69 protein-coding genes (2 of these 69 running past the window's edge) are annotated in these 55,221 nt (G+C 58.2%); 65 read left to right on the top strand and 4 right to left on the bottom strand.

Annotation, left to right across the window (positions count from 1 at the left end; genetic code table 11):
* The 38 genes from rplB to glmM form a co-directional block, all read left to right on the top strand.
* Positions 1-644, top strand: partial view of a 50S ribosomal protein L2 gene (gene rplB / locus M1617_02625; GenBank protein MCL5887185.1) — the 3' portion only. It extends 187 nt beyond the left edge of the window; the window shows 644 of its 831 coding nt (coding positions 188-831); the start codon falls outside the window, past its left edge; the stop codon is at positions 642-644.
* Positions 645-673: 29 nt separating this feature from the next.
* Entirely contained in the window at positions 674-949 is a 276-nt protein-coding gene (gene rpsS / locus M1617_02620) for a 30S ribosomal protein S19 (protein ID MCL5887184.1), read from the top strand.
* A gap of 4 nt (positions 950-953) precedes the next feature.
* Positions 954-1,295 carry a 50S ribosomal protein L22 gene (gene rplV, locus M1617_02615; GenBank protein MCL5887183.1) on the top strand — a complete coding sequence of 114 codons (342 nt, stop codon included), beginning with the start codon at positions 954-956 and terminating at the stop codon, positions 1,293-1,295.
* A gap of 3 nt (positions 1,296-1,298) precedes the next feature.
* Positions 1,299-1,991 (top strand): 30S ribosomal protein S3, encoded by a 693-nt coding sequence (gene rpsC / locus M1617_02610; protein ID MCL5887182.1) that lies wholly within the window; start codon positions 1,299-1,301, stop codon positions 1,989-1,991.
* 12 nt (positions 1,992-2,003) lie between these two features.
* Positions 2,004-2,429: a 50S ribosomal protein L16 gene (gene rplP / locus M1617_02605; GenBank protein MCL5887181.1), complete on the top strand. Its 426-nt coding sequence runs from the start codon at positions 2,004-2,006 to the stop codon at positions 2,427-2,429.
* A gap of 1 nt (position 2,430) precedes the next feature.
* On the top strand, positions 2,431-2,646 hold the full coding sequence (rpmC, locus tag M1617_02600; protein ID MCL5887180.1) for a 50S ribosomal protein L29: 216 nt from the start codon (positions 2,431-2,433) through the stop codon (positions 2,644-2,646).
* A gap of 18 nt (positions 2,647-2,664) precedes the next feature.
* Positions 2,665-2,925: a 30S ribosomal protein S17 gene (rpsQ, locus tag M1617_02595; protein MCL5887179.1), complete on the top strand. Its 261-nt coding sequence runs from the start codon at positions 2,665-2,667 to the stop codon at positions 2,923-2,925.
* 75 nt (positions 2,926-3,000) lie between these two features.
* A complete protein-coding gene (gene rplN / locus M1617_02590) occupies positions 3,001-3,369 on the top strand; it encodes a 50S ribosomal protein L14 (protein ID MCL5887178.1) in 369 nt (122 codons plus the stop codon).
* A gap of 13 nt (positions 3,370-3,382) precedes the next feature.
* Complete coding sequence (rplX, locus tag M1617_02585; protein MCL5887177.1) at positions 3,383-3,706, top strand: 50S ribosomal protein L24; 324 nt, start codon at positions 3,383-3,385, stop codon at positions 3,704-3,706.
* Between the two features lie 73 nt (positions 3,707-3,779).
* Positions 3,780-4,322, top strand: a complete 543-nt coding sequence (gene rplE, locus M1617_02580; GenBank protein ID MCL5887176.1) for a 50S ribosomal protein L5 — start codon at positions 3,780-3,782, stop codon at positions 4,320-4,322.
* 40 nt (positions 4,323-4,362) lie between these two features.
* Positions 4,363-4,548, top strand: a complete 186-nt coding sequence (locus tag M1617_02575; protein MCL5887175.1) for a type Z 30S ribosomal protein S14 — start codon at positions 4,363-4,365, stop codon at positions 4,546-4,548.
* A gap of 93 nt (positions 4,549-4,641) precedes the next feature.
* Entirely contained in the window at positions 4,642-5,040 is a 399-nt protein-coding gene (gene rpsH, locus M1617_02570) for a 30S ribosomal protein S8 (GenBank protein MCL5887174.1), read from the top strand.
* 31 nt (positions 5,041-5,071) lie between these two features.
* On the top strand, positions 5,072-5,608 hold the full coding sequence (rplF, locus tag M1617_02565) for a 50S ribosomal protein L6 (GenBank protein MCL5887173.1): 537 nt from the start codon (positions 5,072-5,074) through the stop codon (positions 5,606-5,608).
* Positions 5,609-5,661: 53 nt separating this feature from the next.
* Positions 5,662-6,030, top strand: a complete 369-nt coding sequence (gene rplR, locus M1617_02560) for a 50S ribosomal protein L18 (protein MCL5887172.1) — start codon at positions 5,662-5,664, stop codon at positions 6,028-6,030.
* Between the two features lie 11 nt (positions 6,031-6,041).
* Positions 6,042-6,551, top strand: coding sequence for a 30S ribosomal protein S5 (gene rpsE / locus M1617_02555; protein MCL5887171.1), 510 nt, complete (start codon positions 6,042-6,044; stop codon positions 6,549-6,551).
* A gap of 6 nt (positions 6,552-6,557) precedes the next feature.
* A complete protein-coding gene (gene rpmD, locus M1617_02550) occupies positions 6,558-6,743 on the top strand; it encodes a 50S ribosomal protein L30 (GenBank protein ID MCL5887170.1) in 186 nt (61 codons plus the stop codon).
* Between the two features lie 90 nt (positions 6,744-6,833).
* Positions 6,834-7,280 carry a 50S ribosomal protein L15 gene (gene rplO / locus M1617_02545; protein ID MCL5887169.1) on the top strand — a complete coding sequence of 149 codons (447 nt, stop codon included), beginning with the start codon at positions 6,834-6,836 and terminating at the stop codon, positions 7,278-7,280.
* Complete coding sequence (gene secY, locus M1617_02540; GenBank protein ID MCL5887168.1) at positions 7,277-8,530, top strand: preprotein translocase subunit SecY; 1,254 nt, start codon at positions 7,277-7,279, stop codon at positions 8,528-8,530. Before rplO ends, secY begins: the two co-directional genes overlap by 4 nt.
* A gap of 24 nt (positions 8,531-8,554) precedes the next feature.
* Complete coding sequence (locus M1617_02535; protein ID MCL5887167.1) at positions 8,555-9,181, top strand: adenylate kinase; 627 nt, start codon at positions 8,555-8,557, stop codon at positions 9,179-9,181.
* Between the two features lie 9 nt (positions 9,182-9,190).
* Positions 9,191-9,943, top strand: a complete 753-nt coding sequence (gene map, locus M1617_02530) for a type I methionyl aminopeptidase (GenBank protein ID MCL5887166.1) — start codon at positions 9,191-9,193, stop codon at positions 9,941-9,943.
* Between the two features lie 79 nt (positions 9,944-10,022).
* Positions 10,023-10,244 (top strand): translation initiation factor IF-1, encoded by a 222-nt coding sequence (gene infA / locus M1617_02525; protein ID MCL5887165.1) that lies wholly within the window; start codon positions 10,023-10,025, stop codon positions 10,242-10,244.
* Between the two features lie 118 nt (positions 10,245-10,362).
* Positions 10,363-10,476, top strand: a complete 114-nt coding sequence (gene rpmJ / locus M1617_02520; protein MCL5887164.1) for a 50S ribosomal protein L36 — start codon at positions 10,363-10,365, stop codon at positions 10,474-10,476.
* Between the two features lie 14 nt (positions 10,477-10,490).
* Entirely contained in the window at positions 10,491-10,865 is a 375-nt protein-coding gene (gene rpsM / locus M1617_02515; GenBank protein MCL5887163.1) for a 30S ribosomal protein S13, read from the top strand.
* Positions 10,866-10,868: 3 nt separating this feature from the next.
* Positions 10,869-11,270: a 30S ribosomal protein S11 gene (rpsK, locus tag M1617_02510; protein ID MCL5887162.1), complete on the top strand. Its 402-nt coding sequence runs from the start codon at positions 10,869-10,871 to the stop codon at positions 11,268-11,270.
* Between the two features lie 19 nt (positions 11,271-11,289).
* Entirely contained in the window at positions 11,290-11,916 is a 627-nt protein-coding gene (gene rpsD, locus M1617_02505) for a 30S ribosomal protein S4 (protein ID MCL5887161.1), read from the top strand.
* Positions 11,917-11,951: 35 nt separating this feature from the next.
* On the top strand, positions 11,952-12,890 hold the full coding sequence (locus tag M1617_02500; GenBank protein MCL5887160.1) for a DNA-directed RNA polymerase subunit alpha: 939 nt from the start codon (positions 11,952-11,954) through the stop codon (positions 12,888-12,890).
* A 15-nt stretch (positions 12,891-12,905) separates the two neighbouring features.
* On the top strand, positions 12,906-13,259 hold the full coding sequence (rplQ, locus tag M1617_02495) for a 50S ribosomal protein L17 (GenBank protein ID MCL5887159.1): 354 nt from the start codon (positions 12,906-12,908) through the stop codon (positions 13,257-13,259).
* Positions 13,260-13,352: 93 nt separating this feature from the next.
* Positions 13,353-14,201: an energy-coupling factor transporter ATPase gene (locus M1617_02490; GenBank protein MCL5887158.1), complete on the top strand. Its 849-nt coding sequence runs from the start codon at positions 13,353-13,355 to the stop codon at positions 14,199-14,201.
* Positions 14,198-15,055 (top strand): ATP-binding cassette domain-containing protein, encoded by an 858-nt coding sequence (locus M1617_02485; protein ID MCL5887157.1) that lies wholly within the window; start codon positions 14,198-14,200, stop codon positions 15,053-15,055. Before M1617_02490 ends, M1617_02485 begins: the two co-directional genes overlap by 4 nt.
* Positions 15,052-15,849: an energy-coupling factor transporter transmembrane protein EcfT gene (locus M1617_02480; protein MCL5887156.1), complete on the top strand. Its 798-nt coding sequence runs from the start codon at positions 15,052-15,054 to the stop codon at positions 15,847-15,849. Before M1617_02485 ends, M1617_02480 begins: the two co-directional genes overlap by 4 nt.
* Positions 15,850-15,863: 14 nt before the next feature.
* Positions 15,864-16,649: a tRNA pseudouridine(38-40) synthase TruA gene (truA, locus tag M1617_02475; protein MCL5887155.1), complete on the top strand. Its 786-nt coding sequence runs from the start codon at positions 15,864-15,866 to the stop codon at positions 16,647-16,649.
* A gap of 163 nt (positions 16,650-16,812) precedes the next feature.
* On the top strand, positions 16,813-17,436 hold the full coding sequence (locus M1617_02470; GenBank protein MCL5887154.1) for a NapC/NirT family cytochrome c: 624 nt from the start codon (positions 16,813-16,815) through the stop codon (positions 17,434-17,436).
* A 2-nt stretch (positions 17,437-17,438) separates the two neighbouring features.
* Positions 17,439-18,245: a 4Fe-4S dicluster domain-containing protein gene (locus tag M1617_02465; protein ID MCL5887153.1), complete on the top strand. Its 807-nt coding sequence runs from the start codon at positions 17,439-17,441 to the stop codon at positions 18,243-18,245.
* Positions 18,246-18,251: 6 nt separating this feature from the next.
* A complete protein-coding gene (gene nrfD, locus M1617_02460) occupies positions 18,252-19,442 on the top strand; it encodes a polysulfide reductase NrfD (protein ID MCL5887152.1) in 1,191 nt (396 codons plus the stop codon).
* A gap of 20 nt (positions 19,443-19,462) precedes the next feature.
* Complete coding sequence (locus M1617_02455; GenBank protein MCL5887151.1) at positions 19,463-21,445, top strand: ammonia-forming cytochrome c nitrite reductase subunit c552; 1,983 nt, start codon at positions 19,463-19,465, stop codon at positions 21,443-21,445.
* A 134-nt stretch (positions 21,446-21,579) separates the two neighbouring features.
* Complete coding sequence (rplM, locus tag M1617_02450) at positions 21,580-22,026, top strand: 50S ribosomal protein L13 (GenBank protein ID MCL5887150.1); 447 nt, start codon at positions 21,580-21,582, stop codon at positions 22,024-22,026.
* On the top strand, positions 22,019-22,417 hold the full coding sequence (gene rpsI, locus M1617_02445; GenBank protein MCL5887149.1) for a 30S ribosomal protein S9: 399 nt from the start codon (positions 22,019-22,021) through the stop codon (positions 22,415-22,417). Before rplM ends, rpsI begins: the two co-directional genes overlap by 8 nt.
* 87 nt (positions 22,418-22,504) lie before the next feature.
* Positions 22,505-23,839 (top strand): phosphoglucosamine mutase, encoded by a 1,335-nt coding sequence (gene glmM, locus M1617_02440; protein MCL5887148.1) that lies wholly within the window; start codon positions 22,505-22,507, stop codon positions 23,837-23,839.
* Between the two features lie 75 nt (positions 23,840-23,914).
* Here glmM and M1617_02435 read toward each other — a convergent pair whose 3' ends face one another.
* Positions 23,915-24,118, bottom strand: coding sequence for a cold shock domain-containing protein (locus M1617_02435; GenBank protein MCL5887147.1), 204 nt, complete (start codon positions 24,116-24,118; stop codon positions 23,915-23,917).
* A gap of 509 nt (positions 24,119-24,627) precedes the next feature.
* Between M1617_02435 and glmS the strand changes: the two genes are divergently transcribed.
* The 14 genes from glmS to M1617_02365 all read left to right on the top strand — a co-directional run bounded on the left by glmS (position 24,628) and on the right by M1617_02365 (position 39,042).
* Positions 24,628-26,451, top strand: coding sequence for a glutamine--fructose-6-phosphate transaminase (isomerizing) (gene glmS / locus M1617_02430; protein ID MCL5887146.1), 1,824 nt, complete (start codon positions 24,628-24,630; stop codon positions 26,449-26,451).
* A 2-nt stretch (positions 26,452-26,453) separates the two neighbouring features.
* A complete protein-coding gene (acpS, locus tag M1617_02425) occupies positions 26,454-27,038 on the top strand; it encodes a holo-ACP synthase (protein MCL5887145.1) in 585 nt (194 codons plus the stop codon).
* 27 nt (positions 27,039-27,065) lie between these two features.
* Positions 27,066-28,598, top strand: a complete 1,533-nt coding sequence (locus tag M1617_02420; protein MCL5887144.1) for an NAD(P)H-hydrate dehydratase — start codon at positions 27,066-27,068, stop codon at positions 28,596-28,598.
* Positions 28,599-28,662: 64 nt separating this feature from the next.
* Positions 28,663-29,124 carry a CBS domain-containing protein gene (locus M1617_02415; GenBank protein ID MCL5887143.1) on the top strand — a complete coding sequence of 154 codons (462 nt, stop codon included), beginning with the start codon at positions 28,663-28,665 and terminating at the stop codon, positions 29,122-29,124.
* A gap of 7 nt (positions 29,125-29,131) precedes the next feature.
* Positions 29,132-30,247: an alanine racemase gene (gene alr, locus M1617_02410; GenBank protein ID MCL5887142.1), complete on the top strand. Its 1,116-nt coding sequence runs from the start codon at positions 29,132-29,134 to the stop codon at positions 30,245-30,247.
* A gap of 143 nt (positions 30,248-30,390) precedes the next feature.
* On the top strand, positions 30,391-30,759 hold the full coding sequence (locus M1617_02405; protein MCL5887141.1) for a hypothetical protein: 369 nt from the start codon (positions 30,391-30,393) through the stop codon (positions 30,757-30,759).
* A gap of 42 nt (positions 30,760-30,801) precedes the next feature.
* Positions 30,802-32,820, top strand: coding sequence for a hypothetical protein (locus M1617_02400; protein MCL5887140.1), 2,019 nt, complete (start codon positions 30,802-30,804; stop codon positions 32,818-32,820).
* 65 nt (positions 32,821-32,885) lie between these two features.
* The gene (locus M1617_02395) at positions 32,886-33,155 is read left to right on the top strand and encodes an ATPase (GenBank protein MCL5887139.1); all 270 of its coding nucleotides are present in this window, start codon (positions 32,886-32,888) and stop codon (positions 33,153-33,155) included.
* A 49-nt stretch (positions 33,156-33,204) separates the two neighbouring features.
* Positions 33,205-33,783 (top strand): V-type ATP synthase subunit E family protein, encoded by a 579-nt coding sequence (locus tag M1617_02390; protein MCL5887138.1) that lies wholly within the window; start codon positions 33,205-33,207, stop codon positions 33,781-33,783.
* Positions 33,784-33,875: 92 nt separating this feature from the next.
* Positions 33,876-34,877: a V-type ATPase subunit gene (locus tag M1617_02385; protein ID MCL5887137.1), complete on the top strand. Its 1,002-nt coding sequence runs from the start codon at positions 33,876-33,878 to the stop codon at positions 34,875-34,877.
* Entirely contained in the window at positions 34,870-35,202 is a 333-nt protein-coding gene (locus M1617_02380) for a V-type ATP synthase subunit F (GenBank protein ID MCL5887136.1), read from the top strand. Before M1617_02385 ends, M1617_02380 begins: the two co-directional genes overlap by 8 nt.
* Complete coding sequence (locus M1617_02375; protein MCL5887135.1) at positions 35,202-36,953, top strand: V-type ATP synthase subunit A; 1,752 nt, start codon at positions 35,202-35,204, stop codon at positions 36,951-36,953. The genes M1617_02380 and M1617_02375 overlap by 1 nt, the downstream gene beginning before the upstream one ends.
* Before the next feature lies 1 nt (position 36,954).
* Positions 36,955-38,385, top strand: a complete 1,431-nt coding sequence (locus M1617_02370; protein MCL5887134.1) for a V-type ATP synthase subunit B — start codon at positions 36,955-36,957, stop codon at positions 38,383-38,385.
* Positions 38,386-38,397: 12 nt separating this feature from the next.
* Complete coding sequence (locus M1617_02365) at positions 38,398-39,042, top strand: V-type ATP synthase subunit D (protein ID MCL5887133.1); 645 nt, start codon at positions 38,398-38,400, stop codon at positions 39,040-39,042.
* Between the two features lie 49 nt (positions 39,043-39,091).
* Here the strand turns inward: M1617_02365 and M1617_02360 are convergent, their stop codons facing one another.
* Entirely contained in the window at positions 39,092-39,505 is a 414-nt protein-coding gene (locus M1617_02360) for a hypothetical protein (protein MCL5887132.1), read from the bottom strand.
* A gap of 59 nt (positions 39,506-39,564) precedes the next feature.
* Here M1617_02360 and M1617_02355 point away from each other — a divergent pair, with 59 nt between their 5' ends.
* From M1617_02355 to groL, 7 genes are all read left to right on the top strand, one after another.
* Complete coding sequence (locus M1617_02355) at positions 39,565-40,080, top strand: nitroreductase family protein (protein MCL5887131.1); 516 nt, start codon at positions 39,565-39,567, stop codon at positions 40,078-40,080.
* Positions 40,081-40,150: 70 nt separating this feature from the next.
* Positions 40,151-40,675 carry a uracil-DNA glycosylase gene (locus M1617_02350; protein ID MCL5887130.1) on the top strand — a complete coding sequence of 175 codons (525 nt, stop codon included), beginning with the start codon at positions 40,151-40,153 and terminating at the stop codon, positions 40,673-40,675.
* Positions 40,675-41,184: a tRNA (adenosine(37)-N6)-threonylcarbamoyltransferase complex ATPase subunit type 1 TsaE gene (gene tsaE / locus M1617_02345; protein ID MCL5887129.1), complete on the top strand. Its 510-nt coding sequence runs from the start codon at positions 40,675-40,677 to the stop codon at positions 41,182-41,184. The genes M1617_02350 and tsaE overlap by 1 nt, the downstream gene beginning before the upstream one ends.
* Positions 41,181-41,930, top strand: coding sequence for a tRNA (adenosine(37)-N6)-threonylcarbamoyltransferase complex dimerization subunit type 1 TsaB (gene tsaB, locus M1617_02340; GenBank protein ID MCL5887128.1), 750 nt, complete (start codon positions 41,181-41,183; stop codon positions 41,928-41,930). The genes tsaE and tsaB overlap by 4 nt, the downstream gene beginning before the upstream one ends.
* A complete protein-coding gene (tsaD, locus tag M1617_02335; protein MCL5887127.1) occupies positions 41,927-43,483 on the top strand; it encodes a tRNA (adenosine(37)-N6)-threonylcarbamoyltransferase complex transferase subunit TsaD in 1,557 nt (518 codons plus the stop codon). The genes tsaB and tsaD overlap by 4 nt, the downstream gene beginning before the upstream one ends.
* Before the next feature lie 320 nt (positions 43,484-43,803).
* Positions 43,804-44,097: a co-chaperone GroES gene (gene groES / locus M1617_02330; GenBank protein MCL5887126.1), complete on the top strand. Its 294-nt coding sequence runs from the start codon at positions 43,804-43,806 to the stop codon at positions 44,095-44,097.
* 41 nt (positions 44,098-44,138) lie between these two features.
* The gene (groL, locus tag M1617_02325) at positions 44,139-45,767 is read left to right on the top strand and encodes a chaperonin GroEL (protein ID MCL5887125.1); all 1,629 of its coding nucleotides are present in this window, start codon (positions 44,139-44,141) and stop codon (positions 45,765-45,767) included.
* Positions 45,768-45,880: 113 nt separating this feature from the next.
* On the opposite strand, the gene M1617_02320 is transcribed toward groL, so the two are convergent.
* Positions 45,881-47,032: a glycosyltransferase gene (locus M1617_02320; GenBank protein MCL5887124.1), complete on the bottom strand. Its 1,152-nt coding sequence runs from the start codon at positions 47,030-47,032 to the stop codon at positions 45,881-45,883.
* A 151-nt stretch (positions 47,033-47,183) separates the two neighbouring features.
* Between M1617_02320 and ychF the strand changes: the two genes are divergently transcribed.
* On the top strand, positions 47,184-48,248 hold the full coding sequence (gene ychF, locus M1617_02315) for a redox-regulated ATPase YchF (GenBank protein MCL5887123.1): 1,065 nt from the start codon (positions 47,184-47,186) through the stop codon (positions 48,246-48,248).
* Between the two features lie 6 nt (positions 48,249-48,254).
* Here ychF and M1617_02310 read toward each other — a convergent pair whose 3' ends face one another.
* Entirely contained in the window at positions 48,255-49,922 is a 1,668-nt protein-coding gene (locus M1617_02310; protein ID MCL5887122.1) for a cell wall-binding repeat-containing protein, read from the bottom strand.
* Positions 49,923-50,071: 149 nt separating this feature from the next.
* Between M1617_02310 and M1617_02305 the strand changes: the two genes are divergently transcribed.
* The 5 genes from M1617_02305 to M1617_02285 form a co-directional block, all read left to right on the top strand.
* A complete protein-coding gene (locus tag M1617_02305) occupies positions 50,072-51,241 on the top strand; it encodes a GuaB3 family IMP dehydrogenase-related protein (GenBank protein MCL5887121.1) in 1,170 nt (389 codons plus the stop codon).
* Between the two features lie 2 nt (positions 51,242-51,243).
* On the top strand, positions 51,244-52,800 hold the full coding sequence (guaA, locus tag M1617_02300; protein MCL5887120.1) for a glutamine-hydrolyzing GMP synthase: 1,557 nt from the start codon (positions 51,244-51,246) through the stop codon (positions 52,798-52,800).
* A 12-nt stretch (positions 52,801-52,812) separates the two neighbouring features.
* Entirely contained in the window at positions 52,813-53,100 is a 288-nt protein-coding gene (locus tag M1617_02295; GenBank protein ID MCL5887119.1) for a chorismate mutase, read from the top strand.
* Positions 53,097-53,906 carry a 3-deoxy-7-phosphoheptulonate synthase gene (gene aroF, locus M1617_02290; GenBank protein ID MCL5887118.1) on the top strand — a complete coding sequence of 270 codons (810 nt, stop codon included), beginning with the start codon at positions 53,097-53,099 and terminating at the stop codon, positions 53,904-53,906. The genes M1617_02295 and aroF overlap by 4 nt, the downstream gene beginning before the upstream one ends.
* A 335-nt stretch (positions 53,907-54,241) precedes the next feature.
* Positions 54,242-55,221: the start of a UvrD-helicase domain-containing protein gene (locus M1617_02285; protein ID MCL5887117.1), read on the top strand. Its footprint extends 1,192 nt past the window's final position; only the first 980 of its 2,172 coding nucleotides appear in the window; its start codon is at positions 54,242-54,244; its stop codon lies off the right edge, out of view.

The raw sequence follows: 55,221 nt of genomic DNA, 5'->3' as shown, positions 1-55,221 counted from the left end.
GCCGCATAGACTTCAAGCGTGATAAGGACAACATCCCAGCCCGCGTTGCATCGATCGAGTACGATCCCAACAGATCCGCTCGTATCGCGCTGCTCCACTATGCTGATGGAGAGAAGCGCTACATCCTTGCGCCGAAGGGATTGAAAGTCGGAGCCGAGATCCTGAGCGGTCCGGATGCCGATATCAAGCCGGGCAACGCACTGCGCCTCAAGGATATTCCCACGGGTACAGTCGTTCATGCTGTAGAGCTACACCCGGGGAAGGGTGCATCGATGGCTCGTTCGGCAGGCACTTCGATCCAACTAATGGGCAAGGAGGGCGACTACGCGATCTTGCGGATGCCCTCGAGTGAGATGCGCAGGGTTCTTTCGATATGCAAGGCCACAGTCGGCGAGGTCGGAAATTCCGATCATGGGAACATTACCATCGGTAAGGCCGGGCGTGCTCGCTGGAAGGGAATCCGTCCTAGCGTCCGTGGTACTGCCATGAACCCGGTCGACCATCCGCACGGTGGAGGCGAAGGTAAGAACAAGACCGCTGGGCGTCATCCGGTCACCCCGTGGGGTGTTCCCACCAAGGGACATCGCACAAGATCCAAGAACAAGGCATCCGACCGTCTCATCATCAGGCGTCGCAAGAAGTAGCGATCAGGCAAGGGAGCTGATAGATAACTATGAGCAGGAGTCTCAAGAAAGGTCCTTTCGTTCAGCCCAGGTTACTGGCACGCATACACGCGATGAACGAGGCGGGCGAGAAGAAGGTTGTAAAGACATGGTCGCGGGCGTCGACTATCTTCCCGGAGATGGTTGGACACACCATTGCGGTGCACGATGGCCGCAAGCACGTCCCGGTTTACGTCACTGAGTCGATGGTCGGCCACAAGCTCGGAGAGTTCTCTCCGACCCGCACTTTCCGCGGACATGCCGCCGACAAGAAAGGCAAGAGGTAGGTAGATGGAAGCGAAAGCAACAGCACGCTATGTGCGGGTAAGTCCTCGCAAGGCTCGCCTTGTGGTGGATCTCATCAGAGGAAAGTCCGTTGCAGAGGCTTCCACGATTCTCAAGTTCACCCCCAGGGCGGCTGCCGAAACTGTTGAGAAGGTACTTAACAGCGCTGTGGCAAACGCAGAGAAGAACCTGAGAATCAAGTCGGACAATCTTTTTGTCGCGACTACCTTCGTCGACGAAGGCCCGACTCTGAAAAGGGTGAGCCCACGGGCACAAGGTCGCGCGTTCCGTATCAACAAGCGCACCAGTCATATCACGATCGTTCTTAAGCAAGGAAGGGAGGCGTAGACCATGGGGCAGAAAGTCTATCCGATAGGGATTCGACTAGGGATCACAGAAGACTGGCGTTCTCGCTGGTATGCAGGTAAGGGCTACAGCGACTTGCTGGCTAAGGATCTCCTGATCCGTAAAGCTGTCCTAAAGCGCCTCCGCAAGGCCGCCGTTTCGCGAGTCGAGATTGAGCGCAAGGGTGATAAGGTTGCAGTCACTCTGTGGACAGCTAGGCCCGGAATCGTCATCGGCAAGAAGGGCGCCGAGGTCGATGTTTTGCGCAAGGAGCTCGAGAAGATTGCCGGCGGTCCAGTGAGCGTGAACATCGTTGAGATCAAGCGCCCGGAGCTGGACGCGACACTGATCGCCCAGGGAGTGGCCGAACAGCTCGAAGGCCGTGTCGCTTTCCGTCGTGCGATGCGCAAGGCGGTTACCTCGGCGATGAAGGGTGGTGCCCTTGGAGTTCGGGTCCAGTGCTCTGGTCGCTTGGGTGGCGCTGAGATGAGTCGCCGTGAATGGTACCGAGAGGGTCGCGTCCCGCTCCACACACTGAGAGCCAAGATCGACTATGGCCTCGCCGAAGCGCACACCACTATGGGTGTCATCGGAGTGAAGGTGTGGGTCTATCGCGGCGAGGTCCTGCCAGGAACGAGTCCGAAGGCTGCCATGGAAGAGCGTGAGGCTCCTTCCCGGCCGCGTCGTGGCGCGAACTGAAGGAGGCTGTAGATGCTAGTCCCTAAAAGGGTAAAACACCGCAAGGTGATGCGCGGTTCGAGAAAAGGTCAGGCAAAAGGCGGCACCGAGGTAAATTTTGGTGACTTCGGGATCAAGGCCCTGGAGGCAGGGTGGATTACGAACCGCCAGATTGAGTCCGCACGTATTGCAATGACTCGTTATATGAAGCGTGGTGGGAAGGTTTGGATCAACATCTTCCCAGACAAGCCGATTACTCAGAAGCCCGCCGAGACCAGGATGGGATCGGGAAAGGGTAACCCTGAGAAATGGGTCGCTGTGGTCAAACCGGGAAGGGTCATGTTCGAGCTATCCGGCGTCTCAGAGGAGATTGCCAGGGAAGCGATTCGACTGGCGCGACACAAGCTTCCAATCAAGACGAAGTTTGTCTCGCGAGTAGATAGTGGCGGTGAAGGATAAGATGAAGGTCGCAGAGATAGCAAAACTGTCGGACTCAGAGGTCTCCGAGAAGATCAAGGAAGCCCGGACCGAGCTGTTCAACCTGAGGTTCCAGCTGGCTACCGGACGTCTTGATAATCCGGCAAGGATCAAGAGCGTCAAGAAGGATATCGCCCGTCTGCATACAGCATTGCGGATGCGAGAGCTCAAGGTGTTGCGCGAAGGCGCAGCGTCGTAAGGATACGGTGGAGGAAAAGTGACTGAGAAGCGCAATAGCCGCAAGGTTCGGCAGGGTGTAGTAGTCTCGGCGTCAGGTGACAAGACCTGTGTTGTGAGCATCGATGACAGGAAGAGTCATCCGCTGTATGGCAAGATGATCACTCGTAGCCGCAAATACCACACTCATGACGAGAACAATGAATGCCAGGTGGGTGACACTGTCTTGATCATGGAGACGAGGCCGCTCTCGAAGCTCAAGAGATGGCGTTTGGTAGAGATCGTAGAGAAGGCCAGGTAACCCCTTGCCAGAGCACTGTCCGGCTCTACTGCTGGCAGTCGCCGAGGCGAACCCTTTACTTCGGAGGAATTTGAGATGATTCAGGCAGAGACCCGGCTGAAAGTAGCCGATAACTCGGGCGCTCGTAAGATCGCCTGCATCAAGGTCCTAGGCGGATCCAAGCGCCGGTACGCTTATGTCGGAGACGTCATAGTGTGCTCGGTCAAGGAGGCATTGCCCCACGGCAACGTGAAGAAGGGCGATGTCGTGCGAGCGGTGATAGTTAGAACCAAGAAAGAGATTAGACGCAAGGATGGCAGCTACATCAAGTTCGATGAGAACGCTGCAGTCATCATCGACCAGCAAGGTAACCCGAGGGGCACTCGTGTCTTCGGCCCTGTCGCAAGAGAGTTGCGCGACAGACGCTATATGAAGATCGCATCACTCGCCCCAGAGGTCATATAGGAGGCGGTAGTCAATGTCGAGTTCGATGTTCGTTCGCAAGGGCGACAAAGTCATAGTTCTAGCAGGGAAGGACAAGGGCAAGGAAAGTCGAGTCCTCAGTGCCGACCCCACCAAGCAGCGCTTGGTCGTAGAGCACGTCAACATGATAAAGAAGCATCGCCGACCCACAAGGACGCAGCAGCAAGGCGGAATCCTTGAGATTGAAGGAACAATCCACGTGAGCAACGTCATGCTCATCTGCCCAGGTTGTTCCAAGCCGACGAGGGTTTCTCGCCGTCGCACCGACGGAAAGAGGATTCGAGTCTGCAAGAAGTGCGGAGCAGATATCGACAAGTAGGGCGAGAAGCCCTAATGGAAGGGTACCGGGTCGGAAATCCGGTGCCGAGAACATCGTATGGAGGTAGCAGTAGATGGAACCGAGGTTCAAGACCAAGTATCGCGACGAGGTGGCGCCGAAGCTCATGCAAGAGCTAGGTTACACCAACGTCCATCAGGTCCCGAGGCTGGAGAAGATCGTCATCAACATGGGCGTAGGAGAGGCTGCTCAGGATGCCAAAGCCCTTGATGCGGCGATGGTCGATCTGACCATCATCTCTGGGCAGAAGCCGATGGTGGCTCGTGCCAGGAAGTCGATAGCCGGATTCAAGATCAGGCAAGGAATGCCCATCGGGGTAAAGGTCACTCTCCGTGGCGCAAGGATGTGGGAGTTTTTCGACAGGCTCATTACGATGGCGATTCCCCGAGTCAGGGACTTCCGTGGCTTGAATCCGAAGTCGTTCGATGGGCGAGGGAACTACTCCATGGGACTGACTGAGCAGTTGGTCTTTCCCGAGATCGATTACGACAAAATCGACAAAATTCGCGGAATGGACATCACTTTCGTGACATCTGCGAAGTCGGATGAAGAAGCAAAGACACTGATGTCCGCATTCGCGTTTCCGTTCAAGAGATGAAGGCGTCTTAGATAAACGGTTTCATTAAGGAGGTTTACTAGTGGCGAAGAAGTCGATGATCGCAAAGGCGGCGCGCAAACCAAAGTTTTCGGTTCGCGGGGTAAATCGCTGCACACGCTGCGGTCGTCCCAGAGGATTCTTTCGGCAGTTCGGTCTTTGCCGGATCTGCTTGAGGGTGCTTGCCAATCGCGGCGAGCTTCCAGGAGTTCGCAAGGCTAGCTGGTAGCAGCACTGCGAGGCATCTTGCACAAAGGCGCGCCCGCTAAGGGTGAGCGTGAACCGGTGCAAGCGACTGTTTTGGACCATAGGAGGTCAATAAATGAGTATGACAGATCCCATAGCCGATATGCTGACTCGAGTCAGGAACGCCAACTCGGCCTACAAGGCATCGACGGCGATGCCCGCTTCGAAGAAGTTGGTGGAGATCGCTCGCGTGATGCATCAAGAGGGATATATCGAAGAGTTCACCGTAGTTCCGGGGAACCCGCAAGACTCCCTGGAGATTACTTTGAAATATGGTCCCAAGAAGCAGAGGACCATCACCGGGATAAAGCGGATTTCGAAGCCCGGACTTCGTGTGTACGCCAAGAAGGACGAGCTCCCACGTGTACTCGGGGGTCTCGGCATCGCTGTGGTATCCACTTCTAGCGGGGTGATGACGGATCGCGAGGCACGCAAAGCTGGCGTCGGTGGCGAAGTCATCGCCTACATCTGGTAACCGGACAGGACTGAAGGAAAGGAGCATCGCCGTGTCTCGTATCGGCAAACAGCCCATCCCGGTCCCATCCGGGGTCGAGGTGAGGATAGAGAACAACAATATGAAGGTGAAAGGCCCCAAGGGTGAGCTGGTCCAGCAGTTCGACGAGGAGATGATCATCCGACTTGAAGACGGAGTCATCACAGTCGAGAGGCCAAGCGATGCAAGAAGGCATCGCGCGCTTCATGGTTTGACCCGCACTCTAGTGCATAACATGGTGGTGGGTGTTTCCGAAGGATTCCACAAGAACCTGGAGATCGTCGGGGTCGGCTACAGGGCTGCGCTGAAGGGTGAGGATCTTGAGATGCAGTTGGGATTCTCGCATCCAGTCAACATCAATGCTGAGCCCAACATCAGTTTTGAGGTCCCAGCGCCCACGAAGATCACCGTTCGAGGCATCGACAAGCAGCGCGTCGGGCAGATCGCTGCCGAGATCCGTGGCTGGCGTCCACCTGAGCCCTACAAGGGTAAGGGAGTCAGGTACGAAGGAGAGCATGTCCGTAGGAAGCTCGGCAAGACAGCCAAGTAGTCTGCTGGAGATGATTAGAAAAGTAACGATATTTCGAGGAGATGTTGTGAGCCATGGATAGGCTGAAATCTAAGAGAGCAGGATTGGCAAGGCGCAAGACCCGGGTTCGTGGAAAGGTGTCAGGGACGGCCGAAAGGCCCCGTCTTTGTGTCACGCGAACCAACGTGCACATCTATGCACAGCTGATCGATGACGTGGCTGGTGTCACCTTGGTAGCAGCTTCGTCACTGGATCCCCAGGTCCGTGGTTTGCTGAAGAGCAGTGGCAACGTCGATGCGGCGAAATCAATCGGCGAAACACTGGGTCGCCGCGCTGTAGAGAAGGGCATCTCGGAGATTGTTTTCGATCGTTCGGGACGTTTGTATCATGGTCGGGTCAAGGCATTGGCCGACGGCGCACGTAGCGCCGGATTGCAGTTTTAGGGAGGCTTGGAATGCCGCGTAGAGATGCTCCGGTTTCGGAGTTGCAGGAGAAAGTTGTCTATATAAACAGGGTATCCAAGGTCGTCAAAGGCGGCCGGAGGTTCGCTCTGACTGCCTTAGTTGTCGTCGGAGATGGCGCCGGAAATGTCGGCGTGGGTATGGGCAAGTCCCAAGAAGTGCCTATCGCCATCAAAAAGGGCATCGAGGACGCCAAGAAGAACATGTTCAAGGTAGCCTTGAGTGGCACCACGATTCCACATTCGGTCGTTGGTGAGTTTGGCGCTGGCGAAGTGCTGCTCAAGCCGGCCAGCCCCGGAACGGGCGTCATAGCCGGAGGACCCGTCAGGGCACTCCTCGAACTTGCAGGAGTCAAGGACGTCCTTTCAAAGTCGCTTGGCACAAACAATGCGCTTAACATGGTCAAGGCCGCAGCCGAAGGGCTGAAATCGCTTTCCAGCGCCGAGGACATTGCTCGCAAGCGGGGCAAGACCGTTGCGCAGCTGTATGGTTTGGAGGATTAGGAATCAATGGCACCCAAACTCAGGATTACCCAAAAGCGCAGTGTTATCGGTTTTGCCAAGGACCAAAAGGCAACCGTCAGGGCGTTGGGACTCAAGCGAATCAACCACTGCGTGGAGCATGATGACACTCCCGTCATCAGAGGCATGGTCTTCAAGGTGAAGCACTTGGTCGAGGTCGAGGAGATCATCTGACCCAAGGAACGTCCAGTCAGTTCGCCGACAGCGAGCAGTCGGCAGGGTCGGATAACACAAGTCCGACTTTAGCGAGAGTCAGGAGAGTAAATGCAGATTCATGATTTGTTCCCGGCACCGGGATCTCGAAAGAAGAAGAAAAGAGTCGGTCGTGGCCACGGGAGTGGACACGGTGGTCGCTCAGGTAAGGGAAACAACGGCCAGCTATCCCGTTCTGGTGGCGGTAAGGGCCCCGGATTCGAGGGTGGACAGAATCCCCTGCACATGAGGCTACCGAAGCTTCCGGGGTTCAAGAATCGATTCCGGTTGGAATACTCCGTGGTCAATGTAGGGCGCCTTGAGGATCACTTCTCCTCTGGGGATGTCGTCGATCCCGCCACCCTGCACGCCGCGGGCGTGGTAAAGTCCAGCAAGACCGCGATCAAGATTCTCGGCGATGGGGAAATCACCAAGCCGCTCATTATTAGGGTCGACAAGGTCTCAGCTTCGGCTGCCGAAAAGATCGTTGCCGCAGGAGGAAAGGTTGAATCCCCGTGATAGCAGCAATCGCCAATGCATTGCGAATACCTGAGCTTCGAGGCAAGATCGTATTCACATTGGCAGTCTTGGGGCTCTACAGAATAGGTGCATACATCCCGGTACCTGGGGTGGATGTAGAAAGAGTCCAGGCGTTGGTTCAGGGCCAGGCAGCACTCGGCTTGCTGAATCTTTTTGCTGGAGGGGCATTATCCACATTTGCCGTCTTCTCGCTGGGGATCATGCCATACATCACGGCATCGATCATCATGCAGCTACTCAAAGGGGTCATCCCTAAGCTCGAGCGCTGGAGCAAAGAGGGCGAGACCGGGCAGCGCAAGATCACTCAGTGGACTCGGTATCTCACGTTGGGGATAGCAGTCCTCAACGCACTTGGCTTGCTCACGGTCTTCCGTCAAGCCCTTGCGGGCCCGGGCGGCGGATTAGGGTGGGTCAACAACGGCGTCATCGTCTTAACCTTGGTAGCCGGCGCCATGCTCATAATGTGGATGGGTGAGCTGATTACTCAAAAGGGAATCGGTAACGGTATGTCCTTGATTATCTTTGCGAGCATCGTTGCGATGTTCCCTGCTGCTGTCTGGCAGGTCGTTCAACTCGGTCATATTCTTGTCTTCGTTGTGACGATAATCATGTTCCTTGTTGTTGTCGCGTTAGTGGTCGTGATGGAGAGAGGACAGAGGCGTATACCTGTCCAGTACGCTAAGCGCGTTGTCGGGCGGAAGGTATATGGCGGTTCAGGCACCTACATCCCGTTCAAAATCAACGGGGCTGGAGTGATTCCGATCATCTTCGCCTCGGCGATACTGTTCTTCCCCGCGCAGCTAGCGCAGATCACAGGCAACGCATTTCTCATCAACGTAGGGAACGCCCTGTCTCAAGGCTGGCTCTATTACGTGATGTTCTCGTTGATGATCATTTTCTTCGCCTACTTCTACTCGGCATTGGTGTTCAATCCAATCGACCTTGCGGATAACCTTCGGAAGAACGGTGGATTCATCCCGAGCGTTCGACCTGGTAAGGCGACCGTAAACTATCTCGAAAGCGTCATGAACCGCATTACTTTGCCAGGAGCTGTTTTCTTGGCCGCGATAGCGATCTTGCCGACCATTTACTTCAGGGCTACTGATATGGCCATCCTCGACCAATTCGGCGGGGCATCCATCCTAATCATGGTATCGGTGGCGCTTGAGACGATGACCCAACTCGAGAGTCAGCTAAAGATGCGTCACTACGACGGGTTCTTCAAGTAAGCGAGAAGCAGAGGAGATACTTGGATGAAGCTAGTGCTACTAGGTGCGCCAGGCGTCGGCAAGGGCACACAGTCTGCAAGGATGGTCAAGGAGTGGGGCCTGAAGCACATCTCCACGGGCGACATCCTAAGGCAAGCTGTTGCTAACAAGACCCCGCTGGGCGTTCAGGCGAAGGCATACATGGACGCTGGTGATCTCGTACCCGACTTTATCGTCATAGGGCTTGTGAAGTCCGGCATCGCCGAAGTAGCTGGATCGGGCTTCATCCTTGATGGCTTCCCGAGGAACATCAGTCAGGCTGAGGTCCTTGACAAGGAGCTGGCGGACATCGGCATCACTCTGGACCGTGCGATCAGCATCGATGTCGATCAGGAGATCGTCGTGAAGAGATTGACCTCACGTCGTGCTTGCGAGGCATGCGGTCGAATCACCAGCATGAACGAAGGTGACAAGTGCTCCGCTTGTGGGGGGCGACTAGTCCAGCGAGAGGACGATAACGAGCAGACAGTTCGGAATCGCCTAGAAGTATACAATCGCTCGACTGCGCCCCTGATCGGCTACTTCAGGGACAAAGGAATTCTCACTGAAATCGATGGATCCAAGAGCCCGGACGACGTGTGGGTCGATATCCGCACCAGCTTGGGAAGATGATTCCTCGAAGTGATAATTCGCAAGTCGCCTGACGAGATTGAAATTATGCGCGAGGCCGGCAGAATCACTGCAGCGGCGCTCAGGTGTGTGGCGGAGAACATTCGCCCAGGTGTCACTACCCTGAAACTTGATGCAATCGCAGAGGACGTCATTCGATCTCTGGGGGCAACCCCAGCGTTCAAGGGCTACCACGGCTTCCCGGCATCAATATGCGCTTCAATCAACAACGAGGTCGTGCATGGCATCCCTTCGGAGCGCAGGTTGAAGGAAGGCGACATACTGTCCGTCGATGTAGGCGCTGTTTTGGATGGATATCATGGTGACTGTGCGATCACCTTTGCAGTTGGCGAAGTTGATCACAGAGCTAGTCACTTAATGACTGTCACCAAGCGAGCACTTGAGGCAGGCATAGCCAAGGCGGTCGTGGGGGCCAAGCTTTCCGATGTGTCGGCAGAGATACAGAAGGTGGCCGAAGCCGAGGGGTTTGGTGTGGTTCGTGAGTATGTAGGACATGGTATCGGGAGATCCATGCATGAAGAACCGCAGATTCCTAATTTCGGCCCGCCTGGTCAGGGGCCGACCCTGAAGGCAGGCATGGTCCTGGCAATCGAGCCGATGATTAACGCTGGAGGCCACGAGGTCAGATCCCTGCCAGATGGGTGGACTGTGGTAACGGCGGATGACTCGTTGTCTGCGCACTATGAACACACGGTGGCCATTCACGAGACTGGCCCTCAAGTTTTGACGGAATACCGAGGTTAGATTTTCTGTGGACGGCGCCCTTGAGAATCAGTATACTGACCATTTGCGACCAAAAGCCTTAGTAAGGAGACCCTAGCTGGTGGCGACGCGTGAAGAGTCGATAGAGATGGAAGGCACTGTTGTCGAGCCTTTGCCCAATGCTATGTTTCGGGTGGAGCTTGAAAACGGCCACAAGGTATTGGCGCACATATCGGGCAAGATGAGGATGCACTATATCCGAATACTGCCTGGAGATCGAGTTGTTGTTGAGCTTTCGCCCTACGATCTGACTCGAGGGCGAATCACGTACAGATACAAGTAGTATGCTGCTGGAACTCACACTTATGGTGTGATGCGGGCCGAGCCCGTGCTGGATTACTGGAAATCAGACACCTGCGGCTGGGTGAAGAGATAGATATGCACCATCGAAAGGAAGAGCAATGAAGGTAAGACCTTCCGTCAAACAGATATGTGACAAATGCAAGGTGATCCGTCGCCATGGGCGCGTACTGGTCATCTGCGAAAATCCACGCCACAAGCAACGGCAAGGTTAGAGGAGGTAGGACGAGTGGCCCGAATCGCAGGTGTTGACCTGCCAAGAGACAAGCGTGTCGAGGTGGGTCTGACCTATATTTATGGTGTTGGCTTGACTACAAGCCAACAGATTATTCGCGAATCCGGTGTCTCAGCTGACACAAGGGTGCGAGATCTGACAGAGGAAGAAGTCATCCGGCTTCGCGAAATCATAGACAAGAACCTCCGCGTAGAAGGAGATCTTCGTCGTGAGGTCAGCCAGAACATCAAGCGGCTGATGGAGATCGGGTGCTATCGTGGGTTGAGACATCGTCGTGGGCTCCCAGTTCGTGGGCAGCGCACGCATACGAACGCACGAACCCGCAAAGGTCCAAGGCGTCAAATCGGCGCCAAGAAGAAGGGCAAGTAAGGAATGGCAGCCAAGAAAAAGAATGTTACCACTCGTGTACGTAGATCCGAGCGCAAGAATGTTGCGGTCGGCCACGCTCACATCAAGAGTACGTTCAACAATACTGTAATAACGATTACCGATCCCCAGGGCAATGTCATCGCATGGCAGTCGGCTGGGACAGTCGGGTTCAAGGGATCACGCAAGTCCACGCCCTTCGCAGCTCAGATGGCCGCAGAAGCTTGCGCCAAAGCCGCAATGGAACATGGAATGCGAAAGGTCTCGGTTTTCGTCAAGGGCCCTGGCTCTGGTAGAGAAACAGCAGTTCGCTCACTGCAGGCTGCTGGACTTGAGATCGCCACGATACAGGATTGTACGCCTGTTCCCCACAATGGTTGCCGACCGCGCAAGCGTCGTCGGGTCTAGATAACGGAGGGCTTCGATTATGGCAAGGTATACCGGGGCGGACTGCAGACTCTGCCGCCGCGAAGGTGTGAAATTGTTTCTGAAGGGCGACCGCTGCTATATGGACAAGTGTGCAGTGGAGAAGCGTCCTTACCCGCCAGGTATGGCCGGGAAGCGCAGGCCGCGCGACTCGGAGTACAGGGTACAGTTGCGCGAGAAGCAGAAGACCAAGAGAATCTATGGCCTTCTGGAGAAGCAGTTCCGCGGCTACTATGATCTGGCGAATCGCCAGGCAGGTGTTACGGGACAGAATCTTCTCCGTCTGCTCGAAAGCAGACTGGATAATGTGGTCTATCGTCTGGGCTTTGCGAAGTCTCGCGATGAGGCCAGGCAAGTCGTCAGGCACGGACACATCACCGTGAACGGCAGGCGAGTAGACATTCCGTCCTATCGAGTGCGCAAGGGCGATACGATCGCTGTCGCCGAGAAATCGCGCGACTTGTTGCTTATCAAGACGGCCCTGATCTCCTCGGAGAAGATTGAGGTTCCGGGATGGCTTGAGGTGGACATCGAGAGATTGGCCGGCAAGGTCCTCTCTCTCCCAGAGCGTGATCAGATCGATGCTCCTGTTCGCGAGCAGTTGATTGTGGAACTGTACTCTAAGTAGGTCGCCTGGATCGGCCGAGGAGGGTTGTAGGAAAAGTGACAGAATTTATGAGACCGCACGTCAAGGTCGAGAAGATCGACACCCGCATCGCGCAGTACACCTTGGAGCCCCTCGAGCGGGGATTCGGCTATACGCTGGGTAACTGCATGCGCCGCGCTCTGCTGTCGTCCCTGCAGGGAGCTGCTGCCAGCTCCATCAGGATTGAGGGCGTTCACCATGAGTTTTCGTCGATCGAGGGCGTGAGAGAAGATGTCACGGATATCGTTCTCAACGTAAAACAGCTTGTCTTCCGTGAGACTGGCATCGGCGAAGGTGATGCAGTCGCTACTCTGGTGGCAACTGGGCCCGGACCGGTGACGGGGCATGATCTGAATGTTCCTGCGGACTTCGAGCTTGTCAATCCTGATATGGTCATCGCAAACCTTGACGAGAAGGCTAAGCTAGAGATGAGCATTAGGATTAGGGTCGGCAGGGGCTATGTCTCCGCCGAACGAAACAAGCCCTCAGAGGAGGCGCTCGGAGTCATCACCATCGACTCGCTGTTCTCTCCAGTGCGCAGGTGTACTTACCTCGTAGGAAACACACGAGTCGGTCAGCGTACAGACTATGACAAGCTTGTCCTCGAAGTTGAAACCAATGGGGCCATCACCCCCGATGACGCTGTTGCAAGGGCTGGCCACATCATCAACGAGCACATGCTGGTCTTCACCGATCAGGCGGCGACTCCCTTGCCCGAGGAGGGCATTTTCAGAGCGGTCGAGGATGACGTTGACAGTGAGCTGGACAAGCCAATCGAGGATCTTGATCTTTCGGTTCGCTCGTACAACTGCCTCAAGCGTCAGGGAGTCAACACGATCGGTCAGCTCACTGAGTGTAGTGAGAACGATCTTCTGAACATCCGTAATTTTGGAGCTAAGTCCATAGAAGAGGTCAAAGACAAGCTGCAGCAAGCGGGCCTCGGACTAAAGGCGTAGGAGAACAATAAGACCATGAGACACCAGAAAAAGGGCCGAAAGCTAGGCACCGATGCAAGCCATACGGATGCCATGCTCAAGAATCTTGCGACAGCCCTCCTCACAAACGAGCGCATTAAGACCACCGAGACGCGCGCCAAGGAGGTGCGACCTCTTGTCGAGAAGATCATAACTTGGGGCAAGAGAGGCGACATCCACTCACGCAGGCTCGCAATGGCACAGCTGGGCGATAAAGAGCTCGTCCACAAAGTTTTCGCAGACGTTGCACCTCGTTTCGAGAGCCGAGAGGGCGGCTACACCCGCATATTGAAGCTCGGCCCCAGAAAAGGTGACGCAGCTCCAATGGTTATGATGGAGCTCGTCGACTGAGAGGCCGGCGATGGGCAGTAGGCTAGTTGCCCGCTATCGATTCACTGAAGGGCCTCGCATAGATTGCGGGGCCCTTTTGGTGGAGGACGATATTTGGTCTCAAGACCCGAAGTCTCGGTTGTTGTGGAGGCACTGGTGATACGTGTAGAAGAAGTCGATTTCCGATACCAAGCTGCGAGTCACGATGTGATTAGCGGACTCAATATCGACCTCCACCGGGGTGAGGTATTAGCGGTTCTCGGTGCCAATGGTTCGGGCAAGTCAACCCTTGCTCTCTTGCTGAATGGACTCCTGCATCCCACATCGGGTCAAATCGAAGTCGACGGGATACTCACCACTGAAGCCGGAAACGCGTCACATATTCGTAGTCTAGTTGGGATCGTTCTTCAAAGTCCAGATGACCAGATCGTTGCTACGGTGGTGGAGGAAGATGTCGCTTTCGGACCTGAGAATCTCGGCATTGATCCGGGAGAGATACGAGCTAGGGTCGACGCAGCCCTTGAAGCTGTTGGGTTGACCGGACTGGAGCGACGCGAGCCGCATCTTTTGTCAGGGGGCCAGAAGCAAAGACTCGCGATTGCCGGAATTCTGGCACTGCAGCCCGCTTTCCTGGTCCTGGACGAACCGACATCTATGCTAGATCCATCTGGGCGCCGAGACGTTCTCGGCATCATCGAGAAGCTACGCACGCTGAATCATGGTATCGTGCACATCACCCACCATGTCGAGGATATCGCTACCTCTGATAGGGTGCTCGTCTTAGATAAGGGAGCAGCGGTTTTCTGCGGCACTCCGGAGGAGTTCCTGCAACAAGAGCGATTCCTTGAGTCGTGGGGGGTAGCCGTTCCGCCCATAGGGGTCCTCGCCGGGAGACTCAGAGACCTCGGCGTGCCAGTTCCCGCCACCGCAATGACTGCCGAGAGGATCGTCGGCGCGCTATGATGTTGCAGCTCAAAGACGTCGCCTTTACATATTCGCGTGGAACCAGCTTCGAGTACGAAGCTCTGAGTGGCGTTTCAATCAACCTCGCCCTGGGCGACATCACCCTGGTCGTAGGGCCTACCGGCTCGGGAAAGTCGACATTACTTCGCGTCATCGCGGGACTTCTTAGGCCGATTGACGGATCGATTGAGGTGGATGGAGCACCCGTGGACGCCCCGCTCCTGGAAAAAGATGCCGGGCTTGGCCTAGTCTTCCAGAACCCCGAGTCCCAACTATTCGCCGAAACAGTTATCCAAGATGTCGCATTCGGACCCATGAACATGGGTCACTCTCGCGCGGAGGCGCACCTGCTGGCGCGTAGCGCTCTCGAGTCGGTGGGGTTGCCGCCCGATCACTTCGGACCTAGATCACCTTTTACCATGTCAGGTGGGGAAGCCAGGCGTGTAGCTCTCGCAGGAATCCTGGCGATGAAGCCGCGATTCCTGTTGCTCGATGAGCCGACCGCGGCCCTGGATGCTAGCGGACGGACAAGAGTGAGACAGATCCTCCGGGAGGTCTCTAACGAATGCGGCCTATTGGTCGCCACTCATGATGTAGAGGAGTTCCTCGGAATAGCCTCGCAGGTACTGATCCTGAATCAGGGTAGGGTCGTATTCTACGGCTCCCCCGAGGTGCTCATCTCGGATCCGGAGCCATTTTTCGAGGCTGGGACTCAGCCACCGGAGATCTTGCGGACCCAGTTGTTGGCCAAGGCTAACGGCATCGATGTTGGCGAATTCTCATTGGATCCCGACGCCGCTGCTGTTCGGCTTCTAGCGGCTCGAAATGCAAGGCGAGGTGGAACGACAGCATGAGGGCTCCAGTTCCATTCGGTCAGTATGTTCCCATCGATTCCCCGATACATGTGCTGGATCCCAGAACCAAGATGGGGCTGATGGCCGGGATGGGCATCACGCTCTTCACAATCGAAGGATTCACGGGCCTAGGCGTCATTGCGAGCATGCTGTTGGTCGTCATCGCGCTGTCAAGGGTTCCGCTCCACCTTGTGACCCGTGGCCTCAAAGCTGTGACGTTGTTGCTCTCCTTCACGCTGCTTGCCCACGCGCTTCGATGGGAGCCCGCCACGGTCGCCCTGCTCAGACTCGGCCCCCTAGCCATCGACCAGGGGGGGCTGTTGCAGGGGCTCTTCTTTTCGGCGAGGATAGTGATCCTTGTCCTGGGAAGTACGTTGCTCACACTGACCAGCTCACCTGTTGAGATCACCGACGGACTCACCAGGATCATGCGTCCACTCGAACGCCTGAGGATCCCTGTGGGCGACATCGCGATGATGCTCACAATCGCGCTTCGCTTCATCCCGACAATGGCCGAGGAGGCCGAGAAGATCATGGTCGCCCAGATCGCCAGGGGCGCTAGGTTCGATCAACGATGGCCGATATCTCGGGCCAGGGCATACATCCCGATTCTGATCCCGCTCTTCGTCAATCTGTTCAAGCGGGCCGAGGCATTAGCGATAGCCATGGAGGCCAGGTGCTACGTGGGAGGCTATGGCCGAACCAGATTACATCAGAGTAGTATGACCAAGATCGACATCTCGGTGTTGCTGGGGGCATGCCTCGCATTCGCCGTCATCGCCGTGACGTTATGATGATGAGGGAGAAGATGGGCGAGGGCATCGCATTGACGGTCTCATACGATGGCTCCGGCTTCCACGGCTTCGCGCGCCAGGAGGGCCTGTCGACCGTCCAGGGCACACTGGAATCCGCTCTGGCGACTGTCTTGCGGACTGAGATACGTACGACTGGGGCAGGTCGAACCGACACAGGAGTCCATGCGCGTGCACAGGTGGTGAGCTTCGAGGCCGACGACGTGTTGCCCGATCTGGACAGCCTTGTGCGCTCACTCAATGCGCTGTGCGCGAGTAAAGGGATCGCCATTAAGGGGGCCCGGCGTACCGCTCCAGACTTCTCGGCGAGGTTCGATGCCTCCAGCCGAGAGTATCGCTACCGCTTAGCAACTGGTGCGACACCACCGGTGTTCATGTCCCGGTACGCTTGGTGGGTCAGAAAGCCTCTCGACTTGGAGGCGATGCAGGAAGGCGGAGTCATTCTGATCGGCGAGCATGATTTCGCATCGTTTTGTGTGGCGCGCTCCGCCGAGGGTAAAAGTACCGTTCGGGCTTTGGAGGTCGTGGATGTGGACCGACACACCTTGTTGGGCGAGGAGTGTGTGACTGTCCGCGTGATCGGCGATGCATTCCTCCATTCAATGGTCCGCGTCGTGGTAGGCAGTCTTGTTGAGGTGGGGATTGGCAAGCGTGAACCTAGCTGGCTCGCCGATGCACTGTCCGCGAAGATTCGGCGGGCTGCGGGCCCGACTGCTCCATCCCATGGGCTCACATTGTGGAACGTCACCTATCCAGAGAGCTGCTGGGTCGATCAAGTGTAGACTGAATTTCCTACATACTATCTCTACGAAATACACATATTTCGCTGTCCGCTCGGGTATAGTCAGAAAAAGTACCAAACCGGAAGGATTCCGCAAGTACGAGCCGAAGTCGCCCTACAGGCACGATGTACGCAAAGGATGCGTCGGCGAAAGGAAGATGGCTATGAGTCCTAGGGGCGTGTGCGATTCCGTGGGGGATGTAGCCCCTCATCGCAGGCTTTCTCTTTTGACGACGGTCTGCACAGCAATCATCCTGTCACTGTTCGTTTTTGCGGGCGCAGCGCAAGCCTCACAGCATGATTATATTGAGCTGGACAGTCATGAGAAGCTAGGCAGCCCAACGCGAGATGCCTGCCAGGTATGTCACGATATGGTCGTAGGAGAGGCCAGCTACTTCATCCTGATCGATGGCTCTCAGGTTCCCTTTATCGAAGAGAACGTTCCTCGGCTTTGTTACCGGTGTCATTCGAACAAGTACAACGAGTGGCAGGCAGGAACTCATGGAAAGCCGGGGAGGGCTAGCTGCATCACCTGCCACAGCCCTCACAGGCCCGGACGGTTCAAGGTCGCCCCCTTGCCTCCATTTCTCGACGAGCCTATTTCCTTCAGAGTGGGCCCTTATGCAGAGCCCTTCACGCCGTTGCCTCCCCCAGCGGATGATCCGCCTTCGCCCTCCTTGCCTGAGTTGGAGATTGTGGCAATCCTTGTCTTTCTGCTAAGTGGCGGACTAGTAGGCATTTCCATAGTGGTGGGAATGTCAGCCAAATCGAACAAAGGGCGGCGGTAGTCATGAAAGACGAATCGATCGATCGACGCGACTTTTTGATCAAGACGGGAATGGTGGCTGGCGCCTTTACTTTGGGTGGCTATGTGGGAGGCATGAGGGTTTTGGCCTCTGTGGAGTCCAAGAGCAACTTGGCGCAGGGACCAAGCGTCAGCTACGCTCCTCCTCCGCTCAAGACCGACGTTAGGTTCGCGATGGCATTGAACACTAAGGCTTGTGTTGGTTGCCGAAGGTGTGTCTATGCGTGCGTCAAGACCAACAACATCCCCAGGTCATCAAATATGGAGTGGATCAGGGTCCAAAGTCTCAAGAGGGGTACGATCAGTCTCAAGAACACTGACTCTCTCTACACGAAGGCGCCGCTACCCGATCGGTGGTATCTGCCGGTTGCCTGCATGCAGTGCGAAAGCCCGCCGTGCGTCAAAGTATGTCCTGTGACGGCTACATGGAAGGATCCCGACGGCATCACGGTTATCGACTATGACAAGTGCATAGGATGTAGATACTGCGTGGTCGCTTGCCCTTACGGCGCCCGCCGATTCAACTGGAAAAAGCCGGAAGTACCCGAAGGCGAACTCAATCTAGAAGTTCCGAAGCGCCCCGTGGGCGTTGCCGAGAAGTGCACATTCTGCATTCACCGCGTCAGGATTGGGCGGACTCCAGCTTGTGTGGAGGCCTGCCCAACGGCTGCACGATTCTTCGGCGACATGAACGATCCGGAGAGTGCTGTATCCAAGTTGATTATCACCAGACGAGCTTTCCGCTTGAAGGAAGAGCAAGGTGCCGATCCTCGCTTCTACTATTTAGGGTGAGCCTAGATGCAAAATGACAACGCGGAGTATCTAGAGACGAAAGATGCCTCGGGAGGAAGTATGGCCCCTAAGAAAAACGGTCCTACCTTTGTGTTTTATGGTTGGGTGACGACTCTTGTGCTGCTGATAGGCCTCGGGGTCTATGCCTATTATTTCCAAACACCACTCGCCCGAGGCCTTGTCGTCACCGGCTTGAGAGACGGGTTTCCATGGGGGTTCTATATCCAGAACTTCATGTTCTTTGTAGGATTAGCCGCCGGTGGACTCGTGGTTTATGCGAGCGTGTATATCTTTGACGCCCGGGAGTTCAAGCCGTTATCCAAACTGGCAGTTCTTCAAGCCTTGGTGTGCACGCTGTTGGCAGCGCTCTTCGTACTGATTGATTTGGGTCGTCCCGAGAGGGTTTTTTGGTTTCTCTTGAGTCCGAACTTCAGCTCCATCTTCGTTTTTGACTTCATTATCTTGAACTCCTATCTAGCAATTTGCGCTATTGCTCTGTGGCTGTCTCACACGGGGAAGGGTTCTCCCAGGTTTCTTCTGGGGATGGCCATCGTTTCTCTGACAGCCGCGATCTCGATGCACTCAATCACAGCCTGGGTGCTCGGCTTTGTCAGGGGCGAGGAGCTCTGGAACACAGCACTGATGGCGCCTCTGTTTGTTTCATCGGCTGTTGTTTCTGGCCTCGCATTACTTATTCTCATCAGTCTGCTCGTGTCGAAGTTCACCGGCACGAGATTCAAGGACGAGATATTCTTCAAAATGGGAAAGCTGCTGGCTGTTGTGGTACTCGTTGACCTTTTCTTCCTGCTTGCTGAAATGATGACTGCTCTTTGGCCAGGTGCGGGCAAGCCCTCCTACGTGGAAATGTATAGCTTGCTGCTGACAGGAAAGTACGCACCGCTATTTCTATCGCAAGTGTTTTTGTTCGGCTTGCTGCCCTTCGTCCTTCTGGTTATCCCTAAGATCCGTAAGTCGATACCAGTGATCGCTCTCGCCTCGCTGCTTCTGGTGATAGGTGTGTTCATAAAGAGATTCATCTTGCTCGTCAAAGGCTTAGGGGTGTCCGCGATGGGAGAGTTGACATCCTACGCCCCCACCTTTCAAGAGGTTTTGGTGGGCGTGGGCCTTTGGGCTGTCGGAGCGTTGATCATCACCATTGGAGTGAAGCTACTGAACATTAGGGCCCCGGAAGTATAGGCAGAGAGAGGGCGATCAACGTGAAAGGCAAACTGGTTGCGGTGATCCTAGTGCTCTTGGCGGGGGCAGCGGCACTGCTAGTATTTGCGTTGACGGGTGTGGGCGAACAGGCCCCAGAACGAGTCGCATGCGGCGGTAGTGGCTGCCATGGCGAGCAGGTCGACGCCGTGCTGGCAGGCCCACATGTTGACATTCAGTACTGGGGAGAGCGGCTGATCCCTGATTTCGATCCAGATGCGACTCTTTCCTGCCAGGTTTGCCATGCAGGAGCCCTAGACCACGCGGCAGACCCTGAGAACCCGGAAGCTAGGGTTGCTGTGGTGTTCGCTCGGGAACAGTGTGGTCAATGTCACGTGGATCAATACACGACCTTTAGCTACGGCGATTCCTTCCGGACAAGGTACGGGGGATCCCCGGGCCCACAGGAGCCCCTGGCACCAGGGGCCCAGCCCGTTGACGAGGCTATTGGCGATGTCGGCGCCTTGCGGGCCAAGACCATGGATTGGGAGTATTACAACACGCTGTTGCACGGTCATGGGTTTGTCACTGAGTACAATGAAGACAGGAGTCACAGTGTCGCACTTCTGGATCACTACAACATCAGCCGAGGCAAGTTCGAGAATTGCCTCCAGTGTAAAGCGACCGAGGTTGTCTACTACTGGAACAGCGGTATAACAAGAACTGTTCAAAACGAGGTCAAGGTCCAGTCCGGACACTTTGCACCCGGCCAGGTCATCACCATTCCGGCAGGCACCGAGGTTTACCTATCCACTGACCAAGAAACGCCACACCCCGAGACCGGTCTGCCGAACTACGAAGTAAAGGTGCGCGTTACTCTGCCGGATGGCGTTCAGTACGCGTCGTATAACGCGACAGGCGTTGCCGCCGAAAACAACGGAAGACAGTCTCCTGAGGCTAGAAAAATGCTTTGGGCGGCTACTTACGCCTTGGTTGTCGACGAACTACCAGAAGGTTCGCCCACCATTCCTGGTGGGATCACATGCAATCAGTGCCATAATCCTCACGACACTCAGTTCAGGATCATTCGGCAGGCTCTCATTAGCGCGGTATCCGAACGTGGAGTCAATCCATACGATCCGGCTAAAGCCGAAATACGAAGCATGGACGATCCTGCATTGAGCGTCTACGATCGCAACATCTTGCTTTGCGCTCAGTGCCACGTGGAGTATGTGTGTGGGTTCAGTCCCATTGACACAACTATCCGAGACTACTTTCCTTGGCGCAAGGAGTTCGACCTCGAGGCGGACTTCAGAGCCAGATTCAACTATGCTCAAGACTTCCGTCACGGCATTGGGCCGCAGCCTTGGCAAAGCGACGATCGGGCAAAGCCTGGATACTTCCCTGAGGGGGCGCTATATCCCATCGGTGAGAGATTGATAAAGAGCCAACATCCTGAGGTTGAGTTCTACTGGCAGAGCCGTCACTACGCCAACGCTACCAGCTGCAATGCCTGTCACATGCCTAGGGTGAAACTTAACCCCGCCGAAGTACCCGACGACCAGCTCACAGGACCTCGGAGGCGTACGTTCACATCGCACTGGATGGCCTCCCCGATAAAATATATGACCCCCGGGCCAGCCGAAAGGTTTGCGGAGCAGGCGCAGATCTCGTTGCCGAATGGGGTTATCGAGCCCTGCGGAACTTGTCATCTTGAGGCGGGGGAGCCGACACGGATGATCAATGCGGTTCATCGCATCCAGGATGAATCCTACACCCTTGGACTCTGGGCACAAGATGCCCTGGTGATCGCCTTGAGGGAGATATGGACGGCCAAGAACGCTGGCGTTCCTGACGACAATTCCTATCTAAGAGAAGCGGTAAGCAATTACCAGACAGCACATGTGCTCTGGGAGAATCTGGCGGTTTCGGAGAACAGTAAGGGGTTCCACAACCCCAGCGGCTTTCTAGTCTCGATGAACAGGGCCATTGTTCAGGCACAAGCGGCAGCCGATTACGCCAAGAAGGCAAGGGCGTCACAATAACCAAACCGCACTGCCTCGCCGTGCTTAACTGTTATTGACTCAACGGTGCCCGATGGCTATAGTCTAAGGGTTCGTTTGTGCCCCGTGAAAACTCATTCGAACAGTACTAGATCATTTTTGAAGTTGGAGGATAAGTGAAGACCTACCATGCGAAACCAGGCGAAGTCGAGCGCGAATGGCTGCTCGTTGACGCGAACGACATGGTGCTGGGTCGTCTTGCTAGCAGGGTGGCTCAAATCCTGAAGGGCAAGAACAAGCCTCAGTACACACCTCACGTCGATACCGGTGACTTCGTTGTCGTCATCAACGCTGAGAAGATCCGATTGACCGGTAATAAGATGGCTACCAAGATGGCCTATCGGCACAGTGGGTACAATGGCGGTCTCAAAGAGACTCCGATCTCCCGAATGCTGGAGCGCCATCCAGATCGCGTCATCACACGCGCGGTCAAGGGCATGCTGCCCAAGAACACTCTTGGCAGAGCCATGATGAAGAAGCTCAAAGTATACGCAGGCCCAGAGCATCCTCATGTTGCACAGGGGCCGCGATCGATAAACCTGGAGGACCACGTCGATGGCTGAGAATCAGGCTGTATATTGGGGTACCGGTAGGCGGAAGACCTCTGTAGCACGGGTGCGTTTGGTCCCAGGGACGGGGAAAATCACCGTCAACGGCAGGGATGCACTTGATTACTTTGGGAGAGAGGCTCTTGTGGCCTTCGTCCAGACCCCTTTTAAGGCAACCGAGACCACCGACAGGTTCGACGTCATCGCGAGGATCCACGGCGGTGGCATCAGCGGCCAGGCCGGAGCTCTTCGGCATGGAATCGCCCGCGCACTGTTGGAAGCCGGCGATGATTATCGTGGCGAATTGAAGAAGGCGGGTTACCTGCGAAGGGATCCGCGTATGGTCGAGCGCAAGAAGTACGGCCTCAAGAAGGCTCGCAAGCGTCCTCAGTTCTCCAAGCGCTAGGGCGAACAGAGGATTCTCAGAATGTTTCAGGACCCGCCCATGCTGGCGGGTCCTGTGCGTAATCGGCAAGAGAAAGGTGCTAAGGATATGGCCCGACTGTTTGGGACCGATGGGGTACGAGGGATAGCGAACGAGGCGCTCACTCCAGAGATCGCGTTTCGGCTAGGCGAGGCGGCAGGCTACTTCTTCGGCGAGGAAGGTTCGTCGAAAATCGTGATAGGCAAGGACACGCGCACGAGCGGGGATATGCTGGAGGCTGCGATGGTCGCCGGTATCACATCGGCAGGTGCGGATGTTCTGCTCTGCGGCATCGTGCCGACCCCGGCGGTAGCGTATTTCACGCGTATGTGCGGAGCCTCGGGCGGTATCGTTATCAGCGCTTCGCACAACCCACCCGAGTATAACGGCATCAAGTTCTTCGGCCCGGACGGATTCAAGCTTTCCGACGGGATGGAGAAGCGGATCGAGGACTTCGTCGCCGAAGGAGGGAATGGGAAGCGTCCTCTCGGCGACGGGATCGGTCGCGTTCGACATGTGGATGATGCCACGTCGCGGTATGTGTCTCACGTGATGGACACGATCGATGTCGACCTTGAGGGACTGACGGTCGCTGTCGATTGCGGGCATGGGGCCGCATCGATCACGACTCCTCGCGCCTTGAAAGAGCTGGGAGCCAAGGTAATCGCAGTTAATTGTGATTTCGACGGAGCACAGATCAATGTGGGCTGCGGATCGACTGATTTGACCATGCTGCGGGAGTTGATACTGACGCACAAGGTGGATATCGGGATAGCGCACGATGGCGATGCGGATCGCGTCATCGCCATGGACGAACGCGGCAATGTAGTGGACGGCGATACGCTGCTTGCGGTTTGCGCAACCCACTTGCATTCGAAAGGTGCTCTTCCCGAGGCCACGGTTGTGGCAACGGTGATGAGTAATCTCGGCTTCCAGGTCGCCATGCAGAACCAGGGGGTACGAGTTCTCCAGGCCAAGGTGGGCGATCGCTACGTCCTCGAGGAAATGCGAGCCAGTGGAGCGAATCTCGGTGGCGAACAGTCGGGCCACATCATCTTTCTTGAGCACAATTCCACCGGCGATGGACTGGTTGCGGCCCTTCAGCTAGCATCAGTGATGAAGGAGCGCACACTTCCGCTCTCGGAGCTCACTAAGGTTATGGAGCGGTACCCTCAAGTGCTTACAAACGTTCGCGTTCGTGACACAGGCTCATTGGCGGGAAATGAAGCGATCAACGAGGCTGTCTGCAGCGTCGAGTCGGTATTGGATGGCAACGGACGCGTGCTTGTGAGAGCCTCTGGGACCGAGCCGCTGGTACGGATAATGGTGGAGGCCCAGGACGAGGATCTGGCTGGTCGATCAGCCGCGAGCATCGCGAGGGTCGTCGAACGGGAGTTGGGTTAAACGGTCGAGAGGCGCTTCGGGTAACCGGAGCGCCTCTCGATTGTAGGTGATCCTGCTTAGACCTGAGACTCCGGTCTAACGGGGGTATACCTTTGTGGCCTGCGGCTTACCGTTTCGGCCTGTGGCCTCCTCGAAAGATACAGCCTGACCCTCCTCGAGGGTCTTGAATCCCTCGACCTGGATCTCTGAGAAGTGCACGAAAAGGTCGTCTCCACCCTCGCGCTCGATGAAACCGTAACCCTTTTCTGCGTTAAACCACTTAACCGTACCATCTGCCATGCTGATCCATCCTTCCGCCCCGCGGGGCAAAAACAAAGCGACGCGCTGGTTCCGCGAATTGGCGGTCATCCACGTCGCGATCCTCTTGGGCCTTCATGACCCAACAGCACAGAATAATAGCACAGGTCCATATCATTGTGCGAGTACTATCGCTAGCGTGCTAGATAGGCGCGACGTTGCTATAATGCAAAGGCTCGTATACATTGCACAATTCTCGTCACTGAAGGGAGTGCCTATGCGGTAGGACTTGGATAGAACGAAGCGCCTGGACTGGCTTTCCCAGTCGACGAGGAGAGAGCTTATCGATCAATCGGCGGATGGCTCTCCGGCCTACCGGGGTCGATACGTCACCGACAAAGGCTGCGGGTGACCGCAGAGACAATGCGTGGGCGATCCGGAAATCATGAGCAGCACGGCGGCCTGGTTCGTGCCGCCCTGTTTGTCGAATCACTTGATCACTGCTTCGCGTCAAGTAGCTGATCGTTCAACTGAAAGGTGAAATACATATCATGTGCGGAATCGTAGGCTATACAGGGACGAAGTCGGCCACGGAGGTCCTTCTCGGCGGGTTGGCTCGACTGGAGTATCGCGGGTATGACTCGGCGGGAGTCGCCGTGATGGAAAACGGTTCGATCGATGTCGTCCGAAGGGTCGGCAAGCTTGTCAACTTGAAGGACGCACTCGATGAGAGGCCGGTGGGAGGGCACATCGGCATTGGGCACACGCGATGGGCGACTCACGGAAAGCCCAGCGAGGAGAACGCTCATCCCCACGTGGATTGCACCGGACGTATCGCTGTGGTGCACAACGGGATCATCGAGAACTATCTCGAGCTTCGGGAGGAGCTCGCTCAGAACGGGCACATCATCCGAAGCGAGACCGACACAGAGGTCGTCGCTCATCTGGTTGAGGCATACTTCGATGGCGATCTGGCTAGGGCGGTCCGCAGGGCAATCGCGCGCCTGCATGGCGCATATGCTCTCGGAGTCGTGCACCTAGACTCGCCGGATACCATCGTTGCCGCCCGAAAAGACTCGCCGCTTGTCATCGGCTTGGGCGAGGACGAGAACATCGTGGCAAGCGATATCTGCGTCCTGCTCGCATACACTCGCGACGTTGTGGCGCTAGCCGACGGGCAGGTAGCCACGGTGACTAGGGATGCGGTCGTCGTGACAGACGCTGATGGGAAGATCGTCGAGCCCGAGATGCTGCATGTGGAGTGGGATCTGGAGGCTGCCGAGAAGGGCGGCTTCGAGGATTTCATGCTCAAGGAGATATACGAGCAACCGAAAGCGATACGCGCGACACTCAGTGGGCGCATGCGCGATGGCCAGATCCAGCTCTCGGAGCTGAACATGACCGTCGAGCAGATCGTCGCTATCGACAGAATAGTCATCCTTGCTTGCGGCACCAGCTATCACGCCGGGATGGTAGCAAAATCGCTCATTGAGAAGTGGGCGCGCATCTCCGTCGAAGTGCAGGTCTCCAGCGAGTTCCGATATGGCGACCCAATCGTGGATGATCAGACACTCGTCGTGGCGATCACCCAGTCCGGCGAGACCGCGGATACACTGGCGGGAGTGCGCGAGGCTCGCGAAAGGGGCGCGAAGGTCATCGCCATCACAAACGTCGTGGGCTCACGGATCACGCGCGAAGCCGACGGAATCCTCTACACCCACGCCGGTCCCGAGATCGGAGTCGCAGCGACAAAGACGTTCACGGCTCAGATTGCAGCACTGACAGTCCTGGCCCTAAAGCTCGCGCAGGTCAAAGGCTCTTTGCCCCAGGAGCGCGTAGAGTCTCTGTGGGCAGAGCTCTCCAACATGCCGGAGATCGTCGAGGCGATCTTAGCCGATGCCGACGAAGTCGAAGAGTGCGCGGCGTCCTACACCGACGTCAACTCAGCGCTGTTCCTGGGAAGGGGAGTCGGTGTCGCAGTGGCCATGGAGGGTGCGCTCAAGCTCAAGGAGATCAGCTACATACATGCCGAAGCGTATGCTGCCGGCGAGATGAAGCACGGCCCGATCGCGCTGATCTGCAAAGAGCTACCGGTGGTCGTGGTGGCTACCCAGAGCGAGACTTACGAGAAGGTCGTCAGCAACATCGAGGAGGTCAGGGCCAGAGGCGCCGACGTCATCGTGGTTGCGACCCATGGGGACAACCAGATTGCGCACCATGCTGAGCATGTTCTAAAGGTTCCGGCGACGTCTGAGGCTCTTTCGGCGATTCCGGCGACGATTCCTTTGCAGCTGCTGTCGTACAGAATCGCCAAGCTGCGTGGGTGCGATGTCGATCAGCCCCGTAACCTCGCCAAGTCCGTCACGGTCGAGTGACGATGGATGACAGCCCTCAAGTTTGCAGCGAGGCGATAGCCCGCAGCGATTCGGTGATCCGTGGCCTGGGCGTCGACATTGTGGAGATCGAGCGCATGCGGCTCGCGCTCCAGCGTCACCCTAAGATGAAGACCCGCATATTCTCTCAGCAGGAGCGCGACTATTGTGAGAAGCGCAACCGCCCGGAGGTGCACTACGCGATGCGATTCGCCGCCAAGGAGGCAGTCCTCAAGGCGATCGGTACCGGGTTTTCCGGCATGCGCTTCGTTGACGTCGAGGTCCTCAGGGACGGCGGCGGGCGCCCTCGGCCAGTCCTGCACGGCAGAGCTGCCGAAGTGGCCGAGCAGGCCGGAGTGGTGGAGCTTCACCTATCGCTGTCGTTCACGCACCAGACTGCGGTTGCCTCGGCAGTTGCGATCACGGCTGCGAACCGCCCCAGGCCTCCGGCCGAGCCCGAGAGCGCCGAAGCTCGATTCGCTGCCTCCTTCAAGGATGCCAGAAGTCTGCTCGATGAGTTGCAGCAGGGTGGCGAAGGGGAAGAAACAACGGTAGAGGGAGCGCTGGAGGAGTCTGGGCCTGAACGTTAGGTCGCGACTCCATAGTGGAGAGGACGGTTGTTGCGTCTCGCGCTGACACGCCAGGGAGTCATAGCCGCTGAGCAGTTGGCGGTTGAGTCGCTGGGAATCGGACTCGCCGAGCTGATGGAACGGGCGGGCCAGGCAGTGGTCGCCGAGGTTCTGGCTCGGGCAGCAGCAGGGTCGGTTGTGGTGTTCTGCGGTGCGGGCAACAACGGCGGGGATGGTTGGGTCGCATCCCGGCTTCTCCACGAAGCAGGACGGGAGGTCGTGGTCGTCACGGCGAGCGAGCCCGGCCGCGTCGGAGGGATCGCTGGGGATGCGGCACTTGCAGCGGTCGAAAGCGGAGTGCCATGGATAGTCGCCCCCGATAGACTCCCAGAAGGCATCCTCGACGGCCGTACAGTGGTCATCGATGCGATCTTCGGTATTGGGTTCCGCACTCGACCTGTCGCGCCCCCCTATGACTCGTGGATCGTGGCGATCAACAGCCATGACGCCCTCGTGATCTCGGTCGACATCGTATCGGGTCTCGACGCCGACACCGGACAGGTGAGCACTCCGGCGGTTAACGCTGCGGTCACTGTCGCTCTGATCGCGCCGAAGGTCGGATCGATGCTCTATCCCGGCGCCGACTTGAGCGGGGAGGTGGCGGTTCGCGACATCGGCGTGTCGGGACTTGAGAGTCGCTCGCTCGGCGGACTCGAGCTGTGGGATCGGGAGGAGTACCGCACCCTGCTGCCAAAGTTTGGGCCGACCACTCACAAGAAGAGCCGCGGCCGGGTCCTGATCGTCGCCGGTTCGGGCGCTTATGCGGGCGCGGCGATACTCACGGCGATGGGAGCCCAAAGAAGCGGTGCCGGCTACGTCTCGCTGGTCGTCCCGCGTTCGATCGCTCCCATCGCCCAGGGCCGTCTGCCCTCGGTGGTCGTCATGCCTGCCGAGGAGGAAGCTCCACAGGTTTTCTCGGCAGGTGCGTCGATTGCGATCGCGGGCATGGCTCTCGACTTCGACGCCGTGGTGATGGGCCCGGGGATGACCCGTGAGCCAGGGGCCGAGGCGTTGGTCCGGCAGCTGATCGAGACCCTGGATGCACCGGTGGTCCTCGACGCCGACGGCATCAACGCCATAGTTGGGCAGCTCCACCTGTTTTTGAACCGACAGGCTCCCACGATCATCACCCCGCACGCCGGCGAGCTTGCGCGCCTTGTCGGCGTCACGTCCGAGGAGGTGCAGTCGGACCGAGTGCGTTACGCGACGCGGCTTGCGGGACCGCACTTATGCTGCGCGTTCAAGGGCGCGAGAACCCTGATCGCCGGCGAGGGCAGGCTGGCGCTCAACCTCCCAGGAGGCGTCGAGCTGGCCACAGCGGGCACGGGTGATGTCCTCGCGGGCATCATCGGGACCTTCCTAGCACAGGGCCTGTCGCCGATGAATGCCGCCGCCCTGGGGGCCTTCGTACACGGCTTCGCTGCCGAGCGTGCTGCTGCTGCGATGACCAACAGGTGCGTCATCGCCGAGGATATCCCCGACTTCTTACCGGAAGCTTTCCGGTATCTTCTCGGCGAATAAGGGGCAGATGAAGGCGCGCTGACATAGAATGGGATGAGGGATTGGTGGCGAAAGGAAGTGACGGATGTCAGAACGCACAGTGAAGGATGTCATGTCGGCGGATCCTATGACGGTCGGACCGGAGTCCTCGGTGACCGAGGCGGCCAGGCTGATGGTGGATAATAAGATCGGCTCGCTGCCGGTGATCGAGAACGGTAAGCTGGTCGGCATAGTGACCGAGGGCGACTTGATCATGCAAGACGTCAAACTCGAGTTCCCCACCTACTTGCACCTGCTCGACGGGTTCATCATGTACCCCGGGGCAACGGCGCGCTTCGAAAGCGAGCTCAAGAAGGCGGTCGCTGCCGACGTGCGCACCGTGATGACGGCGGATCCCGTCACAGTGCAGGCCAGCGCCACGCTTGAGGACGCTGCCACCCTGCTGGTCGAAAAGGACGTGAGTCGACTGCCGGTCATGGACGGCGAGACACTCATCGGTGTCGTCAGCAAGTCCGACATTGTTCGGTCGCTGCTGGACCAGGAGTGACCCTCCGATGCATCTGCGCGACGCCTGGGTAGAGGTCGACCTTTCGGCGATCTCTCGGAACGTCAGGGCACTTAGAGCCCTGCTGGCGCCCGGCGTCGGGTTCATGGCGGTCGTGAAAGCCGACGCGTACGGACACGGAGCCGAGGCGGTAGCGAGGACCGCCCTTTCGGCAGGCGCCAACCGCATAGGCGTGGCCACTGCCGAGGAGGCCATCGCCCTCAGGGCAGGCGGCGTCCGTGCGCCCATCCAGTTGCTGGGCCAGCCGCCGATATCTGCGATCCATGAGCTACTCGAGCACGCGATCATCCCCGCAGTCACGACTTTCGAGTTCGCCTCGAGTCTGGCGAGGATTGCGGGTGCCAGGGGGGTCGAGGCACTGTGTCACCTGAAGGTCGATACAGGGATGAATCGCATTGGCATCAGACACGATGAGGCCCCGCTGTTCGCTCGGGAGATGGCGGACCTGCCTGGCTTGAGTATCGAGGGCGTGTTTACGCACTTCGCCACCGCCGACGTGCCCGGGGACTGGGATTTCGGGCTGCAGGTCGATAGATTCGAAGAGGCTGTCGCTGGCATCCGCAGCGAAGGAGTGGACCCTGGGATCGTTCATGCAGCGAACAGCCCCGCTGCCATCTTGAGCCCGAGGACCCATCTTTCGATGGTCCGATGCGGGCTTGCGATGTACGGGTTGCATCCTTGCGAGGCCACCAGGGAGGTCGTCAACCTCACTCCGGCCATGTCGGTCAAGGCGCGGATCACGCTGAAGAAGCGCATCAACATCGGGGACGGGGTCAGCTATGGCCTGACTTGGCGCGCAGCCGAGCCATCCGATCTGGTGACGCTACCTTTGGGGTATGCCGATGGAGTGCACCGGGCAGCCTCCAACACCATGGAGGTGCTGATCGGCGGAAAGCGATGTCAGCAGGTCGGGCGAGTGTGCATGGACCAACTCATGGTCGTCCTGCCCAGGGGAAACAGCGCGAAAGTCGGCGACGAAGCGGTACTTGTCGGAAGTCAGGGCGCCGAGCGAATCGAGATCGATGAGTTGGCTCAAGCTGCGGGGACCATCAACTACGAGCTGGCCTGCGCTTTCGGGATGCGGCTGCCTCGGCGCACCGCGTAACACGACTTCTCGGGTCGCGGGGGCGGTTCTTGGAAAATTCTGGTAGGAACCCGATTCCCTGCGTCGAACAATACCTCTGAAGCGGTCAGAGTATGGATGCTTGATGCATTGGCCGGACTCGAACCAGGACGGGGGCATGCGGCGTGGGCGACGATGTGATTGCAGGAGCCAATCTCACCTCGGGTAAGCGGGAGATGGACTTGAACTCCCCTCTGTACCTCATCAAGGAGAAGGAACTTGAGATAACCGGGCGGGTTCTTGCGACCAGACAGCAAGCCGAGGAGATCGTCGCAGAAGCTCGGAAAAAGGCGGTGGAGGTCAAAAGAGAGGCCGAAGCCGAGGGTTGGGATCTAGCCGAGGGGGAGAAGAAATCCTGCCTGAGTAACTTGAATCTCCAGCTGGAACGGATCGCTTTAGAGTCCGAGGCCGAGGTGGAGGCTCTTTGCTCCAGGGCATCAAGTCGCGAAGATGAGGCAGTCGAGTTTGTAATCGGTGTGGTGACTAGGGTTTAGACGGTAGTACGCTAGATCCATCTGCGGGAGGTGTGTTGTGAAATGTTAGTCCCAATGACTAAAGTCGAGATCATCGGCCCCAAGAATCTCTTCCAGGAAGTCATCAGCATGCTGCACGAGGACGGCTCTCTTCATATCGAAGATCTGTCCGCAAAGATTCAATCGGGGGATGTGCCGCTCGAAAGCATGGAGATCGTCAAGGACCAAAGGGTCGATCAAGACCAAATGGATGAACTTCTGATTCGGGTTCGCGCGATACTCGGGGTTCTTCACAAAGAAAAAGCTCCCATGGACCAGGAAGCCCGACTGCGCGAGTACGATCGCCTCTACTGCCTCAATACGGCGCAACTCGCACAGGAAATAGCTGATGTTGTTGGAGAAGTGGAAGAGCGGACCGCGACGTTGGCCGCCGATCAGGCGGCTATCGAAAGCGAGATCGCCCAGTTGGCTCGCTATGAACCAATACTCGAGAAGATCCAGCCCTTAGCCAAGCAGATTGTTACCACCGGGGCATACGAGTCGGTGGCGCTGCTGATTGAGAGTCGGTACAAAGGCGCACTAGAGCAGCTCAAAGATGAGTTGGACAAAATCACAAATAAGCAATGCGAGATTGTCTCTACTGACGTCGATCAGGACACCACAGCTGCGATTGTAGTTTTCAGCAGAACCTTTTCTGAGCCGGTCCACAAGTTTCTTGCCGTGGAGAACGTCAATCAGATTCGACTACCTAGTGAGTTCCAAGACGTTCCCTTCGATGTCGCGTATGAAGAGCTGAGGGCCAAGCGAAAGGAGCTCCCTGCGGAGCTTCAGAAAATCATTGATGAGCTTGCGGAGATGTCGATCGAGTGGGAACTGAGGCTTCTTGCCATACGGGACGTCCTCATCGATAAGATTGACGAGGTCGGGGTCATCCCGAAGTTCGGATGTACCGAGTATACATTTGTGATTAGCGGTTGGGTTCCCGTGGCTGACTTCGAGGAACTCAGACGGACGATAGTGAGCCGATGGGGGCTCGAGGTCATCGTCTCAACAACTGAGATCAAAGAGGACATGTATGAAGAGACCCCAGTATCGCTTAAGAATCCGGATCGGGTTGCGCCGTACTCCACGCTGATGAACGTGAGAGGTGTTCCGAAGTACGGAACTGTGGATCCGACATGGCTCTTGTTCATTTTCTTCCCCTTATTCTACGGGATGATAGTCGGCGATTTCGGATACGGATCAATAATCCTTGCCGTTGTCATATGGCTGAGATTCAAGTTCCGTGAAATCGAACTGGTGCAGGTCGCTACGGCCATCTTGGGCCCAGCCGCAACTATGAGTATCGCGTTCGGGCTTGCGTACGGAGAGGGTTTCGGGAATGTACCTAAGCTCCTGGGATGGCTCACGTATGACGCACAACTGTATGCGGAGACTGGGCAAAAGATATTTTACTGGTTCGGGATGGTGCCGGTCTTCTATCGCCCGGAACACATTGTTGCCTACATGTGGATGGCAGTGCTTGCTGGGGTGGTTCACATACTGCTCGGATTCACTCTCGGAGTCATCAATGCAGTCAAGACCAAGCACAAGAAGCACTTGTACGAAAAGGGAGGACTGCTCGTCACCTTTTTAGGGGTGCTCGTGATTGTGCTGATCAGCCAACTTACGATTATTTCCGACACCGTCGGTGAAACTGGGCAGATGTGGCTACAAGTCGCAATCGGCCTCATATCTCTGGGCGGCGCGTATTACGCCGTGCGTGGCGGCGGATTGATGGGTGCGGTCGAAGTCCTTCTAGCGGTCTCACACATGGCCAGCTACATAAGGATCATGGCCGTTGGCTTGGGCGGCGCAATGTTCGCCAATGCTGTCAATGAGTTGATGATGGCGATGGGCCATCCGGTGGCCGCAATCATACTTGGGGTGATATTGCACTCACTGAAGATAGTGATTGCCGCATTCGTCCCTTTGATCCATGCCTTGCGTCTAAACTTGCTGGAGTTCTTCGGCACGTTTTACGAGACAGGAAAGCAACCGTACAGTCCGTTTACCAAAGTTGGAGGAGGAAAGAGCGCATGATCAAGAATCGACTGGGGAAGACAATTGCAGGCACAGCGTTTCTTTTGGCGATGGCGTTCCCGGCGATGGCTTACGCCGTCGATCCGGGCGGCGAGGCATCTGCTTATATCGCGAAGGCGATTGCCGCCGCCGTTGCAATGAGCTTCTCTGCGATGGCCGCAGGATACGCTCAGGCAAAGATTGGTACGGCTGCCGCAGGTACGCTCGCCGAGAGGCCCGAAGCGGCCGTATGGGTCGTAGTCCTGCAGGCTCTCCCGGAGGTCATCGTGCTCCTCGGGTTTGTCGCGGCGATCATGATAATCGGTATGCCTGTCACACCGCCTCCATCAAGGTAGTCCGAGGGGATAGTCGGCTCCTACATTCGAAGGATCGAGGTTATCGTACATGGCCCTTGAGGATATCTTCCGCGCACTGGACGAGCAGGCCGAAGATGAGTGTGCTGCGCTTCTTGAAGCTGCGCGTGTGCAAGCCAGTTCGATTGCGGCTGATGCAGCTGACGAGGCCGAAGCTATTCGTAACGGATGCTTATTGAGCGCGCAGACATCAGGACAGGAGGACTCTGCTAGGCGTGTCAATGTCGTGAGGCTTGATGCGCAAAAGCGAATGGGGTCAGTCAAAGAGGAGATAGTAACCAGGGTTTTTAGCTCCTCTCGAGAAAAACTGTCCGAAATAAGGCGGGCTGATGGGTATCCGGAATTGTTTCGTGCGCTGCTGGAGGAAGCGGTGACTGACATGAGCGAGCCCCCAGAAGTCCTGGTTGATCCAGCAGATGAGGAACTTGCGCTCAAGACACTGGCGGATATCGGTGCTCAAGGGTCGGTCCGTGCAGAGATTTCGACTATGGGCGGAGTGGTGGTCAGTTACGCCGATGGGCGGATTGTCAGACGGAACACAATCGAGGATCGTTTGGAAAAGGCAATCCCCTATATCAAATCTGATGTAGCGGAGATCTTGTTCTCATGAACAAGAGCCCTGCTTCGGTACGATCCATCAGCCCATCCAGCGGCAGCGACTACGGATATGCAAATGCTCGGATAAGAGGAATGCGCTCGCGGATGCTGCACCACTCCTTCTTCGAGCAGCTTTTGGAGGCATCAAGTACCAAGGATCTGGTTCAGAGTCTGTTGGAATCGGAGTACGCATCCTCCATTGAGGAAGTGTTGATAAAGGGCATCAGCGCCGCAAACATCGATGGGGCCTTGCGAAACAGTATGGTGCGGACATACGGCAAAGTGACCGGCTTCTTGAACCCGGAGGCCGGTCATATCGTCTCGACCTTGCTTGGCAGATGGGATGTGTTCAATCTCAAATCTCTTTTGAGGGCCAGGCACCTCGGGTTGGAGGCAGAGAGTCTGGGCGCAGGAGTACTGCCGGTTGGCACACTGAGCGTTCATGACATTGATGGACTTGCGCGACTTGAAGACGTGAAAGCGCTTGTGGACACAGTTGCTACATGGGGCCTGCCGTTCGCCAGCCCTCTCAGGGACGGTTTCGCCAGCTATGTTCAGACTGGAGAGCTCCTCGGCATGGAGTTGTCTCTCGACCAGTACTATGCGTCATGGGCGACACAGCGACTGAATAAGCGGGGAAAGAACATTCAAATCGGACGAGCAGTCCTCGGCGCTCAAATGGACGTCTCCAATCTTGTGATGGCACTGAGGCTCCTTCAGGCCGACATCGATGTCGAAGACGTGGAATCGTATTTTCTGCCCGGTGGTATCGAGGTGGATCGTGCGCTGTATATGGATCTAGCTGCCAAGTCAGATGTGGATGAGGTGTTAGAGAGGCTGAAAAAGATATCGTACGGCAGGATACTCGATGACGTAGTCATGGCATACCTAGAACAGAACAGCATCTCCGTATTCGAAAGAGCGCTGGAGCAAGCGTTTGTTCGACGCGTCGTGAAGCTAGGCCGAGGAGACCCGCTGGGGGCAGGCGTTGCAATAGCCTATCTGTGGGCCAAGCAGAACGAGGTAACCAATATTCGGATTATTGTGAAAGGCAAGGAAGTCGGCATGCCGCTCGACCGGATCAGAAAGGAGCTGATACTTGTATAAGCTAACAGTGCTCACCGATACGAGCACAGCAGACGGGTTCAGGCTCTCTGGCGTCGACACGGTGGTAGTCGATTCGGCAGAGATGACCCGCGTCCATCTAAACAGCCTGATTGACGACGAGGACAGCGGAATCATAGCCGTGAACGAGCGCCTTATGGCGGGGATAGACGAGCGAACACAACGTCGAATCGACTCCATCTATCGTCCGATTGTGATATCGCTGCCTATTAAAGAGAAGCTCGAAGTTGGAGATGACCACAGAGCGTACCTTGCGAGACTGATACGTAGAGCTATTGGATTCGACATAACTTTGAGGCGAGGCTGATGATAGTCGGAAAGATATCGAAGATCACAGGACCGGTGGTCGTTGCGCAAGACATGCGTGGCGCGCGGATGTATGACATAGTCCGGGTCGGTCGAGAAGGGCTGATGGGCGAGATAATCCGTCTAGAGGGGGATTTGGCGACCATTCAGGTATACGAGGACACTTCAGGGTTGACGGTCGGGGATATCACGGAGTCCACGGCAGGACCATTGATGATCGAGTTGGGTCCTGGGCTCCTGACCTCCATCTACGATGGAGTACAGCGACCTTTGCCGCTGATCGCCGAGCAATCGGGCGAGTTCATTGAGCGCGGAACCGTGGCTGCAGCCCTCGACCACGAGCGTCTGTGGGACTTCACGCCTGTGATGCAGCCCGGACAGTCGGTAGGACCTGGGGATGTGGTAGGCACGATTCCCGAGGGCGAGACTATAACGCATAAGGTCATGATTCCGCCGGGAGTCTCTGGAAAGGTGGCCACAGTTGCCGAGAAAGGTTCGTATACGGTAGACCAAGTCATGGCGAAGCTTGAGGATGGCTTCGAGATCAAGATGAGTCAGTGGTGGCCCGTTCGCCAAGGGCGCCCATACGTTCGTAAGCTCGACCCAACCCATCCATTCACGACGGGTATGCGGATATTGGATACGTTCTTTCCGGTCGCACTGGGAGGGAACGCGATCATCCCAGGAGGGTTCGGTACTGGAAAGACGGTCACCCAGCAATCTCTTGCCAAGTGGGCGGAAGTCGACATCATCATCTATGTTGGATGCGGTGAGCGAGGAAACGAGATGACAGAAGTCCTCGTAGAGTTTCCCGAGCTTGAAGACCCGGGAACCGGTGCACCGTTGATGGAACGCACCGTGCTTGTGGCCAACACATCTAACATGCCGGTTGCGGCCCGCGAGGCGTCCATCTATGTCGGTGCCACTCTCTCGGAGTACTATCGCGATATGGGATACAACGTGGCCATGATGGCAGACTCGACCTCAAGGTGGGGCGAGGCACTTCGAGAAGTCTCGGGACGTCTCGAGGAGATGCCCGGGGAGGAAGGATACCCTGCCTACCTTGCCACAAGACTCGCTTCATTCTATGAGCGCTCGGGAAGAGTCCAGACCCTTGGGTCTGATGAGCGCATAGGCTCAGTCACGATGGTGGGAGCGGTATCCCCAGCAGGTGGAGATATGTCTGAGCCAATGACACAGAACTCTCTAAGGGTTACTGGAGCGTTCTGGGCCTTGGACACCTCACTGGCGCATAGAAGGCACTTCCCGGCTATATCGTGGACGAAGTCATACACCCTTTACGGCAGTCAGATCCGCGGCTGGTATGAGGAGAATGTTGCGCCGGATTGGCAGGACTTACGCGATCGCGCGATGTTCATACTTCAGAAGGAGACCGAGCTGCAAGAGATCGTACAGCTTGTCGGCCCGGATGCATTGCCGGAATCGGAGAAAGTCATCCTCGAAGTAGCCAGAATGCTGCGTGAGGATTTTCTTCAGCAGTTCGCTTTCGATGATATCGATGCATACTGTCCGCCTAAAAAGGCGTACGTGATGCTGAAGGTGATCTTGGCTTTCTACGATTCTGCCGTTGCAGCGCTAAACAGAGGAGTGTCGCTAAGGCAGCTTCTGGAGACTCCCATCCGCGATCGAATAGCCGGGATGAAGACCACCCCTCATGAGGAGGCCATCCAGAGCCTACCGGGTTATGCGGAACAGTTGGCCGAAGAAATCGCCGGAATCGAGGTGTACTGAATTGGGGACCGAGACCGCAACGCAAGAGGTTGAGACCAAACTATCGTTGGTCTCAACTGACTACCGAACCATCTCGTACGTCACGGGACCGCTGTTGTTCGTGAACAGCGTGCAAAACGTTGCTTACAATGAGATGGTTTCCATCAAGATGCCTGATGATTCTCGTCGGACCGGCCAAGTGCTTGAGATATCGGGGGACATAGCAGTCATTCAAGTCTTCGAAGGCACCCAAGGCGTGGATGTGAGCGCCACCGAGATCCGCTTTCTTGAAGAAGTCGCAAAGATCGATGTCTCCCCCGATCTTCTCGGCAGGGTGCTGAACGGGACGGGTGTTCCGATAGATGGTGGAGCACCAATCATCCCAGAGGCGCGCTTGGACATCACTGGAGCTCCTATCAATCCCTATTCACGGGAGAAGCCGGCTGACTTCATCGAGACCGGGATCAGTGCGATCGACGGTTTGAACACGCTGGTCCGCGGACAGAAACTTCCAATCTTCTCTGGCTCAGGACTGCCGGCAAACGAGTTGGCCGCCCAGGTTATCAGGCAGGCAAAGGTCAAGAGCGGGGAAGAGTTCGCCATCGTCTTCGGCGCGATGGGTATCACTCACCGTGAAGCTAGCTACTTCATGTCGCAGTTCGAGAAGACCGGCGCACTGGAGCGCGTGGTGTTCTTCCAGAACCTCGCCGATGACCCGACAGTTGAGCGTCTCCTCACTCCGAAGTGCGCACTCACCGTGGCCGAGTACCTTGCGTTCGAAAAGGACATGCAGGTGCTTGTCGTATTGTCTGACATGACCAACTACTGCGAGGCCCTGCGCGAAGTCTCCACCGCTCGTGAAGAGGTTCCTGGTCGACGAGGATTCCCGGGTTACATGTACACCGACCTAGCGATGATTTACGAGCGCGCCGGTCGAATCAAGGGCAAGAAGGGCTCAGTGACGCAGCTGCCTATCCTGTCGATGCCAGACGATGACATCACGCACCCTATTCCAGACCTAACGGGATATATCACCGAGGGGCAGATTGTACTTTCCCGCTCCCTGCATCGGCGCGGTATCTTTCCGCCCATCGATGCCCTGCCATGTCTTTCTCGACTGATGAACCTGGGTATCGGTGATGGAAAGACTAGGGAAGATCACAGGGCTGTTGCCAACCAGCTCTATGCGGCCTATGCGCAGGGACGTGATTTGCGCAAACTGGTTGCTATCGTCGGCGAGGAAGCCCTAGCTGATACTGATCGGCGTTATCTAAGGTTCGCAGATGACTTCGAAACCAGAATCGTTGGTCAAGGTGAAGAAGGTCGGTCGATTGAGGAGACTCTGGACATCAGCTGGGACTTGATGAGCGGGCTGCCAATCAGCGAACTGAAGAGGGTACGTGACTTTGTAGCCAAGTATCACCCGAACCCTGAGCCTGAGGGCGATCTTTAGAGAGGTGCATGAGTGGAAGAAGTAAGGCCGACTCGTACAGAGTTGCTGGAGCGTCGCGAGCAGATCAAGCTTGCGGAGCAAGGCATGGACCTGCTCAAACAGAAGAGAGATGCACTGCTTATCGAGTTCATGGGCGTGATGGATGAGACCTTGCGCCTTTCGGAGTTGCTTCAGCGTGCTGTCTCCGAAGCGCAGTACTCACTGGCGGTTGCAGAGGCTGTCGATGGAACCGTGGCGTTGCGCTCGGCTGGTATGGCCACAAAGGGTGAAGTCACCGTCGAGATGTCGGGAACGAAGATCATGGGTGTTCCCGTTCCGGTGGTGACTAAAGGAGAGAGTCCAATACGAACATCGTTCACCCGTGGCTACGCGGTGACGGGCGTCTCGAGCAGGGTCGATGAAACGGCCCACAAGTTCGAGCGGATCCTAGACGTGATCATCGAGTACGCTGACATCGAAACCCGACTCAAGCGCCTTGGCGATGAGATCCAGAAGACGAACCGACGAGTCAATGCCTTGGAGCAGATAACCGTTCCGCAGCTCAGAGGGCAGGTCACATACATCAGGCAGATACTCGATGAGCGCGCTCGAGAGGATCTGTTCAGACTGAAGAAGGTCAAGAAGAAGATCGAGAGCAAGAAGGCGCAGACTCGTTAGGGGCGGACCTGCGACAATCTTGCAGAGGAGGCTTTGGACTTCGCTGTGGTTATGAGCTTCTTTCCGTGATGGTCTCTGCGACCTCCGTCAGGATTTCCACGCTACCACGTGAATGCTGTCTTAGCTGGCGTCCTAAGGAAAGGATTCGATAGAGGTCGGCCATCGTCAGGTGACCGAATCGCATCTTGTCCCACTCATCGCGAGCCACGTAGGCCCATACTTCGCCGAGCACCCACTCGATTTCCTCGATTTCAGGGCTTGAGACTTGCGCCCAGTTGGCCTTCAGCGCATGACGCAATCGATCCATCGCCCGTTCGACCGCTTTGGCCTTGCGAATCTGGAATGCGCGAATGCCGATGTCTTCACTGGAAACGTTGCGTCGATCCAATACCACCAGTCCCACCTCCAATGCGTTTATCTTGATTTTCGCCGACGTCGGCGTAATTCCTTTACGATATGCCAACTGAACACTGCTGGTCTAATATAGGCGTGATGTTCAAACGTTTTGGCGAGAGGAAATCCATGGAGTTTAGCGATGTTGTCCTGAAGCGCAGGAGCGTGCGTCATTTCGATTCGAAACGCACTGTGACTGACGAGGATATCGTTGCCCTGTTGTCCGCTGCGACGGTGGCCCCTTCGGCGGGTAACATTCAGCCCTGGCGCTTCACGGTCGTAAGCAGCATCGAGGCGAAGGAGCGGTTGCAGGGTGCGCTTCGGCAACGCTGGGCCACGGCGGCTCCACGGATAATCATAGTCTCGGTGGATCCACGTCCGTGCGCGGCCCGCTACGGTGCGCGGGGTGAGATGCTCTACGCCATCCAGGATAGCGCTGCCGCGGTGCAGAACATCCTGTTGGCTGCTGTCGACCGAGGGCTGGCGTCTTGCTGGATAGGTGCTTTCGACGAGGATGCGGTGCGCGAAGCTGTCGGTATCGTGGCACCGGTGACCCCGGTTGCGATTCTGCCTATCGGGTACTCTGCGGAGTCCTCGGGCAGATCGCCCAGAAGGCCGCTCGACGAATTGACGACATGGCTCTGAGATGACCGAGGCTTCCTTCGAGACGCTAGAGTCACTTCGGCGCTATATCGGCGATTGCCGAAGGTGCGCGTTGGGTGAGACTCGCGTCGAACTCGTCTTCGGGGCAGGGGATACTGCCGCTGATATCATGTTCGTGGGTGAAGCACCCGGACGCGCCGAGGATCTCTCCGGCGAACCTTTCGTCGGCGCCGCTGGCAAGCTTCTAGATGAGTTGCTCGCATCGGTGGACCTCGACCGAAGACAGGTCTACATCGCCAACATCCTGAAGTGCAGACCACCCGGCAACCGCGATCCGCTGCCTGCCGAGGTGGAACTTTGCGCCGGTTTCCTGCGCGAGCAGGTGCGGCTGGTTCACCCCAGGGTGCTGGTGACCCTGGGCAACCATGCGACTAGGTTCATCCTGGGGACTCAAGCGGGCATCACCGAGCTGCGAGGTAAGCCTATGGTCTTGGGAGAGGCGACCGTCTTTCCTGTCTTCCACCCAGCAGCAGTGATCTACGACAGATCGAAACGTGAGGTGCTGTTCGAGGATTTCCGCGCGATCGCTGCGCTGTCGTGTGATAGCAGCGGGCTGCCCGCCGAAGAGGCCCACTGATGGATGACGGGCGCACACAAGGGACGATCATCACTTCGGCGAGTGAGGCGACGCACGCCACGGGACAGGCCCTCGGTCACCTGCTGGGCCCCGGCGACGTACTGCTGCTTACAGGTGACCTTGGGGCAGGCAAGACCCAGCTTGCGAAGGGGATAGCGGCTGGGCTGCAGGTCGAAGGTCCGATCACGAGCCCGACCTTCGGCATAATCCGCGTGCATGAGGGCGCCTCGACGCTCTACCATGTCGACCTGTATCGCCTTGAGCGCGCCGATGAGCTCGAGGACACCGGGTACTTCGAGGTGCTGGAGGCGGGCGGTGTGGCCGTCGTCGAGTGGGGAGACCGATTCCCGGAGGCGATCCCGCCTGAGCACCTAGCGATCCGCATTGAGATCGTCGACGAAGCCAAGCGTGCGCTCGCGTTCCAGGCGCACGGTGCGCGATATGCCCGGCTCGCAAGCAGCTGGCTTGCTGCTTGCGATGCGCTTGCAGGCGTGGAGGTTCGCCGATGAGCCGCAATATCATCGCGATCGACACATCGACCGAGGTCGTGGCGATCGGTTTGGGAGCGCTGGAAGACGGCCAGGTCCAGGTGCTTGGCGTCGGTGACATCTACGCCCCCCGGGCTGCCCTTGCGCAGACCCTGCCTCGGGTCTCCGAGCTCCTAGCGGCTGCGGGCATCGAGCCTGCCGAAATCGACATGGTGGTCGTGGGTCGCGGGCCGGGGTCGTTCACCGGTGTACGCATCGGCGTCTCGATCGCCAAAGGGCTCGCACATGGGCTTGGCGTTCCGCTCTTCGGCGTGGGCACGCTCGACGCCATCGCGTGGAGAGTGCAGCCACTCGCCCAAGCTCCGATGCTCGTAGGCGTCCTCGGCGATGCGATGCGCTCCGAGGTGTATCCGGCACTCTTCCGCGTCTCTGCGCAGGGAGTGGTGCGCCTCGAGGAGGATTCCGTGGCCCGACCCGCCGAGGTGGTAGAGCGCTGGGCAGCGCTCGGCGAGCCGTGTCTGCTGACCGGCAACGCGCTGCACAAGTACCGCGAGCTGTTCGGAGCCACGGAGCACACGGCGTTCTCGCTGGCCGAGGAGGCGCTTTGGAGCCCGAGCGGCGAGGCGCTGCTCGCAGCTTTCGGCGCTGCGTGGGCGACGGGATCGCAGGGTTCGGGCGATGTCGCCGCGCTGCTGCCGGTGTACACGCGCGCATCCGATGCCGAGGAGAACGAGCGCAAAGCGGCAGAGAAGGGTGGCCCCCGGTGAGCGCATACATCCGCGCGCTGACTGCAACAGACATCGAGGCCGTGACCGCCATCGAGCGTGCGAGTTTCCCTGCGCCGTGGAGCGAGGAGCTGTTCCGCTGTGAGCTGGGCCGCGCAGACAGGGTATGGCTCGTCGCCGCTCACAAGCGGGCGGTCCTCGGGTACGTCGGAGCTGCGCTTGTCGGCAACGAGGCCCACATACTCAACCTCGCGGTCGAGCCGACCTTCCGGCGGCGTGGCCTCGCTTCGGCGCTGATCAGCGCAGCGTACGAGCGCCTAGTCGCCGAAGGCGTCGTGCGCGTCACCCTGGAGGTCCGCACCAGCAACGCAGCCGCGATCTCGCTCTACGAGTCCGCGGGTCTCACGCGCGCGGGCGTCCGGCCGAAGTACTACTCGGAGACCGGGGAGGATGCGGTCATCATGTGGTCGGGCGACCTGACCGCAGAAAGCAGCCGTAAGCTCCTGGAGTCCTTGTCGGCGAAGGGCGCAGAAGCCCTGCGGATGTTCGGTGGGCCTGAGGACCTTCCTCGGCCGCTCGTGCTCGCGATCGAGACCTCGTGCGATGAGACCGCCGCAGCGGTCATGGCGGCGGGCGAGACCGTGCTTGCCGACGTGGTCGCAAGCCAGACCGAGTTCCACCACCGCTTCGGCGGCGTCGTGCCGGAGATCGCGAGCCGCAAGCACACCGAAGCGATCGTGAGCACCGTCGACGAGGCGATGGCGCGCGCCAGCGAGGCAGCTGGCCGGCCGCTGGCGTTCGGCGACCTCGACGCGATCGCAGTCACGCACGGGCCCGGGCTCGTCGGTGCGCTCGTGGTCGGCGTCGCGTACGCCAAGGGCCTCGCGATGGCCAGCGGGGTGCCGCTCGTAGGCGTGAACCACCTGGAAGGCCACATGTTCGCGACGGCCATGGGTGACTCGGCAGCCGAACCGCCGTTCGTCGCGCTGATCGTCAGCGGCGGGCACACATCACTGATCCACGTCCCGCGCTGGGGCGTCTACCGCACGCTGGGCGAGACGCTCGACGATGCCGTTGGCGAGGCGTTCGACAAGGTCGCGAAGTTGCTTGGACTCGGGTATCCCGGCGGCCCCGTCATCTCTCGGCTTGCCGAGGAGGGCGACCCGAACGCGATCCCGTTCCCGCGCGCGATGCTTCACTCGGGCGACCTCGCATTCTCGCTTTCCGGCCTGAAGACCGCGGTGATCAACCACGTGCGTGCCGAAGAGGCTGCAGGCCGCGCGATCGACGTGCATGACCTGGCGGCGTCGTTCCAGGCGGCCGTCATCGACGTGCAGGTCGCCAAAGCCCTCTCGGCGGTCAAGGAGTGCGGAGTCGACAGGTTCGTCTTGGGCGGCGGTGTTGCGGCCAACAGGGCCCTGCGCGAAGCTCTCGATACCGCGATGCGCCGAGAAGGCGTGAGCGTGCACGTACCCAGCCTTGACTTATGCACCGACAACGCTGTGATGATCGCGGCTGCTGGAACGTTCAGGTTCCTCGAAGGGGATCGGCTCGCCCTGGACGCCGAAGCTGACCCCGGCCTGCGCCTGGGCTAAAAGGTTGCGAGCGCCACGCAAGCACGCCGACACCGCCCGCGGACCCCGCTATCCTGAGTAAGGCGTCACCTGATTATCTAAGCGTGTGCCACTCAACCCATTCGCAAAGTCGCAGGTAAAAGCTATTGAACGATGTTGCCTCGGCAGGTAGAATCATCTCTGCCTAGCACTCTTCGAATCTGAGTGCTAGAAACTTGTCTCATGCGGGTGCGAAACGGGAATATACCCGAAGCAGGCCCTGAAGCCCTATGCGGCGAACCGGTCGGCATCGCACCACAGAGAAGGTCCGTGTCCGCGTTTCGAAAACAGGAGGGCAGCACATGAATTTGAGGCCGTTGGGCGATCGCGTGATCGTCAAGCCGGCGGAAGCCGAGGAGAAGACCCAGAGCGGTCTATTCATCCCCGACACCGCCAAGGAGAAGCCCCAGCGCGGGGAAGTCGTCGCCGTCGGCGAGGGCAAGCTCAAGGATGACGGAACCAGGGTCGCTATCGATGTCAAAGTCGGCGACACGGTCATCTTCAGCAAGTACGGCGGTAGCGAGGTCAAGATCGACAGCGTCGAGTACAAGATCCTCGATGCAGAGCGTGACATCATTGCGGTCGTCGTCGATTAGTCTGTCTTTTCCACCAACCAGTGAAGGAGGAGATACCTTAGATGGCTAAGGATATCCGTTTTGACGAGGCCGCCAGGCGCGGTCTCGAAGCAGGAGTCAACCAGCTCGCCGATGCGGTCAAAGTGACCCTCGGCCCCAAGGGTCGCTACGTGGTGTTGGAGAAGAAGTTCGGCGCTCCGACCATCACCAACGATGGTGTGACCATCGCCAAGGAGATCGACCTTGAGGATCCGCTGGAGAACATGGGCGCACAGCTCGTGAAGGAAGTCGCCACCAAGACCAACGACGTCGCCGGCGACGGAACCACCACCGCCACGTTGCTCGCCCAGGTCATCGTCCGCGAGGGCCTGCGCAACGTCGCTGCCGGTGCCAACCCGCTCGCGATCAAGCGCGGCATCGAGAAGTCCGTCGACGCCGTTGTCGAGGCCATCAAGGCCAACGCCAAGGAGATTGAGGACAAGGAAGAGATCGCCCACGTAGGGTCCATCTCGGCAGCTGATGAGAACATCGGCAACAAGATCGCCGAGGCCATGGAGGTCGTCGGTAAGGACGGCGTCATCACCGTCGAGGAGTCGCAGACCTTCGGCATCGACATCGAGACCGTCGAGGGTATGCAGTTCGACAAGGGCTACATCTCGCCGTACATGATCACCGATCCCGATCGCATGGAAGCCGTGCTCAACGATCCGTTCATCCTGATCGCCAACCAGAAGGTCGGCAACGTCCAGGAGCTCCTTCCGATCCTCGAGAAGGTCATCCAGGCCGGCAAGACCCTGCTGATCATCGCCGAGGATGTCGAGGGCGAGGCTCTCGCCACACTCGTGGTCAACAAGCTGCGCGGCACGTTCACCTGCGTCGCAGTCAAGGCCCCCGGATTCGGCGATCGCCGCAAGCGCATGCTTGAGGACATCGCTGTCGTCACCGGCGGTCAGGTAATCTCCGAGGAGCTCGGCATCAAGCTCGATGGCGCCTCGATGGAGATGCTCGGCCGTGCCAAGACCGTCAAGGTCTCCAAGGAAGCCACCACCATCATCGACGGTGCCGGCACCGAGGACGCCATCAAGGCCAGGGTCAACCAGATCAGGGCTGAGATCGAGAACTCCGACTCGGACTTCGATCGCGAGAAGCTCCAGGAGCGCCTCGCCAAGCTCTCCGGCGGCGTGGCCGTCATCAAGGTTGGCGCAGCCACCGAGGTCGAGCTCAAGGAGAAGAAGCACCGAATCGAGGACGCCCTGCAGGCGACCCGCGCTGCTGTCGAAGAGGGAATCGTCGCCGGTGGTGGCGTGGCCTTGGTCGACGCTCTGCCGTCGCTCGACTCGCTCGATCTTCCTGCCGAGGAGATGATCGGTGTAGCGATCATCCGCAAGGCGCTCACCGAGCCTTTGAGGACCATCGCGAACAACGCCGGCTTCGAAGGCTCCGTCGTGGTCGAGAAGGTCAAGACCCTGGGCAAGGGCGAGGGCCTGAACGCCATGAACGGCGAGTACGGCGATCTGCTCAAGATGGGCGTCATCGACCCCGTCATGGTCACCCGCTCGGCGCTTCAGAACGCAGCTTCGATCGCTGCGCTGATCCTCATCACCGAGGCTGCCGTGTCCGACACTCCGTCGAAGGATGACGGCGGCGGCGGCGGTATGCCCGGCATGGGCGGCATGGGCGGCATGATGTAAGCTGCCCTCCCCGCAAAGAGGACCAGGCATTTGGAGACGGCCCCGAGGCTTCATCGCCAAGGGGCCGTCGTCATTGCAGGCGAATGCGACCGGAGACGCGACCGCAGTCGCAATCAGGAAGCGGACCTTCGCGAGGCGATGTGCGCCTCGTAGTGCGATAGCAGCTTGTCGGCCATCGGCTTGATATCGAAGCGCTCAGCCGACTGTCGGGCGGCGGCCTTCATCCGCTGGCGCAGCGAGTCGTCGCTCGCGAGCCGACCGAGCTTCTCGGCAAGATCAGCGGCGGAGTTCGTGGCGAGAAAGCCGGTCTCCCCATCGATGATGATGTCGCTTACACCCGGCGAGCTTACGCCGACAAGCGCGAGGCCTGCCGCAGCGGCCTCCATCAGCACGAGCGGGAAGGTCTCGGATACCGAGGCGGTCACGAACACGTCGGCGATTCCGAGCAGCCCGGGGACCTCGGAGTACGGCGTGCTGCCTGCGAAGTGCACGTTGTCGATAATCCCGCACTCCCGTAGCTTTGCATCCATGTCGGCGCGCCTAGGGCCGTCGCCGATGAGCAACAATCGCGACCTAGGCTCCTGCCGTGCGAGCGTCACGTAGGACTCGAGCAGCACATCGATGTTCTTCTCCGCAGCGAACCTGCCAAGGTGACAGAACACAATCTCATGGCTCGTCCAGCCGAACTCCGAGCGTTGTCTGGGGTTTTGAGGGTGCAGGAAGGCCGGGGTGTCGATGACATTGTTGTGCAGGTGGACGTTCTCGTCGATGCCCATCTCATGTAGCCATTCGATGATTCCCGCCGATGGAGCCAGGTACATGTCCATCTTCTTTGCGAAGGCGCCCAGGTAGGACCTGAGGAATGCCATTCGCATGTTCCGGGGGAGGAAGGCGGCGTATTCGTCTGCGAAGATGTCGTACCGAGAGTGGTTCGTGAACACAAGTGGGATTCTATGCGGTCCGCACTCGCGTATCGCGACTCTGCCCGAGAGGAAGGGATGATGGATGTGCGCAACATCCATGGTCGGGATGAGCTTCTTGGCCTCTTGCGACAAGGACAGTCCCATCTGCCATCCCGTGTTCCCCCATGCGATTGCGGGGGAGCGGATCACGTTGACTTCCTCATCCGTGTACGAACGGTTGCCGTAGGTGAAGACGTAGACTTCGTGTCCGAGCTGTTCAAACCGGGTCTTGTACATGCTGATGTAGTTGGTGACCCCGCTGACGTGAGGCTTGTACATATCTGCGAACATCCCGATGCGCACGGGCAGGCACCTCGTTTCCAGTCGTAGTGCAGCTGGCAGGTCGGGACCGCGCAGGGTAGCGACCGGGCCGACTATCGAGTAGAGTACCAGAGTCTAAAGCGCACCTGGCCCGAAACGCACCCCAGCATCATGATCGGAGAAGCGAACCAGTATGTCCCTTTCCATAGGCATAGTCGGCCTGCCGAACGTAGGCAAGTCGACCCTCTTCACGGCACTCACCCGCAAGACCGGCCTCGCTGCCAATTACCCCTTTGCCACGATCGACCCGAACGTCGGTGTGGTGCCCGTCCCCGACGCCCGCCTGGCGGCACTCGCCAAGATCGTGCAGCCTCAAGAGGTCGTTCCAGCGACAGTTGAGTTCGTTGACATCGCAGGGCTCGTCCAAGGGGCTAGCGAAGGCGAGGGGCTGGGCAACCGCTTCCTGGCGCACATCCGCGAGACCGATGCGATCTGCGAGGTGGTCCGCCACTTCACCGACCCCGACGTCATCCACGTTGACGGGCGCGTCGATCCGATTACCGACGCAGAAGTCATCAAGATGGAGCTCGTCTTGGCAGACGTCGCAACCACTGAGAAGGCGCTTGTAAGACTCGAGAAGGAAGCGAAGAAGGACAAGGCCCTTCTCGGCATGGTGGAGTTGATCCGAAGGCTCTCGGCCTGGCTCGACTCGGGCATGCCGGCCCGGACACTCGAGATGACCGCCGAGGAGCGCGAATCCATCCGCGACTTACACCTGCTCACCGCAAAGCCGCACCTCTACGTCGCCAACGTGGACGAGAGTGCGCTGGGAGACACCATTGCGCCCATCGGCGGCGTCACCCCCATCGCGATCTGCGGCAAGGTCGAGGCCGAACTCGCCGAGATGGATGCCGAGACCGCAACGGAGTACCTCGAAGCCATAGGTCTGTCGGAACCCGGCCTGGACACGCTGATCCGAGAGGCCTATCGCCTCCTAGGCCTGCACAGCTTCTTCACTGCAGGCGAGAAGGAGGTCCGTGCGTGGACGACTCCGATCGGCTCGAAAGCTCCTCAGGCTGCCGGAGCGATACACTCCGACTTCGAGCGGGGCTTCATCAAAGCTGAGGTCGTGGGCTACGCCGACTACGTCGCCCTCGGCGGAGAGAAGCCAGCGCGTGAGGCGGGAAAACTGCGCATCGAAGGCAAGGAGTATGTCGTCGCGGACGGGGACGTCATCCACTTCAGGTTCAACGTCTAGCGAGCGCTATCTGCCGAAGCCTTTCTGTATCATCCACTCCATCTGCGAGGATACGGCTCCGGTTCCCCCAACGACTGTAGGGGTGGTCAGCCTCGAACGGTGGTGGAAGAGGAACTCGCGGGTTGGGGCCGGGAGGTTGCGCTGCCTGACCAGTACGACAGGTCGGCTCCCAGCTGCTGCGATCGTTGACGCACTCAGAGCATCAGGGAAGGCGTCGGCGTTGGCTACGAGCGGACTTACCGCTGCGGTCCCCATGAATGCTCGGATGACAGCGACGTTGGTCCGGAACCGATCCGCGCCAGCGATGCGTCTTACAGTGCCGAAGGTTCGCAACTGCGCCTCGATCTCCGGTCCGATGGCGCCCGTGCCGCCGATGACTTCGATCCGCTGGATTGCTGTGTTGTTCGCTGTCAGCAACGAGAGTGTCTCCGTCGGGATTACGCCCCGATCGGCCAGCAGGATCGGGGCGCCTAGAGCTCCGGCGTAGGATCCTACCGACAGCGCATCAGGGAAGTTCGCACCTGAGACCACGAACACCCTGCCGTCGGCAGGCACGCCGACCCGGGTAGCGATCTGGGCCGCCGTTGAGAACCGGTCGTCGCCAGCGATGCGCTCTACGGTTACCGAGCCCGCCGCTCGACCCGTTGCGCTAACCGCACTGTTGACCGCTCCAGGACTCACTGCCGCCTCGCCTCCGAGGACGACGATCCTCGAAGGCCGCAATCTGGCGATACGCGCCCGTGTCTCCTCGGTGATCGCATCGCCACCCACCAGAAGCATGGGGGCGTTCATTCTCCGAGACAGGGTGGATCCGACCATCGCGTCAGGCCAGTCCGCTCCAGAGGCTAAGATCACAGTCTCAGCGGTCGTAGGCCATCGGGAGCCGGCAACCGCAGCCGCAGTCGCGAACCGATCGGATCCAGCGAGGCGCGGGTAGATCGACCGGAATGGGTTAGAGCGAAGGAAGCGGTCTATCCCTCTTGCCACAGCTGCTGAAGCGTCCCTCTGGAATGTTGGGTTGATGAGCCGCTGAAGCTCTGTGGGATTGCTCATAAAGCCGGTCTCCACAAGCACGGCAGGCATGTTCGACCAGCGAAGCACGTAGAACGAATCCTCCTTGACTCCGCGGTCCACGAGTCCCGTCTCCAAGATGTATTCTTGCTGTATCAGATCGGCCAGACGTCTGGATAGCTGTCTGTCCGTCATGCTTCCGGTGTTGCGCCAGAAGGTCTCAGCCCCGTTGGCCGCCGAGGACACCGCCGCGTTGGCGTGTATCGAGACGAAGACGTCCGCTCCCCAGGCGTTCGCTAAGTTGCATCTGGCTTGCAGGTCATCTGCGAGGGTGAATCCACCGACCGCGGCATAGGTTCCCGATGTACTCCAGGTAGGTATATCGACGTTGCCTACGTTCACATTGGATGTTCGGCTGAGCATGGTCGAGTGGCCTTGAACTCTCAGGTTGCGCTGGATCTCAAGGGCGTAGACGAGGGCGAGATCCGCTTCTCGGATACCTCCGTAGACCGCTCCCGGCCACCGCCCGCCGTGGCCAGGGTCGAGGAACACGCGACCCGCAGGGGTGGATGCTTCGGCAGCATGGTAAGGCGGGGCGAAGAGGAATAATGCTGCGGCGAAGAGCGCGATCAGCGACGTACGAAGTCTGGTGGTGGGATGCATGGCTACAAAACGACCTCTCGGCGGCTATATTGTGAATGTTCGGCTCTAACGCCTTTCGACTTTAAGATTATAGCTAAGAAGGTTCAATCCTGTCCCAAAAAGGCATAGAATACCAAGACCGTGGCACTCAGCGAGGAGGCGTTTCATATATGGAGATCGAGATCGGGCGTGGCAAGACCGGGCGCAGGGCCTATGGATTCAACGACATCGCTATAGTGCCATCGCGTCGCACGAGAGACCCTCGCGATGTCGACATCTCATGGACGTTCACCTTCCGAGGAAGAGAGTACCGCTTCGAGTTGCCCGTCTTGGCTTCGGCGATGGATGGCGTCGTGGATGTGCCATTCGCGGTGAACATGGGCCGAAAGGGTGGGCTGGCCGTGCTGAATCTAGAAGGCATTCAGACTCGCTATGAGGACCCAGCGCCGCTTCTTGATGCGATCGCTTCGTTCACCAAGGAAGAGGCCACCCACAAGATGCAGGAGATCTATCGGGAGCCTGTCAAGGAACACCTGATCACCCAACGGATCCGCGAGATCAAAGAAGGCGGGGCCCTTGCTGCTGGATCGCTGACGCCCCAGAACGTGGAACGCTACATCGGTGCCGCTCTTGAGGGCGGACTTGACATCCTGGTGATCCAGGGAACGGTCGTCTCGGCAGAGCACAAGTCCAGCTACGACCAGCCCCTTGACCTCAACACCTTCGTTCGCGAGCTGGGCATTCCGTGCATCATCGGTGGGTGCTGCAGCTACCAGGGCGCGCTGCATCTGATGAGGGCCGGAGCCGTCGGCGTACTTGTTGGAGTGGGCCCGGGACACGCATGCACCACAAGAGCGGTTCTTGGAATCGGCGTTCCTCAGTGCACTGCCATCGCCGATGCCGCTGCTGCCAGGACGCGATTCCTCGAAGAGACCGGCGTCTACACCCACGTCATCGCTGATGGCGGTATGCGGACAGGTGGCGACATCTCGAAGGCGATCGCTGTCGGGGCTGATGCGGTCATGATCGGTTCGCCCCTGGCGGCCGCTTCAGAGGCTCCGGGTCGCGGCACTCACTGGGGTATGGCGACCTTCCACCCCGACCTGCCGCGTGGCACTCGCGTGCGCGCCGGCATCAAAGGCTCGCTCGAGGAGATCCTGCTCGGCCCCGCACACGACAACGACGGCACCATGAACCTGTGCGGAGGACTGCGTACCTCCCTGGCTACGTGCGGTTATGAGAACCTCAAAGCCTTCCAGAAGGCCGAGGTCATGGTTGCCCCAGCGCTCCAGACTGAAGGCAAGACGCTTCAGCAGGCGCAGGGCGTCGGTATGTGCTAGCGATGACCGAGACTTCCTATCACGAGCAGCAACCCACGGTACTCGTACTCGACTTCGGCGCACAGTACGCGCAGCTCATCGCACGGCGAGTGCGAGAGGCGCGGGTCTACAGCGAGATCGTCAGCCACGAAATCACCGCCGCAGAAGTGCGGGATCGCAAGCCTGCGGCCCTCATACTCTCCGGCGGCCCCGCGAGCGTTTATGCCGAGGATTCGCCGCACATGGACCCGGAGCTGCTCGGTCTGGGGATACCGGTACTCGGTTTCTGTTACGGGTTCCAGGAGATGGCGCTTCACCTCGGCGGCGAGATAGCAGTCGCGGAGGTCGGGGAGTACGGCTCGGCAGAGCTGCGAGTGACCGATGCCGAGAGCCGACTATTCCGTGGTGTTCCGGCTCTGTCGCAGTGCTGGATGAGTCATAGGGATTCTGTCGTTTCGCCGCCATCCGGATTCACAATCACCTCGTGCACTCCTATAACGGGAATCGCCTCGTTCGAGGATCCCGCACGCAACCTTTACGCCACGCAGTTCCACCCCGAGGTCGCACACACTGACTTCGGACAGGCGATGATCAAGAATTTCCTCTATGAGATAGCGGGGATTCCTCCTGGCTGGACCACGTTCAACATCATCGACGAGACCGTCGAGCGGGTCCGCGAGATGGTCGGCGACGACAGAGTCATCTGCGGCCTTTCGGGTGGCGTGGACTCCAGTGTGGTGGCTGCACTGCTCCACAAAGCGATAGGTGATCGCCTGACATGCGTTTTCGTCGATCACGGCATGATGCGGGAGGGCGAGGCCGAGGATGTCGTGCGCGTGTTCCGCGGGCAGTTCCACGTCGACCTGATCCGGGTCGATGCTGCCGACCGCTACCTCAAGGTACTCGAAGGCGTCACCGACCCAGAAGAGAAGCGGCGTCTCATCGGCGAGGAGTTCTGGAAGGTGTTCTTCGAGCAAGCTGCGGCACTGCAAGGTGTTCGCTGGCTGGCTCAAGGCACCCTATATCCAGACGTGATAGAGTCAGGAAACAAGACGGCGGCCAAGATCAAGAGCCATCACAACCTGATACCGTTCCCCGAAGGAGTCCACTTCGAGCTCATCGAGCCGCTGAAGGCGCTCTTCAAAGACGAGGTCAGGGCTGTCGGTTCCGAAATAGGGCTGCCCGATGAGATCGTCCACAGGCAGCCGTTCCCGGGTCCGGGTCTCGGCGTGAGGATCATCGGTGAGATCACCGGTGAGAAGCTTGAAACTTTGAGAGCCGCTGATGCGATCATCCGCGAGGAGATTGGTGCCTGGGACACGGAGAGGAGCGTCTGGCAGTATTTCGGCGTACTTCCCGATATCCGCAGCGTAGGGGTCATGGGCGACGAAAGGACATACGGAAGGCCGATCATCATCAGGGCCGTGTCCTCCGTTGATGCCATGACCGCCGACTGGGCGCGACTCCCTCACGATTTGCTGGCCAAGATGAGCAACCGCATCATCAATGAGGTCGATGGCATCAATAGGGTTGCGTATGATGTGACTAGCAAACCGCCGGGAACTATAGAGTGGGAATGAAGGAGGTGCCCGATGACGACATCCGATGACAGCAACGCCACCGAGCAGATCTCGTTGCACAGGAGCAGAATCGATGAGATCGATTGTCAGATTGTGCGGCTACTCAATGAGCGGGCGGCGGAGTCCCTCGCTATCAGGGAACTCAAGCCACAGGTGCAAATGGGCCTGTACGACCCGAAGCGGGAAGAAGAGATATTCATCAACGTGACCAAGTGCAACACCGGACCGCTATACACCGAGAATCTTCGCGAGATATACGAGTCCATCCTTCATGTCATGAAGGAGCTGAGGGATCGATGACGCCCGACAACACCAAGAACCTCCCTGCCGCCATCGACGCCGTGCGCCGAGATGCAGGCGTCACCATCATAGCTGGCCCATGCTCTGTCGAGAGCAAGGAGCAGATGCGCCAAGTGGCCGCGACGCTGGTTGATCAAGGCGTTCGCGTCATGAGGGGTGGCGCTTTCAAGCCCAGATCATCCCCATTCTCGTTCCAAGGACTTGAGCAAAAGGGCCTGGAGATACTGAGAGAAGTCGCCGACGAATTCGGCCTGCTCGTAGTCACTGAGGTCACCGACTCGGCGCACGTGAAACTGATAGACGAGTACTCCGACATCCTGCAGGTCGGGACACGGAACATGGCTAACTTCAGCCTGCTCAAGAAGATCGGCGAGGTGACAGCACAGTCGCATCGGCCGGTCGTCTTCAAGCGGGGGATGGCCGCCACTATCGAGGAGTGGCTGCAGGCCAGCAACTACATCACCATGCAAGGCAACGAGAATGTCATCCTTTGCGAGCGCGGCATCCGTACGTTCGAGACCGCCACGCGGTTCACCTTGGATATCACGGCGGTTCCAGTCGTCAAGAAGTTGTCATTGCTCCCGATCATCGTGGATGTCTCGCACCCGACCGGTTCGGCAGATCTGGTGCCGGCCATTTCTAGGGCTGCTGTCGCGGTTGGGGCAGACGGCTTGATGGTCGAGGTCCACCCCAACCCGCGTGAAGCTTTGTGTGACGGAGCGCAATCATTGGATCTTGAAGGATTAAGGAACCTGATTGTCGAATTAAGACCGGTGGCGCAGGCGGTTGGGCGTTCGCTCGCATAAAAAGACTCGCATCGCCCTGCTGAAGGATAGGGAACTCGGGTAGAAGAGGCATCGTATGGGGTGCAGAAGGTGATTCACTCTCCGATACGCTTCTGCTTACAATGTGGTGCGCCAGAAGCCGTTCGCATCGGGGAGTGCAGTGTGTGCAAGGACCCCGTCTGCGACAAGTGCGGCAACATCCAGCATATCCAAGGTAAGCGCTGCGCGATCCACGATAAATGTCTTAGCAACTCGAGCGATTCCTTCTCCATGATCAAGTTCGTAAAGTAGGAACATATCCTGATGGAAGATTCAACCCTGTCTGTGGACCGTCTGCGGGTGTAGACTTGACCCCCATGACCGAAACGACCCCCAATCTCAATCCTGCGCAGGCCGACGCTGTCAACAGCACCGATGGCCCTCTATTGGTATTGGCTGGGGCCGGGTCAGGCAAGACGAAGGTGCTGACGCATCGCATCGCGCATATCGTCAGCTCAGGAAAGGCTTCTCCGGAAGAGATTATTGCGATCACTTTCACCAACAAGGCCGCCGCTGAGATGAAAGCGCGCCTAGGGGCCATCTGCGGTCTGAACTCCAGAAACATGTGGGTGATGACCTTCCACGCGATGTGCGTGAGGATGCTGCGCATCGACGCCGAACGGGTTGGATACACCAGCAGGTTCACCATTTACGACGCCGATGACTCGAAGCGACTGTTCAAGGCCGCGATGACACAAGCCGAGGTAGACGAGAAGCGCTACCCTGTCGCCGGCGTAGCAAATAGAACCTCCTCGGCGAAGAATGAGCTTATCGATCCTGAGGAGTTCGCTGCCTCGGCAATCACCCCAATGGACAAAGCTGCTGCGCGGGTGTTCCCGCTGTATCAACGGCGACTCAAAGAGTCCAATGCGATGGACTTCGATGATCTTCTGGTCGAAGCACACAGGCTGCTTGCCGATCATCCTGATGTCCTCGATCGCTATCAGTCTAGATTTCGCTACGTGTTGGTGGACGAGTATCAGGACACCAACCATGCGCAATATCGCATCGTCAAGCTGCTGGCAGAGCGCCATCGCAACTTGATGGTGGTGGGAGACGACGACCAGTCGATCTACTCGTGGCGCGGTGCGGATATCAGGAACATCCTCGATTTCGAACAGGATTATCCGGAAACCAACGTCATCCGCCTCGAGCAGAACTATCGATCGACCGCAACGATCCTGGCAGCGGCCAACGCTGTGGTTGCGAACAACCTCGGACGCAAGACCAAGACGCTTTGGACAGCGAATGCCGGCGGAGAGGCCGTGACTTCCTACAAGGCGGATGATGAGAGGGA

The sequence above is a fragment of the Actinomycetota bacterium genome (genome assembly GCA_023488435.1).
Classification (GTDB): domain Bacteria; phylum Actinomycetota; class Coriobacteriia; order Anaerosomatales; family UBA912; genus UBA912.
Note: the sequence above shows the minus strand (reverse complement) of the source record. Positions and strands in the feature narration are given on the sequence as shown.

What these genes read in the sequence shown, in the direction of transcription:
- M1617_02390 (MCL5887138.1), top strand. Translation starts at nt 33,205, where the DNA reads ATGGCCCTTGAGGATATCTTCCGCGCACTGGACGAGCAGGCCGAAGAT.
- rplX (MCL5887177.1), top strand. Translation starts at nt 3,383, where the DNA reads ATGTCGAGTTCGATGTTCGTTCGCAAGGGCGACAAAGTCATAGTTCTA.
- groL (MCL5887125.1), top strand. Translation starts at nt 44,139, where the DNA reads ATGGCTAAGGATATCCGTTTTGACGAGGCCGCCAGGCGCGGTCTCGAA.
- rpmD (MCL5887170.1), top strand. Translation starts at nt 6,558, where the DNA reads ATGGCACCCAAACTCAGGATTACCCAAAAGCGCAGTGTTATCGGTTTT.
- tsaB (MCL5887128.1), top strand. Translation starts at nt 41,181, where the DNA reads ATGAGCCGCAATATCATCGCGATCGACACATCGACCGAGGTCGTGGCG.
- M1617_02485 (MCL5887157.1), top strand. Translation starts at nt 14,198, where the DNA reads ATGATGTTGCAGCTCAAAGACGTCGCCTTTACATATTCGCGTGGAACC.
- rplQ (MCL5887159.1), top strand. Translation starts at nt 12,906, where the DNA reads ATGAGACACCAGAAAAAGGGCCGAAAGCTAGGCACCGATGCAAGCCAT.
- M1617_02310 (MCL5887122.1), bottom strand. Translation starts at nt 49,922, where the DNA reads ATGCATCCCACCACCAGACTTCGTACGTCGCTGATCGCGCTCTTCGCC.
- alr (MCL5887142.1), top strand. Translation starts at nt 29,132, where the DNA reads ATGCATCTGCGCGACGCCTGGGTAGAGGTCGACCTTTCGGCGATCTCT.
- rplP (MCL5887181.1), top strand. Translation starts at nt 2,004, where the DNA reads ATGCTAGTCCCTAAAAGGGTAAAACACCGCAAGGTGATGCGCGGTTCG.
- rpsS (MCL5887184.1), top strand. Translation starts at nt 674, where the DNA reads ATGAGCAGGAGTCTCAAGAAAGGTCCTTTCGTTCAGCCCAGGTTACTG.
- rpsE (MCL5887171.1), top strand. Translation starts at nt 6,042, where the DNA reads ATGCCGCGTAGAGATGCTCCGGTTTCGGAGTTGCAGGAGAAAGTTGTC.
- glmM (MCL5887148.1), top strand. Translation starts at nt 22,505, where the DNA reads ATGGCCCGACTGTTTGGGACCGATGGGGTACGAGGGATAGCGAACGAG.
- nrfD (MCL5887152.1), top strand. Translation starts at nt 18,252, where the DNA reads ATGCAAAATGACAACGCGGAGTATCTAGAGACGAAAGATGCCTCGGGA.
- rplO (MCL5887169.1), top strand. Translation starts at nt 6,834, where the DNA reads ATGCAGATTCATGATTTGTTCCCGGCACCGGGATCTCGAAAGAAGAAG.
- M1617_02375 (MCL5887135.1), top strand. Translation starts at nt 35,202, where the DNA reads ATGATAGTCGGAAAGATATCGAAGATCACAGGACCGGTGGTCGTTGCG.
- rpsH (MCL5887174.1), top strand. Translation starts at nt 4,642, where the DNA reads ATGAGTATGACAGATCCCATAGCCGATATGCTGACTCGAGTCAGGAAC.
- M1617_02415 (MCL5887143.1), top strand. Translation starts at nt 28,663, where the DNA reads ATGTCAGAACGCACAGTGAAGGATGTCATGTCGGCGGATCCTATGACG.
- guaA (MCL5887120.1), top strand. Translation starts at nt 51,244, where the DNA reads ATGACCGAGACTTCCTATCACGAGCAGCAACCCACGGTACTCGTACTC.
- truA (MCL5887155.1), top strand. Translation starts at nt 15,864, where the DNA reads ATGGGCGAGGGCATCGCATTGACGGTCTCATACGATGGCTCCGGCTTC.
- rpsK (MCL5887162.1), top strand. Translation starts at nt 10,869, where the DNA reads ATGGCAGCCAAGAAAAAGAATGTTACCACTCGTGTACGTAGATCCGAG.
- rpsC (MCL5887182.1), top strand. Translation starts at nt 1,299, where the DNA reads ATGGGGCAGAAAGTCTATCCGATAGGGATTCGACTAGGGATCACAGAA.
- M1617_02465 (MCL5887153.1), top strand. Translation starts at nt 17,439, where the DNA reads ATGAAAGACGAATCGATCGATCGACGCGACTTTTTGATCAAGACGGGA.
- groES (MCL5887126.1), top strand. Translation starts at nt 43,804, where the DNA reads ATGAATTTGAGGCCGTTGGGCGATCGCGTGATCGTCAAGCCGGCGGAA.
- M1617_02395 (MCL5887139.1), top strand. Translation starts at nt 32,886, where the DNA reads ATGGCTTACGCCGTCGATCCGGGCGGCGAGGCATCTGCTTATATCGCG.
- ychF (MCL5887123.1), top strand. Translation starts at nt 47,184, where the DNA reads ATGTCCCTTTCCATAGGCATAGTCGGCCTGCCGAACGTAGGCAAGTCG.
- M1617_02295 (MCL5887119.1), top strand. Translation starts at nt 52,813, where the DNA reads ATGACGACATCCGATGACAGCAACGCCACCGAGCAGATCTCGTTGCAC.
- acpS (MCL5887145.1), top strand. Translation starts at nt 26,454, where the DNA reads ATGGATGACAGCCCTCAAGTTTGCAGCGAGGCGATAGCCCGCAGCGAT.
- M1617_02480 (MCL5887156.1), top strand. Translation starts at nt 15,052, where the DNA reads ATGAGGGCTCCAGTTCCATTCGGTCAGTATGTTCCCATCGATTCCCCG.
- aroF (MCL5887118.1), top strand. Translation starts at nt 53,097, where the DNA reads ATGACGCCCGACAACACCAAGAACCTCCCTGCCGCCATCGACGCCGTG.
- rplN (MCL5887178.1), top strand. Translation starts at nt 3,001, where the DNA reads ATGATTCAGGCAGAGACCCGGCTGAAAGTAGCCGATAACTCGGGCGCT.
- rplR (MCL5887172.1), top strand. Translation starts at nt 5,662, where the DNA reads ATGGATAGGCTGAAATCTAAGAGAGCAGGATTGGCAAGGCGCAAGACC.
- M1617_02305 (MCL5887121.1), top strand. Translation starts at nt 50,072, where the DNA reads ATGGAGATCGAGATCGGGCGTGGCAAGACCGGGCGCAGGGCCTATGGA.
- M1617_02470 (MCL5887154.1), top strand. Translation starts at nt 16,813, where the DNA reads ATGAGTCCTAGGGGCGTGTGCGATTCCGTGGGGGATGTAGCCCCTCAT.
- M1617_02355 (MCL5887131.1), top strand. Translation starts at nt 39,565, where the DNA reads ATGGAGTTTAGCGATGTTGTCCTGAAGCGCAGGAGCGTGCGTCATTTC.
- M1617_02435 (MCL5887147.1), bottom strand. Translation starts at nt 24,118, where the DNA reads ATGGCAGATGGTACGGTTAAGTGGTTTAACGCAGAAAAGGGTTACGGT.
- rplE (MCL5887176.1), top strand. Translation starts at nt 3,780, where the DNA reads ATGGAACCGAGGTTCAAGACCAAGTATCGCGACGAGGTGGCGCCGAAG.
- glmS (MCL5887146.1), top strand. Translation starts at nt 24,628, where the DNA reads ATGTGCGGAATCGTAGGCTATACAGGGACGAAGTCGGCCACGGAGGTC.
- rplV (MCL5887183.1), top strand. Translation starts at nt 954, where the DNA reads ATGGAAGCGAAAGCAACAGCACGCTATGTGCGGGTAAGTCCTCGCAAG.
- tsaE (MCL5887129.1), top strand. Translation starts at nt 40,675, where the DNA reads ATGGATGACGGGCGCACACAAGGGACGATCATCACTTCGGCGAGTGAG.
- rpsD (MCL5887161.1), top strand. Translation starts at nt 11,290, where the DNA reads ATGGCAAGGTATACCGGGGCGGACTGCAGACTCTGCCGCCGCGAAGGT.
- M1617_02400 (MCL5887140.1), top strand. Translation starts at nt 30,802, where the DNA reads ATGTTAGTCCCAATGACTAAAGTCGAGATCATCGGCCCCAAGAATCTC.
- M1617_02535 (MCL5887167.1), top strand. Translation starts at nt 8,555, where the DNA reads ATGAAGCTAGTGCTACTAGGTGCGCCAGGCGTCGGCAAGGGCACACAG.
- rpmC (MCL5887180.1), top strand. Translation starts at nt 2,431, where the DNA reads ATGAAGGTCGCAGAGATAGCAAAACTGTCGGACTCAGAGGTCTCCGAG.
- rpmJ (MCL5887164.1), top strand. Translation starts at nt 10,363, where the DNA reads ATGAAGGTAAGACCTTCCGTCAAACAGATATGTGACAAATGCAAGGTG.
- M1617_02385 (MCL5887137.1), top strand. Translation starts at nt 33,876, where the DNA reads ATGCTGCACCACTCCTTCTTCGAGCAGCTTTTGGAGGCATCAAGTACC.
- rpsI (MCL5887149.1), top strand. Translation starts at nt 22,019, where the DNA reads ATGGCTGAGAATCAGGCTGTATATTGGGGTACCGGTAGGCGGAAGACC.